The following is a 55,460-nucleotide window of genomic DNA, read 5'->3' as shown; positions in this document are numbered from 1 at the left end:
CAACCGTTGGTCAGCGTCTCGGGCTTCTCGATCTTGGCGCGCAGGTAGCGCGGCTCGGGGTCTTTCTTCGCCGGCTTCAACGCCTTCGCGGCGAAATTCATCGAAAGGATGGCCGGATGCGTCGCTTCCGAAAGGGGGTCATAGCCCGCAATCAGAATGTGGCCGTCCGTGGCGACAAAGCGAACACCCTTGCCCGTCTCGGGATCGGTCACGGGTTCGACATAGACCCCGTTCAGGTAATAGCGCGTCTCGTCGGGCGTGATCGCGTTGGAGACGGCGGCAAGAATGGCGGCGTTGAGGGTGAACACTTTCATTTCGCGGGTTCCTTGGGCTTGATGTGCGTCCAGGCAATGATGGGCTTGCCGAAGCGCGAGAGGCGGCGAATGCCGCTGTCGAACGCCTTCCCGGCGCTGCGCAGCTCTGCGAGGCGCGGCTGCACGCTTTCGTAGGGAAGGCCGATAATGCTGGCGATCTGCTCGCTGCTCAGAGGGCTTGAGGTGGACCGCAGGCAATCGAGCACTTGATCGCGGATCGTGGCAGCTTTCAGCTTCATCGAGCGCGCAGCGTGATAGCTCGTGCTGCCGCCCTGATAGCCGGGGCCGTGATCCTGAAGGTAGGGCATGACGTTGCTCCTGATAGTTTCAGCGGGCGGCACTTGGGCAATGCCGCCCGCCTTCTTTGAGCCGGTCGGGATTTGAACCCGAGGTCGGGGGGTGCAGCCCCGGCCCTACCAAGCGGGCTCTATTCGGCGGCGATTGCAGGCGCGGGGAGCGCGTTCGCGGCAAGCTTCTGAGCGGCTTGAACAATCGGGTTGACGAACTCGACTTCGACGCCAAGCTCTTTCATTTCCTCGGCCAACGAGGCGGCCTTGGCCGCAAGCTGGCTGCGGCGCTCGTCGTGCATGTTGGGAAGCTCCGCGGCCTTGGTGAGCAGCAGATCGAGCGTATCTTCGGGCGTGGTGCAGCCCGTGGCATAGGCGGTTTTGCGGCTTTCCCAGGCGTAACGGTCGTTCACAGTGATGCCCGTGACCGTGGCCGTGATGGCGCCGGGCTCGATGTAGAGCTTCGCTTCGGGGAAGTAATAGCCCTTGTCTTGCAGAATTTCCTTCGCGGCGCAGAGTTGTGCGTTGATGGCCGAAAGGTCCATGGTTCACCTCGGTTGAAAAATCAGTCCGTTGTGGGATGCGAGCAGAGAGGTTGCCCGCGTCCCGCCGTAGCGAGGCGGCATCCGCCAGACGCCGCGGGCTTCATCCGGCCCTTTGTCGCTGATGTGGCAGGATTTCGGGAAATGAGCCGCGAAAGCGTCCCGGCTTGCTGCGCTCGGGAAGCGCAGCCAAAGCGGGGGGAGATCGGGCCGGGTGGCGCTGTTGTCGTGGATCGCATAAGCGGCAGCCATCAGAAGCTCCCATAGGCGATTGTCTCGATGATGCCGAGAAGCCGGGAGAGGCTGCGCTTGGCCTTTTGGCCTGCATCATCGCTCGGGTTCACCGCATCCACGGCATCGCGGATCAGGGTCAAGTCCATGGGATCGAGAAGGGCCTCGACGCGAAGCCCTCCTTTCTCAGCGGATATGGCGATGGATGGCCTGCTCATGCTGCGAGAGCCTTCCACTCTTCGGTGCGAAGCATCTGCGCCACGCGGTTCTCACGGTTGATAAGCGTGGTGAGCGCGTTGGAGTTTGCTTTCGTCTCGGCGTGGGTCTGCCACCACGTCACCGCCTGATAGAGGCCCCAGACGGTCTGATCTTCGCGCGCGAAGCGGTCGAGGATCGCGGTGACAAAGCGTTCGGAGAACGAGGGTTCCTGACCGCGCGCTTTTTGTTTGGCGATGGTCTTTTTCAGCACCTCGGCGGCCTTGTCTTGGCTGAGCCGCGTCGTCGCCCAGAGGCCGAAGGTGTCGGCATCCGCTTCCATCGCGGAGAGCGCGTTGTCGATCTGGCGCTTCATCGCCTCGATGCTGAAATTCTGCGTGTGTTTGCCGTAGACCCCGGCCTTGAAGCTCGGGCGGGTCATGCCGTTCATGCAGATCAGCCGCTCGTAGCTCGTGTTGATGTGCACGGCGAGCGAGCCGTCATGGCTGTTCAGGACCGAGATCTTGAACAGCATCGTGTCGGGCCCCTTGTCGAGGTAGCCGGTGGAGCCGGTGGGCTGGATGAAATCGCCCGTGATAATGTCGGTGCGCATCACCGCGCCGTTCTTGGCGAAGCCCGTGGTCAGAAAGACGCCTTTCTTGCCCGCGAGGTCATAGAGCCCGTGGCGCGTGGGCTTGCGCTCTTCGATGGCGTAGCCCGCGCCCTCGAAGTAATCGAGCACCGGATCGAGCGCTTGATAGTGCTGCACCGGCTTGAACGCGGCGCCGCAAGTCGCGATGACTTCGTTGGTGTCATCGCGGTAAACGCCGCGCACAACGCGCTCGTCAATCTTGTGGCCCGCATGGTCATAGAGCGGAGCCGCGAACACCTTGAAGGCTTTATCAGGGCGAACGAGGTTGTTCACCGCCCGAGGGGCGGCGTTGGTAAGGTCGAGCATGTTGGGGCTCCTTGGCAGAAGTGGATATTTGGTTCGCTTCTCAAACGAACCTGTCAACTGTTCATCTGAACAAAGTTGATGCGGCGCTTGGTCAGGCGCTCGCTGATGCGGCGCTTGTTTTGTCAACGCCTTTGGGAGAGGGGGCCGGGGGAGAGGGCTTGCCCTCGCCCCCGCGGCGACGGTCGAGCTATGCGTAGGCGCGGAGCAGGCTCATTGCCGTTGCACCAAAGCGCGCGGCCAGCTTCGCAAGGGTGAGGAAGATGGTGAACATCAACCCGGAGAGCACGGCAACCAGCGTGCCGCCGAGCGTGCCCTGAAAGATGATGAACGCGAGCGTCGTCATCGCCACATCGGCAAGCCAATGAAAGCGCAGGATCGTCCGCATGCGCACGAGGCGCAGAACAAACGTGATGAAGGTGGCAACGGTGGCGGCGGCCAGCAAAACCGTGGTCATGGTGAAACTCCAAGGCAATAGAGAAAGGCCGGGGGATTGCTCCCCCGACCCGGTATCGGTCAGCGACCACGCATGGAAGCGAGGCGCGCGCGCACGGCATCCGCCGTCTGCTTCTCGCGGCTGTCCGACTTGACGAACGGCTTCCATTTCTCGCCAACGATCGTCTCGTAGGCGGTCGTCGTATTGGCGAACCAGTCCTTGCAGGCGGGCATCTGGACGCGCTCAAGTCGCTCAAGCCGATCCATCGCCTTGTTGAGGTTCGCCAAGCCGATCTCTCCGCCGTCGCACTCAGCCTCCAGCGCGTCAATGTCTTGCCACGCCTTGCCGATCTGGGCGTCCACGTTTTCGATCATCCACTTCGCGTTCTGGCAGAGATTGCCAAGCATCCCGCGGAGCTGAAAGAGCGTGTCGTTATAGTGCACGCCCTCCGCGTCGATGTTGCCGGGCACATAGAAGGCCGCAGCGAGCGAAGCGATGGCCTCCGCAAACGGCACGGCCTCGCCGGCCTTCGCGTTGCTCCAAGCGAGGCCGATCTGTTCGACCAGACCCTCGGCGCGGGCAGCAACCTCACGCTCGGCAGAAGCAACGGCCTCTGCGCGACGGGCCGCAGCCTCACGGTCGTTCATATCGGCGTAGTAGGCTTGCAGGGCGGGCGACATAGCGTTCGACATTCTCAATCTCCTATCAGATCCAAACTTCGCCTCTGTTTCTTTCAGAGAGCGCAAGCGACCTTATTTCTTTGTTTCTTTCTCTCTTCCCCGAGCGAGGCAGAGAGCGGAGCGGGGGCATGGGAACCCCCGCAACGGGCAGTCAGAACGGGATGCAGTCGTCCAGTTGCTCGATCTCGCGCAGCAGGCGCGGCGGCAGCACATCTGCCGGATCGAGCCAATCGTCGTCGTAGTCGATCAGGCTGTCCTCAATCAGGAGCAAGTCATCCTCGGCCGCGATCAGCAGATCCTCACTCGACGGGGCGAGAAGGTCGATCAGGTCGGCAAGATCTTCAACGGTAGCGGTGCAATGGATGGTCACGATGGGGCTCCTACGGTTACACGCACACGGGATTGCTGCGTGCACACCGAAGACCGCGATCGGCCAAAGACCGCGCCGCGCACTGTCCTCGACTCGGCGCGCTGAGGTTGACTCGGCGCGGTCTGCTCCGGGTCAAGGATGGCCGCTTGCGGCCACCGCGGGACGCGGCAAGCCGTGCGACCACCTGTTGCAGGCGCACTATAGCCTGCGACGGGTGGTTGCAGGGCGCAGTCCTTGAGGCGGATGGGCGGTCGAGGTAGCCGAGGGGCCGCAAGCGAAGGCGAGCTTGCGAGCCGTAGCGCAGCGAGAACCGAGGCTGCACAAGCGCAGCAGTCCTGTGTGTGTGTAAGTGGGCTGGCCCGGCCCGCGGAACGCGGGACGGTTAACAGCCAGCCTCCTTTGCCTGACGGAATGGCAATGAGGAAGGCACCTCACAGCCCGCGCCAGCGCTTATTCCCATGGCGCCTTCGCCAGCGTGACCTTGGCGACCGGCACGGCAGGCGCGCGAAGCCAGAGGTCATGCCGCTCCTTGTGGACCTGCTTGCCCTCGCCAGCCTTGGGCCAGATGCACGGCTCGCCCGCGGGCTGCATGCACTTCGGGCAGGGCACATCCAACGGACCTGAGCGATGGTGGCGGTCCACCAAAGCGCTGAAACTGTCCGTGCGAGAGCTGGTTGAGCGCGGCTTGCGCATGTCGGTGATCCTTTCTGTGGAGAACAACACCCAGAGGTGTTGCTGTTTCTCCCCGTTCGCTTCTCGCCTCGATTGTTCAAGGGCACCGGGGCAGGGATGCTCGCCGCATGGCCGAGACAACAGGTCCGGGCTTGCCTGGGCCTGTTGGCTCGGGTCTCCGACCGAGTAGCCCGGTGACTGCGACGAAGGAGCAGGCAGCCCCCCAACTGCGCACCCTGCATTTTCGCAAAGCCCGTTTTGCATTATTGGTGGCTTGACAGCCCCCCCCTCAGAAGCGCCTGAGCTTGGGGGAGGGGGGGGCGGGAGCGGCGCAACAAGCTTGGGACGTTGCGCGTGCCGAAAGGTCGGACACAAGCATCGGACTACACACCGACGCGGCACCATCAGCCCATTCGATGATCGCCCAGCGGTATTGCAATGATCGCTAAACAAGCGAACCGTCCCTCGAAATCACAGCGCGACGGCAACACATGCTCCCAGCAACACAAGACGATCTCCTCGTCCTCAGCGACGGCACGATCCTCGAACGACACCAAACCGAGGCAATCCGCCTCCGCGTCAGCTCCAACCTCTCACTCGAACAGATCGCCAAACGATCCGGCTACGATAGCAAGCAAGGCGTCCACGGCCTCCTCAATAGCCCGAAAGGTCGGGAAGGGATGCGAATTGCCGCTCAGCAATACCTCACGCACGCGGGCGTAGACGCACTGGCAGGGCTCATAACGCTCTCGCAATCCAGCAAGAGCGACAAGGTGAAGTTCGACGCACTCAGCAAGCTCGTGGACATGGCAGGCATCGGCCAGCAGCCCGGAGAGACGCAGCCCAGCAGGCCAGCAGCAGGCCTGAGCATCAGCATCAACCTCGGCAACGGCGAAAGCAGTCCGCCCACGCTGGACATAACGCCCAGCAACGGCTGAGGCGAATTGCTCCGGCAATTCTTTTTCCTGCCGGGCGGCAGCGAAGGGGGGCCGGGGGAAAAACGGAGAGGGGGTAGCGGAGGCAACCCCACCCACGCAGACAAAATGCAGGCGGGAAAACCTGCGGGAAGGATGGGGGCCGATGCGGCGCTTATTGATGCAGAGCACAGCGATGTGGCGGGTTGTGGATCGGTTTCACCGGAAGCGGGTGATGGTGGCGCGGGGCGTTGATAGCGTTCTGCGGGGGCCGGATGGCCGCGTGTTCAAGGCTCAGGAGGTGATGGGGTGATGGTGCCTGTTCCTTTGGCTATTCGGATCAGCCGAGAGCGGCTGCAGGACATGCGGCGGGTGGAGCGGCGAGCGTTCTACCAGTGGCTCGGGGAGGTGTTTCGGAGCCCTCATTGGCTGATCCCGTGCGATCCTGATGCTCCGAGCGATGTAGTGCGGTTCATGCGACCGCGGGAGGATGCGAATGGCTGATGTGACGGTGACGATCCCCGAGAGGGGTGACATTTGGGCGAGGATCACGCCGATCCTCGACGCAATCAAAGCCCGCGAGGATGCGGTCTACGACCAAGAGTATTCCTTTGCGTGTTTCATCGGTGATGCGGAGGTGAAGCCTGTGGAGGCCATCATGCCGCGGGAGAGGATTTCGGAGTTCGTCTCGATCTCGATGGATTGCGAGACGTGGCGCGGGATTATCCGCGAGAAGATGGTGTTCGGCTGCCACTACATCGACATTCTGTCGCGCCCGGCGACGATCATGGGGCTCCCGGTGCACGAGGTCTATCCGACCGACGCGACGAGAAACAAGGTGGTGCTCCATGAGTGACAACGTGGTGCCGATTGTCCCGCCCTACCTCACTTCGCTGCGAGACATGGGGCGGGAGATATTCTTCTGCGAAAACTGCCTCTCTCGGCAATTCAAGCTGGTGCGGATCAGGGGGCGGATCGCCGTCGAATGCTCGAATTGCGAGTGCGCACAGACGAACCTTGAGGTGACAGATCGGAATGCCGATTAAGAACGGCCAGCGTCTTTGCCATTATTGCGGCAAGCCGACCGGGCTTGCTGTGCGGCTGCGGGGCCAATTGAAGGATCTCCCCCAGAAGCTCCGCTTTTCGGTGCCGTGTTGCCCCGAGCACGAGGCTCGAGCGTGGGAAGATCTTGCCCGCGAGGCGAAGAAGCAAGGTGTTGCGGCATGATGAAGGAGGATCGCGTGCATATGTCCGACCCGATGCCTGCGCTGCGCATCGAGGGCTATGTGACGGTGGCGAACCTTGCCCTCTGCGATCTCATTCACCACGCGATGACAGAACACCCCGACGCGACCGGCTACCGCATGACCACTTACCAGAACGCCGACACCCTTGTTTTCACCGTGAGGCCGCTCCCGTGACGCTTTTCAATCCACCCCCAGATCGGGCGCCGCCGCCAGAACCCACGCCCTCTCTCAGCAAACAGACTGAGCGCGGCCAGCGTGCCATTGTCGACCGGATGGCCGAGGAGCGCGCCCGGCTTGAGGCATACAAAGCGCGCATCGAAGCGGAGCGGCTGGCGAAAGAGCGCGCGGGCATCGTGGAGGTGAACGGCGTCGAGCACGATCCGCGTGGGCGCGCTGGCAACACAGACCCGCGCGGGCGGGCAGGGCTGCACCATTACGATGTGATCGACCGCGAGCCGCATGGCGTCCTGTTCACGATGAACACCGGCTTCTTTGACAAGCACGGCTATTGGTGCACCCGCGACAATGATGGGAAGGTCACGGTTCACCGCGGCGCCTCGAAGGGCATCATGCGCCACCTGAGCGATGTGCAGCGCAAGACGCTGGACAAAGCGCGCTTGAACGCCCGGCGTGCAGGCGTAAGGTAGCGCCCCAAAAGGAGCCCCCCATGCTCAAAGCCGCTGCCGTCCTTATCCTCATTGCCGCGCCCGCGCTGGCGCAGCCCTCCAACCCCTTCGATCCATACGTTACCTGCCTGCACCAAGACACGGATGACGATTTCAATGCGTGCTACGATTTTTTCCTGTCCGAGATCCGGCGCACCGGGCTTTGGTGCCGTAATGTCACAGACAAGGAACTTGCCCTTTCCGCTGCGATAAATGCCGATGGCGCCGACCCGAATCAGATGACGCTTTATCCCGGCGCGGATTTCGCAATGCTGCATTCCGGCCCAACTCCGGCGATAGATTGCCACTACCCGATCCAGCTTGATAACTGATCCGTCGAAGCGAAGGGTCTCCGAAACCGGAGACCTGAATGAGCTATACCTTCAACTACACCCCTGATGGGGACACGATCATCGACTTCATGCGCTCCCCGGCCTTTGTGCGGGGGCTGCAAGGGCCAATTGGCTCGGGCAAGTCTGCCGCCTGTGTGGCCGAGTGCCTGCGCCTGATCCTTGACGAGCATCGCTGCTTCGATCCCAAGACCGTGCGAGAAACCTCGTTTGGCGTCTTTGAGGGCGAGCGCACCGGCAAGCGCAAGTTTCGCGGCGGCGTGATCCGCAACACCACGCCGCAGCTTGAAACTACGACCATGAAAACATGGCTCGAATGGCTCCCCGAGGAAGTGTTCGGCAAGGTGCGTTGGCGCGCGCCCTACCGGCAGGACATTTTCATTCCGATGCCAGACGGCGGCGATGTGGAGGGCGAGGTGTGGTTTCTCGCGCTCGACCGCGAAGAGGACGTTCGCAAGCTGCTCTCGTTCGAGTTCACATGGTTGTGGCTCAACGAGGCGCGCGAGCTGGCCCGCGCGATTGTCACCGCAGCGATCTCCCGCGTTCGGCGCTACCCGCGCCTGATCGACGGCGGCGCCAAGCGCTCTTGCATCATCATGGACACCAACGCCCCCGATGAAGAGCATTGGTGGGCGATCATGTCGGGCCAGGTGGAGCCGCCCGACTGGATGAGCGAGGACGACCGGCTCACCATGATCAAGCCCGACAACTGGCAGTTCTTCCAGCAGCCGCCCGCCGTGCTCGACGTGCTCAACGCCGATGGCACGCTCAAGGGATACGAGTTGAACCCGAACCGGGAAAACGGGCGCTTCACCGACAAGGACTATTACATGAGCCTGATCCACGGGCAGAGCCGCGAGTGGATCGTGAACATGCTGCAAAACCGCATTGGCCGGATCTTCGGCGGCCGCGCGGTCTACTCGGGCTTCAATGAAAACCTGCACATCGCCAAGGAAGCCTTCGGGCCCGAGCCGGGCGAGGCCATTCACATTGGGCTCGACTTCGGCCTTACGCCTGCAGCCGCTTTCGGGCAGGACGTGCGCGGGCAGGTGCGCATCTTTGATGAACTGGTGACGCGCGACATGCACGCCAAGCAGTTTGCCAAGATGCTCAAGGAGCACATCGCCCAGCATTACGAGGGCTTCAAGATCGTGATGACCGGCGACCCCGCGGGCGATAACCGCTCTGGCACGGACGGGCAGACCACTTTCCAGATCTTCGCCGGCGAGGGGCTGGACGTGCAGCCGTGCTATACGAACGAACCCGAGATCCGGCAGGGCGCGGTGCAAACCCAGATGAACATGCTTGTCGAGGGCAAGCCCGCCTATCTTCTCAGCCCTGCTTGCACCTATCTCGTGAACGCGAAGAAGGGCGGCTATTGCTTCCTCAAGGACCGCGAAGAGGTGGACAAGAAGTCGATCTATTCGCACGTTTCCGACGCCGAGCAATACCTGTTCCTGCGCATGGGCTATGGCAAGAAGATGGTGCGCCGCCCCGGATCGAGCGGCGCTGCCTCGAAGCAGGCCAATGTGCGCCAAGGCATTCTCAACCGCCAGACAAGCGTAAAGCAGCGCCGCCAAGCCTCCATCCTGTCGCGCGGGCTCCGGGGTTGACGGATGGCGCGCAGAAGCGAACGGTCCCGAAAAATCGGAGCCGTCAATGTGTGAACTTGCAACCGCCACAAGCCTTCTCTCTGCCGTCGCTGGCGTTGGCGGCGTTGTGAGCGCTGCGACTGCGCAGAACGATGCCAAGAGGCAGCGAAAGGCGGCGAAAACAGCCGCGGATGAAGAGCGCGCGCGCGCGGACACTCAGCTTCGCAATGATCGCCGGGACGCCGCCGCGACCGCCTCGCGCAGTCTCACGGCTCCCGCCGCCATTGGCAACGGAATGTTCTCCGCGCGATCGTTCTTCCAGTGAGGAATTGATGGAAGTCAAGACAATCAAGAAGCGCCTCGACAAGGCGCGCGCGGATCGGCAGCGGCTCGAGCCTATGTTCGATGACGCCATGCGCCTGACCATGCCGGGGCGCGTGCGCTTCACGCAAACGCCCGTCGAGGATGGCTCGGACGTGATGGACGAAACCGGCGCCAACGCCGTTTCCGAGTTTGTGAGCCGGATTTCCGCTGGCGTGACGCCGCCATTCCAGCCGTTCCTTCGCCTGCAGGCTTCCAGCCTTGTGAGCAAGGCCGACCGAAAGGCGATCAACGCCGACCTTGACGAGATTACCGAATATGCCTTCGAGCAAATCTGGCAATCGAATTTCTCGCAAGAGCTGAACGAGGCGCATTTCGACATGGCGGTTTCGACGGGCACCCTGCTTGTCGAGGAAGGCGACGATGGCACGGTTCTGAAACACCGCGCCATTCCGATGCCCGAAATGTTCTTCGAGCGCGGGGGCGATGGCACGCTGCGCGGGAAGTTTCATCGCGGCGAAATCGAAGCCTCGGAGATCGAGAGCGCCTATCCTGGCGCCAAGATCGACCCCGCCCTTGCCCGCAAGCTCAAAAAAGATGGGGACCGCCCCCTCAACGTCATTTCCTACCTGCGCACTGAGCCGGGCCGCACTCCGGTAAGCCACCATGTCGTGATGATCGAAGAGCACAACGCGATCATTCAGGAGCGCTCTTTCAGCGGGAAAGGCGCCGATCCATTCATTGCCTATCGTTGGGGCACGAACGCGGGCTCGGCTTGGGGCCGGGGGCCTTTGATGAACTCGCTGGCCGCTGTGCGCACCACGAACCTGATGGTCGAGCTGGTCCTTGAAAACGCGGCCATGTCGATTGTCGGCCTCTATCAGACCGATAACGATGCGACGATCAACGCCGATACGGTGAACCTTCTGCCGGGCACGATCCTGCCCAAGGAGATTGGTACCAAGGGCCTTGAGGCGATCAACATGGCCTCGGGCAACTTCAACATGCGCGACGTGGTGCTCAACGATCAGCGCACCAACATCAAGCGCGCGCTGTTCAACGACATGCTGTCGGACCCGAACAAGACCCCGGCGACCGCCTACGAGGTGAGCGAGCGCATGGCCGATCTGGCGTATCGCTCGGCTGCAGGCTTCTCGCGGATCTTCTATGAAATGGTGTGCCCCTACTTCTGGCGCGTGCTGCATATCCTTGAAAAGCGCGGCGACATTGAGCTTCCGACGCAGAACCGGCGCGCTATCCGCTTCAACGCGATTTCCCCGCTGGCGCAGGCGCAATTCGGGCGCGACCTGCAAGCGCTCTTGCAGCAACACCAGATGAACATGGCGCTGTTCGGCCAGCAGGGCGCGACGGCTGCGCTCGATATTGAGCGCGTCTTGCCGTGGATGCAGGAGCGCTCCGGCCTGCCCGAGGGACTGTTCAAAAAGCCCGCCGATGTGGTTGCCGCAGTCCAGCAGGCCGCGCAACTGATGGCGAACGCCGCCGCGATACAACAACAGGGAGGTTCCCAACAATGAGCCCCGGCGCACAGCGCATCTTGAACGATCTCCGCGAGCAACAGGGCCTTGCCGGGCCCGATGGCTTGATCCGCGGCGAAGAAGCCGAGGAACGCATCAACATCGCCTTTCGTGGCGCCTTTGCAGGCCCGAACGGCAAGCTCGCGCTCGATTACTTGCGCTCGATCACCCTGAACACAGTCCTGCCCGCGACTGCAACCGACGCCGAGCTTCGGATGCAGGAGGGGATGCGCCGGTTATTCGGCATCATCAACACGCGCGCCAATTCTACCCCCAAGGAGAGCTAAGACATGCCCAAGTTCCTTTTCCCGATGCTGCTGGCCGAGGCCATTTTGCGCGCGCCCGATGATGGCGCGGGCTCGTTCTTCGCGCCCGATGATGGCGGCGCGGGGGATGCTGGCGCCGGGAATGACAGCGAGGCCGGTGGCGACACTGGCGCCGGTGGCGCCGATGGCGATGGCGGCGAAGGCCGCGCCCCCGAGCGCCCCGAATGGCTGCTCGACAAATACGCGACCCCCGAGGATCAGGCGAAAGCCTATCGTGACCTCTATGGGCGCTTCTCGAAAAAGACCGACGATCTGCGCAAAGAGGTGCTGGACGAGGCGGTTGCGAATTACGGCAAGACCATCGGCGTGCCGGATGATGCCGGTGGCTACGAATACCCCGAGGGGTTTGTCGCACCGGCTGAAAACATCGACACCGCCCTGCGGTCGTGGGCCAAGCAAAACAACGTCTCCCCCGACGCCTTCAAATCGCTCGTGCAGGACGTGCACGGGCTGACCCTCACCAACCTCGAAGCCGAACGCGGCAAGCTTGGCGAGCACGCGAACGACCGGATTTCGGAGGTGAGCCGGTGGGTGAAGGCCAACGTCGACAAGAGCCATTTCGGGGCTGTGGCAAAGGTGATGACCTCGGCTGAGGGCGTCGAAATGATCGAAGCGATGATGAAGCTCACCGGCGAAAAGGGCTTTGTCCCGAAAGATGGCGGCGCGAACGCCGCCGCTGGCCTTACCCGTTCGGAGATCCGCGCGCTGCAGGCCGATCCCCGCTTCGGAACGGATGAAGCCTACACGGCCATGGTTCGCGCCAAATGGACCGCCTTCTCGAAGCTTCCGGCTGATCGCCAGAAATGAGGGTTGCCCCCTCGACAGCTTATGACGCGCGCGAGTTGGCAACCTTCCTGCGCGCGTCCGACCGCGCCGAGTTGGCGGAAAACGCCCGCCGCCTCGGCACGGTCAAATTCCCCTGCGACCTTGTGCAAGAGAGCTTCCGAAAATCCCTGTCATGGACGCTGTGGCGCGGGGATGATGTGGTTGGCATGGGCGGTGCGAGCGAAAGCCCGAAGCCGGGCATCGGGATTATCTGGTTTCTCGGGACGGACCTCGCAGACACGCATTGGCGCGATATGACGCGGGCCTGCCGCGCCGTGATGCGCATGGAGCACGAGCGCTTTCCGATCCTGATGAATGTCGCCCCACCGGGCAGCGATGCGCGCCTGCGCTGGCTCTCGCATTTAGGGTTTGACATAGGAAAAACAGAAGCGAATGGTCCGCTCAATGGCTATGTGGCCTTTTGGTCACGGCGCTGTTGCACGGCCCCCACAGGCGACTAGCGGCTCCATAGAGGAACACCCGCACCAGACGGTCAGCCCCAGGGAACACCCGGTTTTCCTGATGCTCAAACCCAAGGTGCTCTCATGGCCCCCACCATCGACGTGGCGTTCGTTGAGGAATACAACTCCGACGTTCACCTGAAATTCCAACAGCTCGGCTCGCGCCTGATGAACATGACCCGCAAGGGCACCGTTCAAGCGAAGTCGGTTTACTGGCAAATCTTCGGCTCGCTGGTCGCGCAGCAAAAAACCCGCAACCAACCGCACAACTTCCAAGACCCCGAACATACCCGCGTGAAAGCGGATATGAACGACTGGTATGTGCCGACGCTGGTTGATGACCTCGATCTGCTCAAGCTGAACATTGACGAGAAAAACACCCACGTTTCGGCCCATGTCGCCGCGCTTGGCCGCAAGACTGATCAGGTGCTTCTCGACGTGATGTATTCCGGGGCGAATGCCGAAATTCACGGCGATGCCGGTTCAGCCTTCGGCTATGACGCCGCGATGGGCGTCGTGACCGCGTTCAACGTGAACGAGGTTCCCGATGACGGCAACCGCTTCTGCGCGCTGCACCCCTACCAATGGGCGCAGTTCCTCAAGGTGCCCGAGTTCGCCAACGCTGATTATGTCGGCCAAGATGCGCTGCCGTTCAAAGGGGGCATGAGCGCGAAGCTCTGGATGGGCACTCTCTGGATGCCGCTGCCGAACGCCTTCCTTGGCGATGGCGTGACCGTTTGCGCCGATGGCACCACGCCCGCGGCCAACGTCGCCCGCGGCATCGCGTGGCACCGCTCGGTTGTCGGCCACGGCGTCAACAAGGAAATTTCGACCGATTGGGATTGGGAAAACACCTATTCCGCGTGGTCGTGCGTGTCCTCCATGTCGCTCGGCGCCGCGGTGCTCGAAGATGTGGCTGTGATGCAGGTGCAATCTCTGTCGCCCAAGCCGGGCCAGTAATCTTTGCTTGGGCGCGGTGGCAGACGCGCCCGGCTCTCCCGCCGTGGTCTGGTCTGTTCCGCGGCCACAAACGAAGGGGGCGGGGAAACTCGCCCCCTTCATTCTTGTCTGGAGCCTGTTCCACATGCCGGTCCTTGCCGTTTCCAACTCGGATATTAAGATCGCCAACGCGGCGCTGGCCGCCCTCGGCGTTCCTGAAATCTCCACCCTTCTCGAGAACTCCATTGCGGCGCGCACGATCAACGCGCTCTACGCCGACACGCTCGAAGCGGCAATCGCGGCTTATCCGTGGCGCTTCGCCCGTGACCGCGTGAAATGCGCCCGGCTCGATCAGCCGCCGCCGCCGCCGTGGCTTGGCCTCTATCAGCTTCCGGCGCAGGCGGTGCAGCTTATCTCCGTCTATGAGGGTGACAGCCTCACCACCTTCGACGTGTTTGGGCGCAAGATCGCGGTCAACGTGGCGGAAAGCTCGAAAAGCGAGATCTGGGCCGAGGTCAGCGTTACGCCTTCGCCCGATCAATGGGCGCCCCACTTCCGGGCCGCGTTCATCCTTGCGCTTGCCGCGCAGATTGCGATGCCCATCACGCAAGACGAAAACCTCTCGGGCGCCATCGCCCAAAGGGCCGAAACCGCAATGTTGCGCGCGCGCAGCCGGGATGCGCAGGGCCGCACGCCTTCGCGGCTTGATACTGGCGCCTTCATTCGGGCGCGGAGAGGGGGTCGGAAATGAAGCTTCATTATCCCGTCTATGACTTCCGCAAAGGCCGCCTTGGGCCGGGCATGAACGCCCGCCAGGACACAAAGGCTTATAGTTCGTCCGTGGCGGAGGCCCAGAACATGATGGTTCTTGCCGATGGCCGGCTGATGCGCCGTTGGGGCACCTTCGCGCGGGCGGCGTTGGCCGAAGGCACGCGGATCGAGGAATGGGTCTTTGCCGATGGCGATGAAACCTCGTTCCTGCTCTGCTTCTCGCCCGGCGTGCTCAAAATCCTCGACGGCACGCTGATTGAGCGCGCGAGCTTCACCGATCAGCCATGGACCGCTGAAACCACGAAATACCTGCAATTCAGCGCGAACCGGGATACCGGGGTGATCACCGATGCGACCTTCCGAACGAAATTCTTGAAGCTCGACACGGAAACGGGCGCCTTCACCCTCACCGACTTCGCGTTCGATCAGGCGACGAATGAGACGGCGGTTTATGCGCCGTTCTTTGCCTTCGCCGACGAGGACATGCAGATCTACGCCACGATCTTCACCTCGGCTGGCTATTCGAGCGGCTATGCCAATCACGTCGCCACAGCGCTCGGCATCCCCGCCACGCTGTTCGATCTCGCGGCGGGGACAGGCATCCTCTCGACTGATGACAAGTTTTTCAAGCCCGGCCATGTCGGCTCAGTGCTGAAAATCCGCGACGGGCAAGCCAAGATCCTCTCGGTCGAAAGCCCGAAAACGGCCACCATTCAGGTGCTCGCGGACATTGGGTTCCAGCTCGACACGAACCCGTTCTATTTCACGAAAAATTCGAGCATCGTTGAGGTGTTCGCCCCGAAGCACAACTTGCGGGTTGGAGATTACGTTTTCTTCGCCGGGGTCGATCAGGATGACGGGACTTATCGCGTTCTGTCGTGCGCGCCGCGATCCTCTTACGGCGGGGAGGACGTGCCCGCCCCCTATAGCGGCGCCGCCTGCTACACCGTGAAGCGCATTCTGGACGATAGCAGTTTCCAAATTGATGTGAGTGTCGCCTACAGGACGGCCAGCGCCTTTGATGCGGAGGCGAAGATCTTCACCACTGGCCCGCTCACGAAATGGAATATGACGGCGATTGCGCCAAATTTCGACGCATCATCCGAAACCAAGGCCGCGGGCGGCACTTCCGTTGTCATGTTCGTGTTTCAGGGCATGCGCGGCGTGAGCGAGCCCGCGTTTTCGGACGTGCGCGGCTGGCCGCAGGCCGGTTGCTTCCACGAAAGCCGCCTGTGGCTCGGTGGCACAGCTTCGCTCCCTGATGCCGTCTGGGGCTCGCGCGCATTCAAGTTCAGCGACTTCGACACCGCAGACGGCGAGGCGGCTGATGCCGTTGCGCTCTATGGCATCGGCCAGCAATCGCGGGTGCGCCATATCGTTTCCGGCTTCGATCTCGCTATCCTTACCGATCGGGATGAAATCTACCTGCCCGGCTCGGTTGACAGCCCGATCACGCAAAGCACGGCGCGCGCCGTGGTGCCCACATCGTTCGGCTCTTCCTACACCAAGCCGCAGCGCTTTGATGGCTCGATCATCTACAGCGACATTTATGGGCGGAACCTGCGTGACTTCTCGGCCAAGGACCGGACCACTGAATATACCGCTCCCCCGATTTCGATTGCTGTGCCCGATTGGGTGCGCCAGCCCTTCGAGAGCGCGGTATTCAAGGGCAGCGCGAACGAGGTGACGCCCTACGCGATCTTTTGCAACAGCGATGGCACCGCCCTTGTGATGCACTCTGCGCGCGAGGATGATGCCATGGGCTTCATGCTCTGGTCCCTCAAGAACGGCAGCTTCAAATCCTTCGCCGGTCTTGGCGGGCGCCTGTTTGCCGTGGCGGAACGCAAGGGCGCCACCTTCCTGCTCGAATTTGCGACTGACTTTGCGACGACCCAAGACTTCGCGGAGACGCTGAGCGGCGCGGCCTCGACCGATTGGGCCTCGGAGATCTTTGCTGGCGAAACGCTCTCGATCCACTCGGGCGGGCGCGTGTTCTCCGATGTTGAGCTTGACACCGCGGGGGCGTTCTCCACGCAAGAAGCGCTCGATGCCGTGACCATCGGGGATGCTGCCCCGTGGTCTATGGATTTTCACCCGCCAGTCTTGATGACCGGCATGGGGCCGAAGATGGGCAAGATCGTTCGCCTCGTCTCTGCCGAGGTTTATTGGAGCGAAACGGCGACCGGCAAGATTGCCGGGCGGCCCATCCTGAGCCCGCTCGACAACCCCATCTTTGAAGCGCCCACTCCGGTCGATGAATGGCGCCAATACTTCATCGGGGAGTGGGGCCGCGCGCCTGCGCTGCATCTTGAGGGGGCCGAACATGGAACCGTTGGGGTGCGTTCCGTTGTGATGAATGGCTATCTGAGGTGATTTGGCATGTGTGATGTGGACACGGCAACTGGCGCGTTTGATCAGTTCATGGGCGGCATTGCCGGTTCGATGAACGCGCGCGCCAGCACGACACTCGAAACGGGGATGCTTGATGCAATGCGCACGCTCACGGCGGCGCAGGCAAGCGACACGGCCTCGGGCCTCTATGACAATTACCGAAAAGGCATGCAGGCCAATATCGCCGCAATGGCGGTGTCCGGCTTCTCGTCGGGGTCTTTTGGCAGCATCACCCAGGGCAACCGCAAGGCGCTGCAAAAAAACCTCGAGCGCGTGGACAACGACGCCAGCCTGCAAGAGCTTTCGCTGGACCTGCAAAAGAGCAAAGCGCAGATCGAGGGCAAGTTTAAGGCTCAAGCGGCCCTGTATGGCGGGATCATCGACGCGACCTATACGCTTCGGCGCGGCGAGGAAGAGTTCCAGAAATACAAGACCGACGAGACCCCCACTCGCGCCAAAGCCTTCAAGAAAAGCCTCGGCGTCTCAATGTTCATGGAGTGATCAATGCCGGTCCTTGTCCAGAAAGAGCGCGTCAATCGTTCCTTCAATTTCCAGCCCGTGACAGGCGGCTACGATAACCCGATGGCGGATCTGCCCGGTCGCGCGGCTCAGAACGCAGCGGAGCGCGCGGCCAACTTTGCGCAGGGCATGGGGGCGGCGGCGCAGGACAAGGGCCGCGCGCTCGCCAAGGCCGCCGTATTCTCGACGGGCCCGAACGGGCTCCCGCGGCTTCCGCCGAATGCCGCCGCTGAAATGGGCTCGATTGCGCAGCGCAGCTACAACGCCGGGATCGAGGATGAAATGATCCACCGCATGAGCGTTGTGATCGGGGCCCAGATTGATGATGCCCATGCCGCCAACCTCTACGATGCTGAGGCTTTTGCGGTTGATGCCCGCCAGCGGATCGAGACGCTTTCCGGCGATGTGCCGCCCGGCTTCGAGGGCGCATTTCAATCTATCTGGACCGGGGCAATGGCGAATGCTGGAGCCTCCATCGGCATGCGCGTTGCGCAACAGAACATCGAGACTTCGCGCAGCGCGCAACCCGCCATGAACCTCGATGCGATCGCCAATATCGGGGACATGGTGCGCGGCGGCGCAGCGCTTCCCGCGATCAATGCGGCGATGGCAGCGCGCGTCGATGCCATTTGGCAGATCCCCGAGCACGTTATGACGCAGGGGCAGAAGCAAAAGATGGTGGACGATGTGTATTTGGAGACGGGCTATGTGCGCCTTCTCTCCGAAGCGCATATCGAAGATGGCACAGCGACCTCTTCTGAGATCTCCGACCTGCGGCGCCGCCTCGAAGCGGGCAACGATCCGCAGGTGAACAAATTCTTCATCCGCCCTGACACCGGCCAGTTCGATGCCGATATGGCGCGCACGGCGGCGGGCAGGCTCGGCGCGTTCATGGAGGACGCCAACCGGCGCGAGGCTGCGGCGGCAAAAGCGATTGAAATGGCTGGAGACCTCGACCTTCTGAACTCTGGCGGTGCCCCCGATGCGGACAAATACCGTGATTTGGCGGATCAACAAATGGGGCAATATTTGCCGGGGCCGAACGGAACGACCGGGCTGCGCGGCCCGAACGGCATGGCTCGCCCGATGGCGCCCGAGGATTGGGAGAGCATGGACCCCTCGACCCGTGCCGTCGCCATTCAGGCCGTGAAGGATAACGGCGTGCCGAATGCCTCGCTCGTGTCGTTCTTCCGTCAGCTTGACCGTGGCCGCACGGACGGCGACACCCCGCCGCTCGACAAGCTGCACCAAGGCTTTTTGATCTGGCGCGATCTGCGCGAGCAACCCAACCGCAACGGTGAAACCGTCAACATGACGGACTTTGTTCCGAAGGGGGTGCAGGAGCTTTATACCCTCGTTGACGCCCTGCACAGCGGAGGTGATCCGGGGCAGGATGGCATCGAGGACGCCCTTCTGCGCGTCAAGTCGATGGGCGAGGAAACCTGGGATGACCGGGAACTCTCCCGCACGATGAACAGGTATCGCTCAACCGGCTTCCTGTGGGGGAGCGTGGGCAACCATCAGGTCACGGAGGATAATGCCCGCGCCACCATGCGCTCGGAACTCTTCGCGCGTCTCTATGATGACGAGGGCATTGAAGCGACCAATGCCGAAAAGGAGCAGGCCGCCTCGATCTACGAAACCATGCTCCGGCAGGACATGGACCCCGACGACGCATTCGAGGCCGTCAAGCAGTCGATGACTGCGCGGTATCAGGAGAGCGATTACATGGGCGGGATGCGCTCGGCATATGCGCCCGAGAAGTATTTCCCGCGCCCGAACGCCAATTCCTTTGGCGACCTGATGAAGCGCGCCGGATCGTGGGCGGCGGCGAAAGGCGCTGGCGCCGTTGAGGCAATTGCGGAGCTTCCCAATGCCATCATCCCCAACTCTGTTTTCCGTTACCAAGCGGAATTTGGCTCGGCTGCGCTCGACGCCTCGCCGCTCGATCTGGCGGTGAACGATGAACTCTGGAAGCAGCTCGACAGCGGGAAAATCCCCGCATCCGTCTCGGGCCTTTACCTCCACATCAACGAGCAAACCGCCCGCGCAAATGGCGTGGATCAGCCGAAACAGGCCGATTGGTATTACTCCCTGAACCCCGGCAACACGCAGCGCACCATCCTCAAGCCGAACCGGGACTATGTGCTCAAGTTTTACCGTTGGGCCGCTGGCAAGCCCGTCTACAAGGCGATGATCCGCGACCGGAACGGCAACATGCTTGAGTTGCCCGGCGAGATCAACCCGGGCCCCCGCTACGAAGAGCTTACCCGGTTCGCCAATCAGGCCAGCAACTATCAAAACCTGCGCCTGAAACGCGGTGCGAATGCGGCAATCCAAGCGTTCCGCCAAGGCAACAATGCGCAAGCCGCACAGATCTATCAAAACGTGTTCGGGAACCCGTAATGACCAAGGAAGTTTCGGGCCTGATGGCCTATATCTATCAGCATGAAGCGGCAGGGAATTATAACCGCTGGCAGGATGGCGCACGCATTCGCGGCAGCAAGCCCCTCACGGAAATGACGGTTGGCGAAGTGCTGGCGGTGCAGCGCGAGAACCTGCTTCTGCCCAAAGGGCAGCAGTTCACCGCCGCTGGCGCCCCGCAGATCATCTATTCGACGCTCATGGATGAAGTGCGCAAGGGCACCGTGAAGGAAACCGATCTCTTCAATCCTGAGACGCAAGACCGGCTCACGGTTTCACGCATGAAGGCGCGCGGCCTTGATCGCTATATGGCGGGCCAGATCGGGATGGCGGAATTTGGCACCAATCTTGCGATGGAATGGGCCGCGCTGCCGGTGCTGAAAGACACCTACCGGGGCAATGTCTTTGTGCCCATGGGCTCGGGCTATTATGGCGGCGTGTCAACCAACAAGGCGCAGACTTCCGCAAGCGCAAGCCAGTTCTCGCAAGTGCTGCAAAACCCCGCGCAGATGCCCACGGGCGTCAGCGCGCCGCGCATGGGCACGTCGAATTATTCTCCGACGACGATGATGGACCCGAACGGGACGCTGATCGTTCCGAACCAGCAGGCGCGTTACAATGCGCAAACGCAGCCCGTCTATAACGGCCCCGCCCCGGCGCTGCCGTTCCAGCCGTCGAACCTGAGCCTGAATGGCTCGCCCAACCCTGCCGCCCCCGGATCGGCTGGCGCGGCAGGGACGGCAATCCCGCCGATCCCGAACCCGTTTCGCCAAACGGATTACATCACTCGCACCGGGGCTGGCGGCGGGCCGACCCTCGGCGTTGGCTTTGTCGGCCAGATGATCGACGCGGCAACGGACAGTTACATCGTGCGCGGAGCGGTGCGTTCGCTTGAGACGCGGGGCCGCGCCTACGATATGAACTTCGACCCCATCGACCAAGCGCGGAAGGACGGGCTGCTCGCCTATGCCGATCACCTCTATGACGCGCGCGATGCCGAGGACTATGCGGGCCTCGTGGCGCAGATCGGCCGAGAGGAAAAGCGCCGGCGCCGGGCTGATGTTTATGATGGTTGGGTTGCCCCCCTTATCGGTGGCCTGATCAACCCTGACAGCATCGTGTCGATGGTTGTGCCCGCAGGCGTGGTCGCGCGGGCCGGGACGGGGCTTCGCGCCGCGGCAACCAGTGGCGCGCGTGGCTTTGCCCGTGGTGCGATCTATGCTGGCGCATCCGAGGCCGCGTTGGAGGCGGGGCGCTCGAGCCTCGATCCCCTCTCGACGCCCGGCGAAAGTGTGACCCGCGTTGCATTCGCAAGCGCTCTTGGCGGGATGATCGCTGGCGTTGGCTCGACGCTTGCGCGGCCCGCGGCCATGCGGCGCGCGCTCGATGCCGCTGGCGAGGATCTGGCGCGCTCCCGTGGTGTCGGGACCGGGACGCAGAGCTTCACCCTCGGCGGCGAGGGCAAAAACTCGGGCCGATCCTTCAACGTGGAGGCTGGCGCGCGGGATGCCGACGCCGCTCCGCTGCGCGGGATGCCGGGGCCCATTGCGAAGGATGCAGCGGGCCGCGGCGTCCACTTCTCCGAGGGCAAGGTGACGATTGACCCGATCCGTCTCGTTGAACGCTTGAAGGCGGGCGAGGATATTCCCGCTGGCGTGAAAACGCCGCAAGAGCTGTTCGAGTATGAGGCCGGTTGGGCGCAAGGCATTCTCAAGCGCGTGAAACGGTTTCTGCGCGAAGAGGATGGCTCGCTTGGCGACGGCGATCTTGACCGACCGTTCATCAATATCGAGGACAACGAGGTTGTTGTGAACGCGCGCCGCATTCAGCGGGCAATCTGGGAAGATGGAACAATCGTTCTCGGGGATGGTGGATCCAGCGGCAAAATTCAACCAATCGAAGTTCCGGCGAGCATTTTCAACGGCGACAAGAGCGCAATTGTGGACATGATCGAGGCCGCGCACGAAATGCGCATGAAGGCGCGCGATCAGGCCGAATTTACCCAAATGCTCGCAACGCTGTTCTATCACGACTACCCGGAAATCGGGAAGGTGCTGCAAGAAGCCGCCCAAGGTGGCGGCGGGCCGACGCCCAAAATCGACGCGCCCGCCCCCAAAACGCCAAAGGTTGAAGCCGAGGCTCAGGTCGAAGTCTCCCCCGAAGATTTGATCAACGCGGAAAACGATGCCGCCGCCCATCTTGAGGCGTGGCGGCAAGAGAACAATCGCATCCTGCAAAGGGGCAAGATGGAAATGCTCGGGCGGCTGGCTGACAGTCCGTTCAAGCGCGTGCACCGCAACGCCCTTCACGGCGGCCTGATCGACCTTGTGGATCAACTTGTCGGGGATGGTGCGTTCCTCACCAGCGCCATGAAAGAGGGCGTTACCCTCGGCCCCTCGGTGACGATGCGCACGAAAACGTGGCTGGGCGTGGTGCGGCGCCTGTCCGACCAAGAGAACGAGCTGTTCAACAAAATGCTCGGGCATGCCCCGGCAGATGTGGCAGACGTGCAGCTTGGCAAGCTGCGCAAGATCTCGAAGGACGGCAAGACCCGCATGACGATTTCGGAGTTCCGCGACCGGACGACGAAAGCGCTGATCACCGGAGAAAAAGCCGGTATCAACGAGATCGACCAAATGGCCGAGCATGTGCGCGCCGCCTATGCGGAATATGCCGAACTGCTTGACGAATACGGCTTGATCCATGGCGAGCGCACGATGCAGCGCGAAATCGACGCGATCAACGAGCGGCTGGCCGAGGTGACGAACCCCGATCGCGCCGAGGCGATGCAGGAGCGGCTTGACTTCCTCACGGACGCGCTCAAGACCGCGCGCGAGGCGCCGCGAGACGACTATTTCACGCGGGTTTTCAACAAGAATGCCGTGCTCGACAACCGGGACGCCTTCAAGGAACAGGTGGTCAAACCCTGGCTTCGCCAGCAGCCGTTTGCCGATGTGTGGCATCCGAGCAAGAAAGAGCTTCAAGAGGAAATCGACGCCCTGCGCGCGAGCGTGGGCGGCAGCGTCGCGCCCGGAAGCGCTGTAGAGGCTCGGATCAAAAAGCTTGAGCATCATAAGGAGAATGCAAAAGCGTGGCCCGAGTGGCGCCGCACGGAACTGAGCAGCGAGGAAGCCGACATTGACGCGCGGGCAGATGCGCTGATTGCGGAGATCATTGGCGAGGCCGATCACTCCGACCTCGGCACGCTGCGCGCGGCGCACCGGCCTGTGTTCGGGCGGCATCGGCAGTTCAACATTCCGAACGCCATGCTTCTCAAGGACGGCTCGAAAGGCAACGGCATCGCGGACTTCATCGAAACCGACTACCTGCTTCTGCACCGCATCTATGCAGACCGCATGGCCCCGGCAATCGAAATGTCCCGCACCTTCGCCCGCCCGGCTGATGGCGTGGATTGGGAGCGTGGGTTTGCCCAAGCGCTCAACCGCGCCAAGGAACGCGAGGCGGATGCGTGGCTGCGCGCGCTGCCCGAGGACACGAAGGCGCGGATCGAGCAAGCCCGAGAGGTCGAGCGCGCGCGCCGGGCAAAAGAGATCGACGGCGCCCCGGAGCGCCTTGAAGAAATTCAAGAGCAGATGAAGGGAGTGAACGCTGAGTTTGCCCGCTCCAAGGAGGCATGGGAACTCGCCAAAATGGGCGATGCGCATGCGATGGCGTGGCTCGAAAAGAAGATCGAGCGCGCCAAAGCAGAGACTCAGAAGCCGGGCCGCAATGCCTATGGCAAGAAGATGGCCGCCTCGGCGCAGGAAGTCTATCGCCGGGTTCGCGTCGAAAAAGACGGGCACATTTGGGCGCAAGAGAAATACCGCAAGGCCGAAATGGCAATCCGCCACCTCCGCGCCGATTACGATGACACCTTGCGGATGGTGAACCTGTCCGAGACGGCGCGTCTCGATGAAATCAAGAGCGCAGGAGACGAGGTGGACGCCATCGACCTCCTTGAACACGGCGATATTCAGGGGCCGAAATTTTCCGACCATTGGGCGCCGATGGAACGCGATGTGCTCCACCTGCTCGACCGGGCGACGAACCGGGTGATCAAAGACCCCTCGCGTTGGGATAACCGCGCCGCCACGGGGCTGCGCAATTGGGCATCGCTGAGCTTCATGGGCATGTCTGGCCTCTCGGCCATTCAGGACTTGGGCACGATCATTGCCGCCCATGGCATGACCGAAACCTTCCGCGCGGCCTTCGGCTTCCTTGACGAGGCGGCCACGATTGCCGGGCGCGCTGGCGTTGAAGAAATGCGCCTCGCTGGCGCGATCATGGACACGGTGGAAGGGCTCTCGCTTGCGCGCATGGCCGAGACGGGCATGGACGCAACGACCGGGACCGCGCTCGAGCGCTGGCTTCGCAATATGTCGAACCGCTACTTCCTCCTGAATGGGCTCGCACCGCTCACCGCGCGCATGAAGGAATTGGATGCTGCGATCCGCGTGCATGACATGGTTGCCCGGATCGACCGGGTTTATCTGGGCGTCCAGAGAGAGGGCGATCTTGCCGAGCTTGCCCGGTGGGGCATCAGCCGCGAGGACGCGCAGCGCATGGGCGCCGAGCCGATCTTCGATGAAAACGGCTATTGGCAGGCAAACACTCAGGCATGGGGCAGCGAGGACTTGGTGCGCAAGTTCCGCGCCGCGATTGCGCAGGGCAATGAAAACACTGTTCTCATGGCGACGGCGGCTGACAAGCCCATCGTTTCGGACGGCACGATCTACCTGCGTCGCGGCGGCGCCGTTGATAAATATGCGCGCCGCGCCGGGCTTGAACAGGTCGGGGATTACTGGAAGATCCAGAGCGGCTTGATGACGCTTCCGTTCCAGTTCTGGAATTACGCTTGGGCGGCCTCCAACAAGATCCTGCTCGCCAATCTGGATGAACCCTCGTCGCGGAAGCTGGCCGGGCTCGCGGCGGCTGTGGGCATTGGCTATATGGTGCAGCAGCTCCGCACGCCTGCTGATAGCTGGAACCAAATGAGCATCGAGGATCGGGTGGCTCGCGCGGTGGATCAATCCGGCATCATGGGCGCCCTGAGCAATATCGGGAACCTCGCCCAAGGTTCGATCATCGCCGCGACTGGCAAGAACCCCCTGCCGTTTGCGCCGACACGCGGGCCGGGCAACCCTAGCGGGCTCGATGTTGCCTTCTCGGCGGCGGGCGCAGGTGCGGGCGCAATGCGCAACCTGATAGGCGGCGCCTTCGACGCAGACCTCGGGCAGTTCAGTTGGGGCGTCCCGTTCCGCAATTACCTCTTCACCAAGCACCTGACGGATGCGGCAATCGACGCCCTTGAGCGGCGCAAAATGGGGGTGGACGGGTAAGGGGCGGAAGCGCATCCCGTGAGAAATGGCCTGCCAGCCTTTCTACATCTTGGGGTTTGCATGTCCGTTCTCACCAACACGATCTCTCCGCGTCAAGAGACCTATACCGTTGGGGCGACCGCCTCGACCGGGCCGTTTAGCATCCCGTTTCCGTTTCTCGACCGCGACGAGGTGCAGGTCTTTGTCAACGGGAATGAGGTGGCTGATTTCGTTGCCGTTCAGGCATCGAAATACAGCACCGAGGGCAACTATGTGACCCTCAGCGCGCCCGTTTCCAATTCCACCGTCACGGTCTGGTCGAACATCGGCTCGAACCGGGCGATTGGTGAAAACATCGTCGCCTCCGAATTGTCGGTCGAAATCGACCGGATCTTTGCCAAGCTTCAAGAGCAAGATCAGCGCGCCATCGAACGCGGCATCGAACCGCTGACCGAGGGGGCCATCGTTGTTCTTGGCGACGGCAAGACCGTTGCGACCGGCCCGAGCGTTGATGAAATCAAAAACGCGCAATCCTATTCCGTCTTGGCTGCGAATAGCGCTGCCGGGGCGGCTTCCGATCTTGCCGGGGCCACCAGAAAGGCCGCCGACGCCGCCGCGAGTGCGACAATCGCCTCCAATTCGGCCAGCACGGCGACGAACAAGGCAAGCTCCGCCAATATCAGCGCGCAAGCCGCCGCGTCCAGCGCGACCGCTGCCGCCCAAAGCGAGGCTGCTGCGGCGGATCACGCTGCGGCGGCAGCCCAAAGCCAAGCGGTTGCCGAGCAAGCCGTTCAGGCGATTTCCGATGTTGCTACCTCTGCGGCGGCGGCTGAGACGAATGCGCGCGATGCGGCCAACAGCGCCACGGCGGCGGGGGATAGTGCGGCTTCTGCCGCCGCTTCCGCCTCGACTGCCGACACCAAGGCCAGCCAGGCATCGGCCAGCGCGACGGCTGCCGTGACTTCGGCCACTAAGGCGGCAAGCTCCGAAACCTCCGCGGCCACCTCTGCGGCCACCGCTTCCGATAAGGCGGCAACGGCAACGGCGGGCGCGAACACCGCCACCGCCAAGGCGACGGAAGCCGCCGGGAGCGCGACGGAAGCCTATAACAGCTCGTCATCTAGCCGGTTCTATCGTGATCAGGCGCAAACCTATTCGACTGCGGCGGGCACATCTGCGACCGCCGCGGCAGCCTCGGCCACCGTTGCCCAAGAAGCTGCGGACGGGATCGCGGGTGATACGGCTATCGTTCGGACCACTGGCGACCAAAGCCTAAGCGGGTTCAAGAAGTTCACAGGCGCCACCATAGGCCGACCGAGTGATCACTATGTTTCCTCAATCAACACCTTCTACGCTATTGGCTCCACTTTGGGCCAACTCAGCACCGAGGGGGGTAACGCCGTTAACCTCACGTCCAACGGTTATCGCACAAACGCCGGTCTGTGGTCCTCGTTTGGTGTGGGCGGTTACTATGGTGCTGCCCAGATCGCTTTGCAGCCGAACGGGACGATCTCGTTCAGGGCAGAAACGCGCAAGGAAAGTGGGACGAATTATCTTGTCGAAGAGCAAGCGCTCCTTTCGCAAGGCGGGATGTTTCTCAAGACGCAAGGCTATGCGAACGGCACATTCTCCTCGCGGACCGAGGCGGCCGCCGCAAAGATCTCTTCGGTTATCAAGCGCATCGCCTATTACCATGAAAATGGCCTGATCCTCGAGTTCGTGCGGGCGCCCGCCTCCTATACCCGGACCGCGGCGCTCACCACGGCAGATGGTCAAAAATGGGTGCCTGCGGGCAATGGCAGCTTCTACCATTGGGGCGCCGTTGCTGATGGCGTCACGGATGACAGAACTGCCGTGGCCGGGGCGATTTCGTCGGGCTATCCCATCGTGAACCGCAGATTTGACGAGTTCGCTGTGAGTGCGAGCGCATGGGCGACCACGAACAATATCTTCATTCGTGGTGGTGTCCTTGTTCCCATTTCCGAATTGCAGCATGGGCTCGTGTTCGATTATTCGGCTCATTCCGGGGCGCCCTACAAGGTTGATATTGACGACTTCCAGTTCAAGCCGCGGGCGACCAATCTCTACAACTTGCTTATGATCCGGTGGTCTGTCGCCACCTGCCAGAACTACCGTGGCACCCCTGCCGTCTGGCTCGGAGACGGCGTGGTTTTTGGTGATGCTCAGTCCGAATATCAATTCGCCAAGGCGATTTCTTTTGTGAATGTGAACAACCCCGTGATCGGCAAAATCACGATCTGCGGCGGGCAAAACGCCACCATCGCTGCTGGGACCGTTGGGCGCCAATGGCGGGTTGGCTCGTCCGGTATCAGCATCGAGACTGCGGACTATGGCGGCGGAACGGTGCCATCCGTGGTTGGCTACAAGATCACCGACACCGTGATCCGAAATGTCGAAACCGGCATTCTGGGCAACAGCAATATGGAGGGTCTGCACCTCAAGGGGAACACCATCGTCAACGTCAACCGGGGCGTCTATTGCGACTGGAACAACATTCAACCGACCAACCCCGGCCTATTCATTGTCGCAAACCACATCAACGCGCTGCTCGACTGCATCTATGCCGAGGGGGTGTATGAGTTCTACATCAAATTCAATGAGCTTTACCGCTTCGAGAATGTGGACACTCAGAATAGCTGGACGCCCTACCGGCTTGTGACATGCGACCGTGGGAGCATCATCGGGAACCAGATCAACGGCAACGGCTTGCGTGATGGCGGCACCGCTATCAACGAACGTCTCTCGGGCTACCTGAGCGGATGCAAGCGATCGCTTATCGCAGACAACCGCGCCTACAAAGTGGACAAGAGGATCGTCGTGGACACTCCTCCGACCGTCGCCGGTCAGGAGCTTCGCTTCCGTGACAACGTGGCCGAAGGTCTCCTCGGGACCAGTCTCACCGATCAAACGGATACCGTAAGCGCTGCTGGCTGCCTCTATGCTTGGAGCTATGCATGATGCACACGCGCTTTCTGCGGCTGCTGGACAGCCGAGTTGTGGACACGATCACGGACTACCGCGCCACAGCAGTTGCCCTCGTGAGCGGCTGGGGCGCCCGCGTGTTCGATGCCGGCATGATCATCCAGTGGTCCACGGCGGTTATCGCCGTGGCGACGGCGATCACATGGGTCTTGCGCGCCTATCGGGAATGGATCGGCGCGCGGCTCGACACAAAGAAGCTCAATGGCGAGGATGAAGATGACGAAGCTCGCTAAGACGGCGGCGGTCGGCGCGGTCGGGATTTCGGTCCCGGCCCTCGTGCTGGCGATCGGCATTCCTTTTGCCGAGAAATGGGAGGGCAAGGTCAACACCGCCCATTGGGATCGCTATGCGGAGATCTGGGATATTTGCTACGGCAACACCCGGGTCGACGGGCGGCCCGTCCAGAAGGGCGACACGGCCACCGATGCCGAATGCCGCGAACTCCTGATTACGGAGTGGACGAAAGCCTATGTCGAGATGGTCACGACCTATCCTCTGCTCGCCACGGCACCGCCCGGCGTGCAGGCGATGGCAACCGATTTAGATTACAACGCGGGGCTCGGGAACATCAAAGCAGCTCCGGGCACGAACCGCGCTCTTGCAACCGGCAACTGGCGGGCCTTCTGCGAGATCCTGCCTCAGTGGCGGAAATCGAACGGCCAATTCGTGCCGGGCCTTCTGAACCGGCGCAATGACGCGGTGCCGAAGTGCCTCGCCAGTGTGGTGGAAGAATAGGATGGCGCGTTGGCTGGTTGGCGCGGGCCTTGTCGTCTGCATCGCCGCGCTCGGATGGGGCGGTTGGTCCGCGTGGCGCGCTGAGAAGCTGCGGGCGGAGTGTGCCGTGTCTGTCGCGGAGGCTGCGAAGCAGGAAGCATCTTCCCTCGCGGCGGCACTTGCCCAGCGGGACACCGCCGAGGCCGCCAGAGACGCCGCCCAAAAGGCGCTGGAAGCAATGGCGCTCGATCTTGAACAGGCTCGTGCCACGCGCACCAAGGCCGAGAAGGAGCTATTCGATGCGTTCGACCGTGACGCCGATCTTGCTGGCCCTGGCATTCCTGAGCGGGTGCGGGCAGAAATCCGAGCCCATTGGGCCGGCCAGTGAACCCACGGCGCCGCGTGTTTCGGTGCCCGCGGCGGCCCGAGTTGCATGTGCACGCCCTGCGGACCTGCTGGGTGATGCTGGCACGCAAGGGGACGACGCCGAGGCGATCACCCGGTTGGGGGATGCGCTGATCGAGTGCGATCGGCGGCGCGCGCTCGGGGTAAAGGCCTCTGATCACTAGTATTCGTCGTGGTCAACCCAAAGCAGAATCGGAGTTCTAACTGCCTGCTGCGCCGCAGCACGCAAAACGCCGACATTGAGCGGTTGCAAATCACACATGAGAGGAGGAAAGTCAGAGGACACGCAGCTCGAACTGCGCTCAAGTTGTTGAGGATCGTATGGGACAGAGCATTGCAGTATTGGTTGGAAACACAAGGTATGATGAACTGCCAACTCTTGCATGTTGCGCCAAAGACGTGGACGCAATGCATAGTTTACTGTCTGGGACCCAAAAATTCAGCCAGATCATAGATTTCGTGGATCAGCCACTATCCTCGGTTAAAGATAAATTGCGTGAGCTTGCCGACTTGGAAGGCGGATTTGATGAGGTTTTTCTGTATTTTTCAGGACACGGACTGTCAAATTCAGATGACTTTCATATGTGTTTTTCAGGCTTCAAGGAGACGTCTCCAAACTCGACTGGACTATCACGCTCTGAGGCGTTTGAGTTGCTCCGGCTGTTCGGCGCCGAATTATCTGTAGTCGTTATTGATGCCTGCGAAGCCGGTCGTAATTTGATCAAGGGTGACGTATCTCCGTTGAATCGGGAGTTGAAGTCTGGATTTACTAAATTTGTTCAGGTTTCGTCCTGCATGGAAAGTCAATGCTCTTTGGCAGGGAAAGATATAAGTCTCTTCACAGATGAATTTATTAAAGCTTGTCTTCTAAATGATTGTGGCGTTGTTTATTATTCCGATGTGGAGAATGCGTTGCGCGACGCCTTTCTGGGAAACCCTGAGCAAACACCTTATTTCATTAGACAGGGCACATCTCAGGAGAAATTTTGCGTTGATGCTAGCCGACTTTCTGAATTTCGAAAGGCATATCTACCGCCGCCTGATGCCTTTGAAAAAAACGAAGTTGCGACTTCGCCCATCTCAGCTATTGCTTTAGCAAAGGCAGAAATCGAGAGAATTGAGGCAAAAGTGCCTTCCAAGGAAGCCGCACAGGAATTTATTGATGGGGTTTTCAATGCGACCTTGCGAAATACTGGTTTTGATTTGGAAATCTCAGATTTTTTTGAAATCCGCACCGTCAAATATGACGACTTCGATCACGTGCAGAACAAGCGAACAGTCATAAGCCTGTTAGATCGTCGGGGCGGTTCGGACTCATTTGTTGAAAGTGATGTGCAGAGAATTAAGCGGCGTCAGCCGTTTGGAGGGCTGGGTCTCGGCGTATTTTCTGACCTTGGCGCACCTGACGAATACGATAAAACTTATGAAATATTCAATCACTGCGGATTGGAGTCTGTTCATGTTGGTATTTACTTTGAGCCTAAGTTTATGGCGCTGAATCGGATATTTTCGGAGATTGTATTTTTGCCGCGCCTGACTGAGTGTTTTATACTAACTTGCAACTCGAAAGAGCGGCGCTCTGGCTGGGGATCTTTCAACGAATTTGAAGGCACTAAAAAATGGAGGTGGTCGCACCATGATTGGTCTGATGATCCCGCAGATGTCGCCAGGGAGTATGTATCTGACCCTTATGATTTCGTAGAGGAATATGTCCTTTCGTTCAGTGAGCAACGTAGTTGACAATCACCAATTCCCAGAATTTGAAATCTGACCCGCGATGTGGTGGAGTGCGTTATTTAATGCAGCGGACGACAATGGAACTTTGCCGCAACGAATGTCGCCTCTCCGCCCAGCCGCACCATGACTAAGCCTCCGATCCAGATCGTTTAAATTACGATCTGGATTTTGTCCTGTGCCCGCGTGATCGCGGTGTAGAGCCAGCGCTTCGCGTCTTCTCCGAACACCCGGCTCTCATCGTAGGCGATGACGTGGCCCCACTGGCTGCCCTGTGATTTGTGGCAGGTCAGGGCATAGCCATAGTCGAACTGCTGGCTGTTGCGCTTATCGCGCCATGTCAGGTTCTCAAGTCCGCCGAAGAAGAACTCGCGGCGCACCTGAACGATCACGGTCTTGTCGAAATCCTCGCTTGCCACCTTCATCCGCAGCATGTCCGATTGCGAGCGGCGTTTCAGGTTTTCCTCCACGCGGAACAGGCCGCCGTTGAAGATGCCATGCTCGCGGTCATTCTTGAGGCAAACCAGCCGGTCGCCGGGCTCGGGCATGGGCCCCTCGCGACCGATGATCCGCCGCATGCGCGTGTTGAAGGCTTGGCGGGTGCGGTTCATGCCGACGATCACCTGATCCGCCTGCATGACCTCTTCATCGCTGAGCGTGCCGCGGGCGATGACCCGGCAATCGCCATAGTCGCCACGCGGAATGCTCTGGCCGTTCCGCGCCATCGTTGCGAGCCGGATGATCGGGCTTCCCTCCGCCTGCCGGTGGATCTCGGTCAGCATCACATCGGGCTCGGCCCCGGTGAAATAGCCCTCCCCGTTGACCGGGGGGAGCTGCGCCGGGTCGCCCAGGGCGAGGATGGGCTTTTTGAACGAGAGCATGTCTTTGGCGAGATCTTCATCCACCATCGAGCATTCGTCCGTAACGACCAGATCGGCGCAGGAGAAGGCGCCTTCGCGGTTGATCGAGAAGGCAATGGTGCCATCGCCGTTGTCGATCACCGTATATATAGAAGAGTGGATCGTCGCAGCGTCCACGCAGCCGTTGCGGCGCATCATAAGAGCGGCCTTGCCGGTGAAGGCGCAGAAAGCAACTTGCCACCCCTCGGTGAGGCGCCGGGCGATTGTCGTTTTCCCGGTGCCTGCGTATCCAAAGAGCCGGAAGATCGGCTTGCTGAGGGGCTTGCGCGCCTTGCGCTCGGCCGCGCACTGTTCGAGCCAGCGCGACACCTGATCATAGGCCTGAGCCTGCTGGACGCCGAAGTTGAAGGTCTGTTCGTTCATCGGTCTACCCCCGAACGACGCGTCGCACGAAATCCGCTCCGAAGCCGACGCAAAGAATGATGGCGATGGCGGGCGAGGCCATTGTTGCCGCCCCCAGGATGAAGCCGAGGCCGAAGGCGACGTAGCCCTCTCGAAGCCTCTCAATCTGCTCTTTGATCTTCTGCGACATTGCGCACCTTTCTGGCAGGAAAAGGGATGACGTTCTCCGACGAGGCTCGAGCCTCTTCGAGCTTCATGGCGGCGCGCTGCCGATCACGGCGGCACGTCCCCGCTGCAGCGCAAAGCCGCGGCGTATCGCAAGGGCAGGCCATCGTCAGAACGGAATATCGTCGTCGTAATAGCCGCCTTGGCCGCCAGTGTTCGCGCTGCCGCCGCTGTAGGCGTTTTGCTGGCCGCTGCTGCGCCCCCAGCCGTCATCGCGTTGCTGGCCGCGGCCGCCATTGTAGCCGCCGCCCTGTCCGTCGCCTTCTTTCTTGGAAAGCTTGAGGCTCATGTAACGGCGGCCATCTTTCTCGCCGGTCCACGCCGCGAGCCGGTGCCCCTCGGGCAGATCGACCGGGCCAGAGAAGTCGGGCGCGCGGTCATTGTCTTTGCGGTCGTTGCGGAACAGAACACCGATCCGCTGATAGACGACAAGCTCGGGCCCGCCATCGCGCTTGATCGGCTCATGCACGACCACAAGGCGCTTGTCCGCTCCGTAGACGTTCAGCTTCCCTTGGGCGGAAAGCAATTGGTTATCGTGCGGCGTGAAAACCACGCCGCTGTTGGTATTGTCGCGCTCGGTCATTGTGGGTTCCTCTTACCAGCCGGAGGGGGTGGTGGTTTTGCGCTGTTGCTGCTGAGGCTGCTTGGGGTCTTGCCCGCCCGTCACGCTGTCCTGCGACTGGCTTTGCTGCCCTTCGGGCGGCGGGGCATCGTTCGCCGCAGCCGAGTTGTGCGGCTGCGAGGTGTATTTGTCATCGAAGAGGCCGAGGAAAATGTCCGCGCAGGCGCCAAGCCAACTCGCGCCCTTGGTGTAGGCGTCCGTCAAGCTCTTCTTCGCGGCGTCCTCGTCGTGCATCCAATCGCCCTTCTTGGTGAGGTAGAGCATGGGAGTGCCGCCGAAGGCGTCGAACTTGCCGATCTCGCCTTTCTCGTTGCGGAACCAGAAGGTGATGCAAACCTCGTGGTATTCCTCGCGGATGATCTCGTAGCGCACCGTCTTGGTGATGATGGCCTGCGCGCCATTCTCGCCGGGCGGGCCATATTCCTCGTGGCGCTCGACGGCCACCTGATGCGGGCGCCCGAGGCGGATGCGGTCAAACTTGACCTCGAAGCCCCAACGGTCCCCGATGGGGCCGAACTGCTCCGTCACCTTGAGGATGATGTAGGTCGGGTTCGGACTGTCACCGCGATAGCTCTTGCCGGTGATCGGCTTAGTGAACTTGCGGTCAACCGGCGCGAGGCGCTGCCAGATCCCGACATTGGGGTTCTTTTGGGCGTTCATGCCTTCTTCTCCTGCTGCGCCTGCCACGATTGGCGGCTGGCGAGAAAGCGGTGCGACACCTCGGCAACATAGGCGTCACGGTTCAGGTCGCGGCAGATCATTCGCGCATGATCCGCCGCGGCCTGTGGTGAAGTGAAAAAGCGGAGACGAGGCTTGCTGCCATCCGGCTCCGCCGTCACAACCAGAGTGGTTGCAAGGGTCACGCCGCGTCCTCCTTGACGGTAATGCGGATCGCGCCGCGCTTGTCGCGCTTGAGCGTGATCACGTCGCTGTAAAGCTCGTTCTCGTCGGGCTTCATCAGCTCTTTCAGATCGGTCTTGATCTGCTCATGCCGGTTCGCGGCCTTCTTGGTTTCGATGAACTCGCCAACCATGCCCTGCGCAAAGTTGTCGTTGGCGATGCAGCGCCGCTTGAAGCCGTTGATCGGCACGCTGTCCTTGATCGCCGTGGGCACGGTGGGCTTGCGCGTGTCATCGAAGAACGCGGGCGCGGGCGGGCTCTTGTCGGTGATGTGCGCCCAGAAGCGTTTGGCCTGGGCGATGTAGTGATCCGCCCAATCCTGCGAGAAGCCGACCCAGATCCGCTCGGGTTCGCTCGTGCCAACAACGACCGAGAACAGAAGCTTGTCGACGCCCCAGCAAAGCATGTGGTGCTGCAACTGCGGCATGTAGTAGTCGGAGGCTTCCTCGGCTGAGCCCCAACGCCCGGTCATCTTGACCTCGATGGGAAGAACGGTGCCGGTGCTGATGTGGCGCAGAAGCGCGTCGGGGTGCGAGCCGAAGGGCACGCCGTCGACCTCAAGCTCGGCGTAGTGTTGAAGCTCGCCCTTATCCGGGTGGGTGTAGCTCTTCGACCATTCGAACTCGGCTTGGCCGCGTTCCTCGTTGAGCCGGCGCAAGGTCCAGTCGAGGTGAAAATCCTCGGTGAGGCGCCCGATCTGAACGGCGAAGCTGTCGCTCAGGTCCGGGCGGGCTTGCAGGCCCATCTTCTCACGATAGAGCCGGTCGAAGCTGCCTTCGAGAATATCGCGGGCGTCCGAAGAACCGATGTAGGTGCTGCGGTCCATCAGATTTCCTCCTTGGAGATTTCCACGGTTTCCAGCTTGATTTCGCTCATGCGCGGGAAGCCGTTTTGAACGATCGCGGTGGCGATGCCTGCGCAGATGCGGCCAATCTCTTCCGGGGAAAACCCGACCGAATGCAGCATGATCGTTGCAGCGCCCGCCGCATAAAGCGGAACATCGACGGGCGAGGTGTGATTGGCCTTGCAAGTGTCGAAGATGGCTTCGATCAGCTTGCTGTAGCGGGGATCGTTGAGGGAGAAAGCGAAGGCGCCGTTCATTGTGGTTGGTTCCTCTGGATATAGCCGCGCAGGTTTTGCAGGGCCGTGCCGCGCCATCCGAGGCGTTCGGAAAGCGCACTTTCAATGTCGCTCCATGCCGGGAAGAATTTGCTCGTGCGCTCGATGCTGATAAGCACCGAGGCGCAAGCCTCTTCCGGGTAGGAGGAAAGCCGATCCGCATAAGCGCGGAAAAGCTCGTCGCGGTCGGCCTCGCTCATTTTCTCGTGCTTGGTCGAGAGCCAGAGGCGCTTGAGGGCGCCGAGGATCGGGCGAGGGTCGCGGCGTGGGACTTTCAGCGTCGCAGCGGCTTCAAGGATCGCTGCGCGCGGGGTGTCATTGGGCAGATACCAAATCTCGCCATTCATGGAGCCGAGGAAGTTGGTTTCCGTCCTGCGCTCGAAATCCTTCATTTCTCCGAAGGACATGGAGCGCGCGATCCGTGGTTTCAGGATCAGGCGCAAGGCATCGCAGATTTGCTTATCCTGTTGCGCCGGTGAGAGCGCGGGTTGCGCCGACATTGGCAAAATCCTCCAGCGTCACAGGTTCGACTTTCGCACACCAGCGGTTGCCCTTGGTCTTGAGCTTCCGCCAGCCGTGCACCACGATCTCGAAGCCGCTTTGAAGGGCGGTTTCGGCGCGAGGCTCTGCGAGGATCTTGGTTCGGCGGGCGGCGGTTCCGCTGCCCGAGGTCGTTTGAACAAGCAGGGGAGTGACGCCCGGCTTGATCGCCAGAAGGTCGGCAAAGCCGAAAAGGTCTTGGCGAATGCGAATGTGGGGGTTCCACTTCTCCACGATGGCGACTTCCCAGCCGTCCTCTTTCAGGAGCTTGATGCTGCGCTGCGTGGGGGTCATAGCCCGCTCCGTTCATCGGCTATGAACTGGCCGAGCAGGCGTTTGAGCCGGACGATTTCGGCTCTGGCTTTGGAGAGGGCATCGTTCACCCTCTGGTTGTCGTTTTCGAGGTTCAGCTTGTCTCGCTGCGAGGTCGTAAGCTGGCGTTGCAGCTCTTCGATCTTAGCGAATGTCGGCTTGTAGTCGGTAGGCAGAGTTACAGGGGAGCGTGGCGGTTTCTGTGCGTTTTTGATCGCAAAACCCTGGAACTGCTGTGCGGTGCTGGCAGGCATTTCTGTCCTCTGCTCGGTTTACAGTTGGACGGCAAGTCATTGAAAGTGACATGCCTTTTCGAGCAATGCGCTACAAAAAAATCCTTTGCAATCAATAAATAAGCACGGTCTCCAAAACCGAGGGTCGCGGGTTCGAGTCCCCCTGCCCCTGCCAGCCGTCCTCCATCATCACTGTGCGTTCGGGGCCATTCATGCAATGGTCTTGAAATCCCGTTCGCTTGCGCGTATCTCGGCGCGGTCGCAAGGAAGGAAGCAACATGGCGAACCCGATCCAGTTCATGCAGCAGGTCCGCTCGGAAGTGGGCAAGATTACCTGGCCCAACCGCCGTGAGGTGCTCCTGACCACGGTGATGGTCTTTGTGATGGCGGCTCTCACCGCCGTGTTTTTCTCGCTTGTCGACTGGGCGATCCGCTCGGGGGTGGGCGCAATTCTCGGCTAAGATGCGGCTGGGGCCTTGAAAAGCGGCGGTCAGCCCGCTAAAGGGGCACCAGACTTCGGGACCGGCGTGCATCGATTCGCAGGATGCGCGCCGTGTTGTTTTCCGAGAATGCGGCAAAACCGTTAAAAACACGGTCGCGCCGCGGCAATGGCAGATGTTCGGCGCGGGGCGCCGGGGGGAAGAGGCAGGCTGGGCATGGCGAAGCGTTGGTATTCGGTTTCCGTTCTCTCGAACTTCGAGAAGAAGGTCGCCGAACAGATCCGTCAGGCCGTGACCGAAAAAGGCCTCGAGGATGAGATCGAAGAGGTTCTCGTGCCCACCGAAGAGGTGATCGAGATCCGCCGCGGCAAGAAGGTGACGTCCGAGCGCCGGTTCATGCCGGGCTATGTGCTCGTGCGGATGGAGATGAGCGATCGCGGCTATCACGCGATCACCTCGATCAACCGCGTCACCGGCTTTCTGGGCCCGCAAGGCCGCCCGACGCCGATGCGCGATGCCGAGGTCAACCAGATCCTCAACCGTGAGGGTCCGTCTGGCGAGGTTGCCGCACCGCGCAACCTGATCCGCTTTGACGTGGGCGAGAATGTCTCGGTCACCGATGGCCCGTTCGAGGGCTTCTCGGGCATGGTCGAGGAAGTGGACGATGTCGCGGGCCGCCTGAAGGTCACGGTGTCGATCTTTGGCCGGCCGACGCCGGTCGAGCTGGAATTCACGCAGGTGTCGAAAACCGCCTGACGTGTGTCTGTGGGAGGGGGGAGCAGCGCTCCGCGCCGAACCACTAAACTTCGCCCCATGGTGGGGCGGCAGTGAAAAGGAGAGGGCCACATGGCCAAGAAAGTCATCGGGCAGCTCAAGCTGCAAGTGAAGGCGGGGCAAGCCAACCCCTCCCCGCCGATCGGTCCGGCGCTGGGTCAGCGCGGGATCAACATCATGGAATTCTGCAAGGCGTTCAACGCGCGCACGCAAGAAATGGAACAGGGGTCCCCCGTTCCCTGCGTGATCACGTATTACGCCGACAAGAGCTTCACCTTTGAAACGAAGACCGCTCCGGCCTCGTTCATGCTGAAGAAAGCCGCCGGCCTGAAGCCCGTGGGCAAGCGCAACCGTCCGAAAGGCTCGGCCAAGCCGGGCCGGGAAGTCGCTGGCACCGTGACCGCCGCGCAAGTGCGCGCGATCGCCGAAGCGAAGATGAAAGATCTCAACGCCAACGACATCGAAGGCGCGATGAACATCATCCTCGGCTCGGCGAAGTCGGTCGGTATCGAGGTGAAAGGGTAAGTCATGGCGAAGATCGGTAAACGTTCGGTCGCCGCGCGCGCCGCTTTCGAAGGCAAGGCCAACCTCTCGGTGGAAGAGGCTGTCAAGCTGATCAAATCCGCTGCCTCGGCGAAATTCGACGAGACGGTGGAAATCGCGATGAACCTGGGTGTTGACCCGCGTCACGCGGACCAGATGGTCCGTGGCGTGGTGCGCCTGCCCAACGGCACCGGCAAGACCGTGCGCGTTGCGGTGTTTGCCCGTGGTGCGAAGGCCGATGAGGCCAAAGCCGCCGGGGCCGATATCGTCGGCGCCGAGGACCTGATGGAAACCATTCAGTCGGGCAAGATCGAATTCGATCGCTGCATCGCGACGCCGGACATGATGCCGCTCGTCGGCCGTCTGGGCAAAATCCTCGGCCCGCGCAACCTGATGCCGAACCCGAAAGTCGGCACCGTGACGATGGACGTGAAAGCGGCTGTCGAAGCGGCGAAGGGCGGCGAAGTGCAGTTCAAGGTCGAAAAAGCGGGCGTCATTCACGGCGGTATCGGCAAGGTTTCCTTTGCCGAGGACAAGCTGGCCGAGAACGTGCGCGCTTTCGTGGAAGCCGTGACCCGTGCGAAACCCGCCGGGGCCAAGGGCACCTATGTGAAGAAAGTGTCGCTCTCCTCGACGATGGGCCCGGGCGTTTCGCTCGACCTCGCGACGACCGCCGCGCAATAAGAATTTGCCGGGAAACCGGCGAATGGCGGGGCGGTCAAACGCCCCGTCCTGTCCGAGACGGAGGGTGCCGGGTTCCGGCTTAATGTCCTTCCCGAGATGGGGAACGAGAATTACCGAGGCACTGCCTCGGGCGATCTCGGGAACCGATCGGACCCGACCTGCGGGCACCCGCCCGTGGGAAACGAGAGCCGGGGGGAAACCCCCAACCTTGGAGTGTAACCGTGGATAGAGCCCAAAAAGAGAAAGTGGTCGAGGAACTCGGCCAGATCTTCGAAAGCTCTGGCGTCGTGGTGGTTGCCCACTACGAAGGCATGACGGTTGCTCAGATGCAGGACCTGCGCGCGAAAATGCGTGAAGTTGGTGGGTCCGTCCGCGTTGCCAAGAACACGCTCACCAAGATCGCCCTGGAAGGCAAGCCTTGCGCCAGCATGGCCACTCTTCTGTCGGGTATGACCGTTCTCGCCTATTCCGAAGACCCGGTCGCTGCGGCCAAGGTCGCGGACGCCTATGCCAAGACGAACGACAAGTTCGCTATTCTTGGCGGGTCGATGGGCGGGGAGGCTCTGGATCCGGCCGGTGTCAAAGCCGTCGCTTCCATGCCGTCGCGTGAAGAGCTCATCGCTCAGATCGTGTCGTGCATTGGCGCGCCCGCTTCGAACATCGCCGGCGCCATTGGTGCGCCTGCTTCCAACATCGCGAGCATCCTCAAGACCCTTGAGGAGCGGGAAGCCGCCTGAAGCAATCGATTGCCTTCGTCGGGAAGCCCCGACGTCGGATCAACCCTATATCAGAATGGAACGGAAAAATGGCCGATCTGAAAGCCCTCGCCGAGCAAATCGTCAACCTGACGCTGCTTGAAGCCCAAGAACTGAAAACCATCCTCAAAGACGAATACGGCATCGAGCCGGCCGCCGGTGGCGCCGTCATGATGGCTGCTGCGCCGGGCGCCGCTGCCGAAGCCGTTGAGGAAAAAACCGAATTCGACGTCGTCCTGACCGACGCCGGCGCGAACAAGATCAACGTGATCAAAGAAGTCCGCGCGATCACCGGTCTGGGCCTCAAAGAAGCCAAAGACCTCGTCGAAGCCGGTGGCAAAGTGAAAGAAGCTGCGGCCAAAGCCGAAGCCGAAGAAATCAAGAAAAAGCTCGAAGCGGCTGGCGCCAAGGTCGAGCTCAAGTAATCGGGCAGGGTGCGTCAGCATCCGATCTGATCTTCAGGCTGGGTTCGGGGCTTTCCCGAGCCCAGCCGCACCTGTCTCGGTAAGGGCTTTACAGATAAGCCCTTTCCAAGGCAGGGTCGGTTCGGGAGCTCTCCGGTGGGACGGAGGGCAGGTATGGAACCTGACTCCCTATTCGCCTGCAACGTGTATCGGGCCCCGACGATACGCGCTTGCTACAGACGAAAGGTCACGACGAGCATGGCTCAAGCTTACGTTGGTCAAAAACGCATCCGGCGCTATTACGGCAAAATTCGCGAAGTGCTGGAGATGCCGAACCTCATCGAGGTGCAGAAGGCCTCCTACGACCTGTTCCTGCGCTCGGGCGATGCCGAAAAGCCCTTGGATGGCGAAGGCATTCAAGGGGTGTTCCAATCGGTTTTCCCGATCAAGGATTTCAACGACAACGCGATCCTCGAATTCGTGAAATACGAACTCGAGAAGCCGAAGTTCGACCTCGACGAATGCATGAGCCGCGACCTGACCTATTCGGCGCCGCTCAAGGTGACGCTGCGCCTGATCGTGTTCGATGTGGACGAGACCACCGGGGCGCGGTCGGTCAAGGACATCAAGGAACAAGATGTCTACATGGGCGACATGCCGCTGATGACGCCGAACGGCACGTTCATCGTCAACGGCACCGAGCGGGTCATCGTTTCCCAGATGCACCGCAGCCCGGGCGTGTTCTTCGACCATGACCGGGGCAAGACCCATTCCTCGGGCAAGCTCCTGTTCGCCTGCCGGATCATTCCCTATCGCGGCTCCTGGCTCGACTTTGAATTCGACGCCAAGGATCTCGTGTTCGCGCGCATCGACCGCCGCCGCAAACTGCCGGTGACGACGCTGCTTTACGCGCTCGGCCTCGATCAGGAAGGCATCATGGATGCCTATTACAACACCGTGTCCTTCCGCGCGGAGGGCAAACGCGGCTGGATCACCAAGTTCTTCCCCGAGCGTGTGCGCGGCACCCGCCCGGTCTATGACCTGATTGATGCGGGCTCGGGCGAGGTGATCCTGAAGGCGGGCGAAAAGGCCACGCCGCGGATGGTGAAAAAGTGGATCGACGAGGCGGCGGTGACGGAAGTCCTCGTGCCCTTCGATCACATTCTCGGCCGCTACTGCGCCAAGGATATCATCAACGAATCCACCGGTTACATCTACATCGAGGCGGGCGACGAGCTCACCGCGGAATATGACCGCGATGGCCAGCTTGTCGGCGGCTCGATCAAGACGCTGCTCGACAACGGCGTGACCGAGATCCCGGTGCTCGACATCGACAACATCAACGTTGGCCCCTACATCCGCAACACGATGGCGGCCGACAAGAACATGAACCGCGATCAGGCGCTGATGGACATCTATCGCGTCATGCGTCCGGGCGAGCCGCCGACCGTCGAAGCGGCCTCGACCATGTTCGACACGCTGTTCTTCGACAGCGAGCGCTATGATCTCTCGGCTGTCGGCCGGGTGAAGATGAACATGCGCCTTGACCTCGATGCGCCGGACACCCAGCGCACGCTGCGCCGCGCGGACATCATCGCCTGCATCAAGGGGCTGGTGGAGCTGCGCGACGGCAAGGGCGAGATCGACGACATCGACCACCTCGGCAACCGCCGGGTGCGCTCGGTCGGCGAGCTGATGGAGAACCAGTATCGCGTTGGCCTTCTGCGCATGGAACGCGCGATCAAGGAACGCATGTCCTCGGTCGAGATCGACACGGTGATGCCGCAAGATCTGATCAACGCCAAACCGGCGGCGGCGGCGGTGCGCGAATTCTTCGGCTCCTCGCAGCTCTCGCAGTTCATGGACCAAACCAACCCGCTCTCGGAAGTGACGCACAAGCGCCGTCTTTCGGCGCTCGGGCCGGGCGGTCTGACGCGCGAACGCGCGGGCTTCGAGGTGCGCGACGTGCACCCGACCCACTATGGCCGGATGTGCCCGATTGAAACGCCCGAAGGTCAGAACATCGGTCTGATCAACTCGCTCGCCACGTTCGCGCGGGTGAACAAATATGGCTTCATCGAAACCCCCTACCGCCGGGTGATCGAGGGGCAGGTGACCGATGAGGTCATCTATATGTCCGCGACCGAAGAGATGCGCCACACCATCGCGCAGGCGAACGCGACGCTCGACGAGAACGGCAAGTTCGTCAATGATCTCGTCTCGACCCGTCAGGCGGGCGAATTCATGCTCAACCCGGTCGAGGCCGTGGACCTGATCGACGTGTCGCCGAAACAGCTCGTTTCGGTTGCCGCGGCGCTCATCCCCTTCCTCGAAAACGACGACGCCAACCGCGCGCTGATGGGCTCGAACATGCAGCGCCAGGCCGTGCCGCTTCTGCGCAACGAGGCGCCCTTCGTCGGCACCGGCATGGAAGCCACGGTGGCGCGCGACTCTGGCGCCGCGATCATGGCGCGCCGCGGCGGGATCGTGGATCAGGTCGATGCGCAGCGGATCGTTATCCGCGCGAATGAAGACCTCGGCATGGGCGATGCGGGCGTGGACATCTACCGTCTGCGCAAGTTCAAGCGCTCGAACCAGTCCTCGACGATCAACCAGCGTCCGATCGTCAAGGTGGGGGACATCGTTGCCAAGGGGCAGGTGGTTGCCGACGGTCCCTCGACCGATCAGGGCGAACTGGCGCTTGGCCGCAACGTGGTCGTCGCCTTCATGCCCTGGAACGGCTACAACTACGAAGACTCGATCCTGATCTCGGAGCGCATCCACCAAGATGACGTGTTCACCTCGATCCATATCGAGGAATACGAAGTGGCGGCGCGCGACACCAAGCTCGGGCCGGAAGAGATCACCCGCGACATCCCGAACGTCGGCGAGGAAGCCCTGCGCAACCTCGACGAGGCGGGCATCGTCTATATCGGCGCCGAAGTGGGGCCGGGCGACATTCTCGTGGGCAAGATCACGCCGAAGGGCGAAAGCCCGATGACGCCGGAAGAAAAACTTCTGCGCGCCATCTTCGGTGAAAAGGCGTCTGACGTGCGCGACACCTCGCTGCGCCTGCCGCCGGGGGCCTATGGCACGATCGTCGAAGTGCGCGTCTTCAACCGCCACGGCGTTGATAAAGACGAGCGCGCGCTGCAGATCGAGCGTGAAGAGGTCGAACGGCTCGCGCGTGACCGCGATGACGAGATGGCGATCCTTGAGCGCAACATCTACGCGCGCCTGAAAACGCTGATCCTCGGCAAGGTCGCGGTGAAGGGGCCGAAAGGCATCAAGCCCGGCGCCGAGATCACCGAAGAGCTGCTTGGCACGCTGAGCCGTGGCCAATGGTGGCAGCTCGCCCTTGAAAACGAAGGCGATGCGAAGGAAGTGGAAGCGCTGAACGACCAGTTCGACGCGCAAAAACGCGCCCTTGAGCATCGCTTCGAGGACAAGGTCGAGAAGGTCCGCCAGGGCGACGATCTGCCTCCGGGCGTGATGAAGATGGTCAAGGTCTTCGTGGCCGTGAAGCGCAAGCTGCAAGCGGGCGACAAGATGGCCGGTCGTCACGGCAACAAGGGCGTTGTCTCGAAGGTCGTGCCGAAGGAAGACATGCCCTTCCTTGCCGATGGCACCCCGGTTGACCTCGTGCTGAACCCGCTCGGCGTGCCGTCGCGGATGAACGTCGGGCAGATCCTCGAAACCCACATGGGCTGGGCGTCGCGCGGTCTGGGCATCCAGATCGACGAGGCGATCAAGGAGTACAAGCGCTCCGGCGATCTGACCCCGGTGCGCGACGCGATGCGCCACGGCTATGGCGACGAGACCTATGAGGACGTCTTTGCCGAGATGGAGGAAGAGCGCTTCGTCGAATGTGCCGAACAGGTGCGCGGCGGTGTGCCGATTGCCACCCCGGTCTTTGACGGGGCCAAGGAAGCCGACATCAACAACGCGCTGCTCCGCGCGGGCTTCGACCAGTCTGGCCAGTCGGAAGTGTTCGACGGTCGCACCGGCGAGAAATTTGCCCGTCGCGTCACCGTTGGCGTGAAATACTTCCTCAAGCTGCACCACCTTGTCGACGACAAGATGCACGCCCGCTCGACCGGCCCGTACTCGCTCGTCACGCAGCAGCCGCTGGGTGGTAAGGCGCAGTTCGGTGGTCAGCGTCTGGGGGAGATGGAGGTCTGGGCACTCGAAGCCTACGGCGCCGCCTACACCCTGCAAGAGATGCTGACGGTGAAATCGGACGACGTGGCCGGGCGGACGAAAGTCTACGAGAGCATCGTCAAGGGCGAGGACAACTTCGAAGCCGGCGTGCCGGAATCGTTCAACGTTCTCGTCAAGGAAGTGCGCGGCCTCGGCCTCAACATGGAACTCCTGGATTCGGAGGAAGAGGAGTGAGGGCGCAAGCCCTCCTCCCCCCCTCTGATCTCATTCAAGGAAAGAACTGATGAACCAGGAACTGACCCAAAACCCGTTCAACCCGCTTGCCGCGCCGAAGGCCTTTGACGAGATCAAGATCTCGCTGGCCTCGCCGGAGCGGATTCTGAGCTGGTCCTACGGCGAAATCAAAAAGCCCGAGACCATCAACTACCGCACCTTCAAACCGGAGCGGGACGGCCTCTTCTGCGCGCGTATCTTTGGCCCGATCAAGGATTACGAGTGCCTGTGCGGCAAATACAAGCGGATGAAATATCGCGGCGTTGTCTGCGAGAAATGCGGCGTCGAAGTGACGCTGCAAAAGGTCCGCCGCGAGCGCATGGGCCATATCGAGCTGGCCTCGCCTGTTGCCCATATCTGGTTTTTGAAATCGCTGCCGAGCCGCATCGGCCTCATGCTCGACATGACGCTGCGCGATCTTGAGCGCATCCTCTATTTCGAAAACTATGTCGTCATCGAACCGGGCCTGACCGAGCTTTCCTACGGCCAGCTGCTCACCGAGGACGAATATCTCGACGCGCAAGACCAATACGGCGCCGACGCTTTCACCGCCAATATCGGCGCGGAAGCGATCCGCGAAATGCTTGCCGCGATCGACCTTGAGGCGACCGCCGAGCAACTGCGCGAAGAGCTGAAAGAAGCCACGGGCGAGCTGAAACCGAAGAAGATCATCAAACGGCTGAAAATCGTCGAGAGCTTCATCGAGTCGAAAAACCGCCCGGAATGGATGATCCTGACGGTGCTGCCGGTGATTCCGCCGGAGTTGCGCCCGCTGGTGCCGCTTGATGGGGGCCGGTTCGCGACGTCGGACCTCAACGACCTCTACCGCCGCGTGATCAACCGCAACAACCGTCTGAAACGGCTGATCGAACTGCGTGCGCCCGATATCATCGTGCGCAACGAAAAGCGGATGCTGCAAGAAGCGGTCGATGCGCTCTTTGACAACGGCCGTCGTGGCCGTGTCATCACCGGCACCAACAAACGCCCGCTGAAATCGCTTTCCGACATGCTCAAGGGCAAGCAGGGCCGGTTCCGTCAGAACCTGCTCGGCAAGCGCGTCGACTTCTCGGGCCGTTCGGTGATTGTGACGGGGCCGGAACTCAAGCTGCATCAATGCGGCCTGCCCAAGAAGATGGCACTCGAACTCTTCAAGCCCTTCATCTACTCGCGCCTTGAGGCCAAGGGCCTCAGCTCGACGGTGAAACAGGCGAAGAAACTGGTGGAAAAGGAACGTCCCGAGGTTTGGGACATTCTTGACGAGGTGATCCGCGAACACCCGGTGCTGCTCAACCGCGCGCCGACGCTGCACCGCCTCGGCATCCAGGCGTTTGAGCCGCAACTGATCGAGGGCAAGGCGATCCAGCTTCACCCGCTTGTCTGCTCGGCCTTCAACGCCGACTTCGACGGTGACCAGATGGCCGTGCACGTGCCGCTCTCGCTGGAAGCCCAGCTTGAAGCGCGCGTGCTGATGATGTCGACCAACAACGTGCTCTCGCCCGCGAACGGCTCGCCGATCATCGTGCCGTCGCAAGATATGGTGCTCGGGCTCTATTACACGACGATGGAGCGCAAGGGCATGCCGGGCGAAGGCATGGTGTTCTCTTCGGTGGAAGAAGTCGAACACGCGCTGAACTCCGGCGCGGTGCATCTGCATGCCAAGGTCAAGGCCCGCATCAAGCAGATCGACGAAGAGGGCAACGAGGTCTGGAAACGGTATGACACCACGCCCGGCCGGATTCGGCTTGGCAACCTGCTGCCGCTCAATGCGAAAGCGCCGTTTGATCTCGTCAACCGCCCGCTGCGGAAGAAAGACGTGCAAAACGTCATCGACACCGTCTACCGCTACTGCGGCCAGAAAGAGTCGGTGATCTTCTGTGACCAGATCATGGGGCTCGGCTTCCGCGAGGCGTTCAAGGCCGGTATCTCGTTCGGCAAGGACGACATGCTGATCCCGGAACGCAAATGGGAAATCGTTGATGGCGTGCGCGAGCAGGTCAAGGAATTCGAACAGCAATACATGGACGGTCTGATCACCCAAGGTGAGAAGTACAACAAGGTCGTCGATGCCTGGTCGAAATGCTCGGATGCCGTTGCCGCCGAGATGATGAAGGAAATTTCTGCCGTGCGCGTCGATGATGCGGGCATGGAGAAAGAGCCGAACTCGGTCTACATGATGTCCCACTCCGGGGCGCGGGGGTCGCCGGCGCAGATGAAGCAGCTCGGCGGGATGCGCGGCCTGATGGCCAAGCCCTCGGGCGAGATCATCGAAACGCCGATCATCTCGAACTTTAAAGAAGGCCTGACCGTGCTCGAGTACTTCAACTCGACCCACGGTGCCCGCAAGGGTCTGGCCGATACCGCGCTGAAAACCGCGAACTCGGGCTATCTGACCCGCCGTCTCGTCGACGTGGCGCAGGACTGCATCGTGCGCTCGCACGATTGCGGCACCGAACGCGCGATCACCGCTTCGGCGGCGGTCAACGACGGCGAGGTGGTGTCGCCGCTCTCCGAGCGTGTGCTGGGCCGCGTGGCCGCCGATGACGTCTTCGTGCCGGGCACCGATGAGGTGCTGGTGCGCAAGAACGAGCTGATCGACGAGCGCAAGGCCGACCTGATCGAGCAAAATGCGATCCAGTCGATCCGCATCCGCTCGGCGCTGACCTGCGAGGCCGAAGAGGGCGTTTGCGCGCTCTGCTACGGTCGTGACCTCGCGCGCGGCACGCTGGTGAACCAGGGCGAAGCGGTGGGCATCATCGCCGCGCAGTCGATTGGGGAACCGGGCACGCAGCTGACGATGCGGACCTTCCACATCGGCGGCATCGCGCAGGGCGGCCAGCAATCCTTCCTCGAAGCGTCGAGCGAAGGCACGATCGAGTTCCGCAACGCCAACATTCTGGTGAACGATGCGGGCGAGCAGATCGTGATGGGCCGCAACATGCAGATCGCGATCATGTCCGAGCAGGGCGAGGAACGGGCGAGCCACAAGCTCTCCTACGGCTCCAAGCTCTTCGTGAAGGACGGGGCCCCGGTCAAGCGCGGCGACAAGCTGTTCGAATGGGACCCCTACACCCTGCCGATCATCGCCGAAAAGGCCGGTGTCGCGAAGTTCGTCGACCTGATCTCGGGCATCTCGGTGCGCGAAGAAACCGACGATGCCACCGGCATGACGCAGAAGATCGTGACCGACTGGCGCTCGGCGCCGAAGGGCAACGACCTCAAGCCGGAAATCATCGTCGTCAACGCCGATGGTGAGCCGGTGCGCAACGAGGCCGGCAACCCTGTCACCTACCCGATGTCCGTCGATGCGATTCTCTCGATCGAAGACGGCCAGGAGGTGAAGGCCGGTGACGTGGTGGCGCGGATCCCGCGCGAAGGCGCGAAGACCAAGGACATCACCGGCGGTCTGCCGCGTGTGGCCGAACTCTTCGAGGCCCGGCGTCCGAAGGATCACGCGATCATCGCCGAGATCGATGGCTATGTGCGCTTTGGCAAGGACTACAAGAACAAGCGCCGCATCACCATCGAGCCCTCGCAAGAGGGTCACGAGCCGGTTGAATACATGGTGCCGAAAGGCAAGCACATCCCGGTGCAGGAAGGCGACTTCGTGCAGAAGGGGGATTACATCATGGACGGCAACCCGGCGCCGCATGACATTCTGCGCATCATGGGGATCGAGGCTCTGGCCGATTACCTGATCGACGAGGTGCAGGACGTTTACCGGCTGCAGGGCGTGAAGATCAACGACAAGCACATCGAGGTGATCGTGCGGCAGATGCTGCAAAAGATCGAGATCCTCGATTCGGGCGACACCACGCTTCTCAAGGGCGAGAACATCGACAAGTCGGAGTTCGACGAAGAGAATGCCAAGGTCGAAGCCCGTGGCGGACGTCCGGCGACGGGCGAGCCGGTGCTTCTGGGCATCACCAAAGCCTCGTTGCAGACGCGCTCGTTCATCTCTGCGGCCTCGTTCCAGGAGACGACGCGCGTGCTCACCGAGGCCTCGGTGCAGGGCAAGCGCGACAAGCTTGTCGGGCTGAAGGAGAACGTGATCGTCGGCCGTCTGATCCCGGCGGGCACGGGTGGTGCCACCACCCGCGTGCGCAAGATTGCCGCCGAACGCGACCACAGCGTGATCGAGGCGCGCCGCGCCGAGGCCGCAGAGGCCGCCGCGCTCGCCGCGCCGATCGACACCTCCTACGAGGACGCCGATTTCGGCCCGGTGGAAACGCCCGAAAGCCGCGATTGATCCTCTGACGATCTGAAAAACGCCCCCGCGCAAGCTGCTTGCGCGGGGGTTTTTCTTTGCCGGCCCTGTTTCGCCGCACGTGGCGCGGCGACCCGGGCGGGGGGCTTTGCCCCCCGCACCCCCCCGCGTTGGCGCAGGTTTTGGGGGCGAGGGCAGGCGCGCCGACGCAGGACAAGGGCGGCCCGCCTGCGGCGTTTTGTTTACAAGCCCGGGGGCGGGCTGTATCAGGTGCGAGCCCATCCGGCAAAGAGGCCTCACATGACCGACATCTCCATCGTCATCCCCGCCCGCAATGAGGCGGAGAATATCGCGACGCTTCTTGACGGGATCGAGGCGGCGCTCGCCGGGCGCGATTTCGAGGTGATCGTGGTCGATGATGCCTCCGACGACGGGATGGCCGATCTTCTCAAGGCGCGCATGGCCCGCGCGCCGCGGCTGCGCGTGTTGCGCAATGACCGCGCGGGCGGGCAATCGGCGGCGGTGCATTCGGGCGTGCGCGCCGCCACGGGCACGATCTGTGCCACGCTTGATGGCGACGGGCAGAACCCGCCCGAGGAACTGCCCAAACTGATCGCGCCCCTCTTGGCGCCCGGCGCCGATAAAATCGGCCTTGTCGCAGGCCAGCGCGTCGACCGGCAAGACACCTGGTCGAAAAAGCTCGCCTCGCGCTTTGCCAATGGGCTGCGCGCTCTGGTGCTGAAGGACGGCACCCGCGACACCGGCTGTGGGCTCAAGGCCTTCCGTCGCGCGGCCTTCATGGATCTGCCCTATTTCGACCATATGCACCGCTACCTGCCCGCGCTGTTTGCGCGCGACGGCTGGGGGGTGGCGCATGTCGACGTTTCGCACCGGGCGCGGGGCGGCGGCCGGTCGCATTATTCCAACCTGCAACGCGGCCTTGTGGGGGCGGTTGATCTGCTGGGCGTGGCCTGGCTCATTCGTCGCCGCAAGAAATCCCGCCCGAACGAGGTGACGCGATGACCGAATGGCTGGAACGGCTCCTGCATGTCGAAAGCTCGATCGAGCTTTGGTGGGTGATCTTTGGCTTTGCGGCGCAGGCGATGTTCACCGCGCGGTTTCTTGTGCAGTGGATCGCCTCGGAGCGGGCGCGCGATTCGGTGATGCCTGTCGCGTTTTGGTATTTCTCGCTTGCGGGCGGGGTGATGCTGCTCGCCTATGCGCTCTACCGCGCAGACCCGGTGTTCATCTTGGGGCAAGCGCTCGGCGTGGTGATCTATTCGCGCAACCTGTGGCTGATCCGGGACAAACGTCGCCGTGACATCTGAGGGCGCAAAATCGGAGCGCCGCGGCGGCTGGCTCTTGCCCGCGGCGCTTGTGGTGAGTGCCGTGGTCGCGCTGCGGCTCGGCGCACTGGCCTTCGACCGCACCGATCTGTTTGTCGATGAGGCGCAATACTGGCTCTGGGGCCAGCGGCTCGATTTTGGCTATTACTCGAAGCCGCCGCTGATCGGCTGGCTCCTGCGCGCGGTGACCGATCTGGCCGGATCAAGCGATCCGTTCTGGGTGCGGATGCCCGGCGCCGTTCTGCACGGGCTGACCGCGCTGATCCTTGGCGCGCTCGGGGCCCGCATCGGCGGCGCGCGGGCCGGGCTCGCGGCGGCGGTGCTCTACATCACGCTGCCGTTCGTGGCGCTCGGGTCCTGGCTGATCTCGACCGATACGGTGATGGCGCCGTTCTTTGCGCTCGCGCTCTTGTTCTTCTGGCGCGCGGGAGAGAGCCGCGCCCCCCGCGAGGGCGCAATGGCGGGGCTCGCGATCGGGCTCGCCTTCATGGCGAAATATGCGGCGCTCTATTTTTGGGGCGGGGCCGCGCTCGCCATGCTTCTCGTGCCGGCGCGGCGGATTGGCTGGCGGGCGCTTGGCGCCATGCTCGGGGCCTTTGCGCTCGTCATCGCGCCGAATGTGGTCTGGAACCTCACCCACAAGCTTACCACGCTTGAGCATACGCTCGACAATGTGGGCTGGGTGCGCGCGGGGGCCGGGGCGAATATCGCCTCGATGGCAGAGTTTTTCGGCGCGCAATTCGCGGTCTTCGGCCCCGTCACTTTCGCCGTGCTGCTTTGGGGCTTCACCCGGCTCGGCGATCCGGTCAAGCGCGCGCTTGCGGCGCTCTCGATCCTGCCGCTTGTGGCGGTGACGGCGCAGGCCTTCCTTGGCAAGGCGCAGGCAAACTGGGCGGTGGCCGCCTATTTTGCGGGAACGGTGCTGGTGGCGCTGCTGCTGTCGCGCCGCGCGCTGCTTGGGGCGCTGGCGCTCAACCTGCTGGCCTGCCTCGCCGTGCCGGTGCTGAGTGTCTTCGCGCCCGGGCTGGGGCCGGACGACAAGCCCTGGATGAAGCGCTATCTCGGCCGGGCCGAACTCAGCACCCGCATTCTCGATCTTGCGCGCGCCGAGGGGCTGCCGGTTTACGCGCAGGACCGCGATATTCTGGCCGATCTCTTCTACACCGGGCGGGACCAGGTCGGCCCGGGCGGGGTGACGGTCTATGCGCCGCCCCCCGGCGCGCGCGCGCATAATTACTATGAGCAAAACTTCGCCCTGCCGCGCGATTACCGCGGCAAGGTTCTGGCCGTGCTGCCCGCGCCCCTCACCTGCGGCGCCGGTGATCTGCCGCCCGCGGCGAACCTGAACGGCGCCGGCACCTGGGCGGGCAAGGGCATCACCCCCTATGTCGTCGATGCGGAGTGTCTTCATGCGGCCCCTTGATCATCTGCGCGCCGCCTATTGGCTCACTTTCGGCTGGCTTGCCGCAGCGATCCTGTTTCGCCATTTTTCGGGCACCGACCCGGCGGTGACGGGGCTGTTCTATCGCCCCGGCGCGGGCTTCCCGATCGCGCGGATCGAGGTGCTCAGTGTGCTGCGCGAAGCGCTGTGGAACGCAGCGCTGGGGGTGTTTGTGCTTTCTGCCGTTGCCCTCGTCTGGACCTGGCGGGGGCGCGTGCTGGCCGGGCTTGGCGCAGACCGCTGGGGGATCATTTTCTGGCTGTTCCTCCTCGGCCCCGGCGTGATCGTGAACCTTTGGCTGAAAAACGTCTCCGGGCGTGCCCGCCCCGATCAGACCGAGCTGTTTGGCGGCGCGGCGCAGTTTTCGCTGCCCGGCGTTTTCACCGATCAATGCGCGCAGAATTGCTCTTTTGTCTCGGGCGAGGTCGCGGCGACGACGGCGATGGCGGTTGCGCTCTTTCTCTTCAGCGCGCCGTGGCGGGGCCGGTGGGCCCTTGCGCGCCGCGCCCTGCGCGGGCTTGCGCTGGCGCTGACGGCCTTGGTGATCGTCCAGCGCGTGGGGGCGGGGCGGCACTTTGCCTCTGACGCGGTCTTTGCCGTCTTGATCACCCTGACCCTCGCTTGGGCGCTGGAGATCTGGCGGCAGGTCTTTGCGCGGCGCGACTGACGCCCGGGCTCGGGGCCGGCGGGGTTTTGCCCCCAAACTCCGGCTTTCCGCGCGCCAGAGGCGGTTGCAGTTGACTCTTGGCTGCGCCCCACCTATAGCGCGCCCATCCAGCGCTCCCTTTCGACTCCTGTTCGAGAGGCGGCTTGGGGCCCCATAGCCTCGATCCTCTGGATGACGGCCGTTCGACCTTCCTCGGAAGGGCGGACGGATTTGGTGTTTCGTGATGGGCACGAAACGCCGTCGAGAAGCGGCGCACCCCGTGTGGGTGCGAGTATTGACAAGCAGAACGGGGAACCGAATGCCGACGATCCAGCAGCTGATCCGCAAACCGCGGCAGCCCAAGGTGCAGCGCAGCAAATCGCAGCACCTCCAGGAATGCCCGCAAAAGCGGGGCGTGTGCACGCGCGTGTACACCACCACTCCGAAGAAACCGAACTCCGCTATGCGTAAGGTGGCCAAGGTCCGCCTGACGAATGGCTTCGAGGTCATCTCCTACATCCCGGGCGAAAAGCACAACCTGCAAGAGCACTCCGTTGTGCTCATCCGCGGCGGCCGGGTGAAAGACCTTCCGGGTGTCCGTTACCACATCCTGCGCGGTGTGCTCGACACCCAAGGCGTCAAAGACCGTCGTCAACGCCGTTCGAAATACGGCGCGAAGCGTCCGAAGTAAGGAGATCCTCAGATGTCTCGTCGTCACGCCGCTGAGAAGCGCGAAGTGCTGCCCGACGCCAAATATGGCGACCGGGTGCTGACCAAATTCATGAACAACCTGATGATCGACGGCAAAAAATCGGTTGCCGAACGCATCGTCTACAACGCGCTCGAGCGGATCGAAGCCCGCGCCAAGCGTGCGCCCGTGGAAGTGTTCCACGAAGCGCTCGACAACGTGAAGCCCGCCGTCGAAGTGCGCTCGCGTCGCGTTGGCGGTGCCACCTATCAGGTGCCGGTCGAAGTGCGTCCGACCCGCCGTGAGGCGCTGGCGATCCGCTGGCTCATCACTGCCGCGAAAAACCGCAACGAGAACACCATGGAAGAGCGCCTCGCCGGCGAGCTGCTCGACGCCATGAACTCGCGCGGCTCCGCGGTGAAAAAGCGCGAAGACACCCACAAGATGGCCGACGCGAACAAAGCGTTCAGCCATTACCGTTGGTAAGGGATCGAACACATGGCACGCGAATATCCGCTCCAGCGCTACCGCAACTTCGGCATCATGGCGCACATCGATGCCGGCAAGACCACCACGACCGAACGGATTCTCTACTACACCGGCAAGTCGCACAAAATCGGCGAGGTGCATGACGGCGCCGCGACGATGGACTGGATGGAGCAGGAGCAGGAGCGGGGGATCACCATCACCTCGGCTGCGACCACCACCTTCTGGCAGCGTCAGGAAGACCCGACCAAGGAAGGCACTTCGGACACGAAGTTCCGCTTCAACATCATCGACACCCCCGGCCACGTTGACTTCACGATCGAAGTCGAACGCTCGCTCGCGGTGCTCGACGGTGCGGTTTGCCTTCTCGACGCCAACGCTGGCGTGGAGCCGCAAACCGAGACGGTGTGGCGTCAGGCCGACCGTTACAAGGTTCCGCGGATCGTCTTTGTCAACAAGATGGACAAGATCGGCGCCGACTACTTCAAGTGCGTCGAGATGATCAAGGACCGCACCGGCGGCACCCCCTGCCCGGTGGCGCTCCCGATCGGGGCCGAAGACCAGCTCGAAGGCATCATCGACCTGATCAAGATGGAAGAATGGGTCTGGAAGGGCGAAGACCTCGGCGCGAGCTGGGTCCGTCAACCGGTCCGTGACGACCTGAAGGATCTCGCCGACACCTGGCGTGCCAACATGATCGAACTCGCCGTCGAAATGGACGACGACGCGATGGAAGCCTATCTCGAAGGCAACGAACCCGACGAAGACACGCTGCGCAAGCTGATCCGCAAGGGCACGCTGGCGATGGCCTTCTTCCCGGTGCTCGCCGGCTCGGCGTTCAAGAACAAGGGCGTGCAGCCCCTCCTGAACGCGGTGATCGACTTCCTGCCGGGCCCGCTCGACGTGCCGGCCTATGTCGGCTTCGCCCCGGGCGACGAGACGGAAACCCGCAACATCGAGCGTCATGCCTCGGACGAAGAGCCCTTCTCGGGCCTCGCGTTCAAGATCATGAACGACCCCTTCGTGGGTTCGCTGACCTTCACGCGCGTCTATTCGGGCGTCGTGAAAAAAGGCGACCAGATGCTCAACGCGACCAAAGGCAAGCGCGAACGCGTTGGCCGGATGATGATGATGCACTCGATCAACCGCGAGGAGATCGAAGAGGCGTTTGCCGGCGACATCATCGCGCTCGCGGGTCTGAAGGAAACCACCACGGGCGACACGCTTTGCGATCCGTCCAAACCTGTGGTTCTCGAAACCATGACCTTCCCGGAACCGGTGATCGAGATCGCCGTGGAACCGAAGTCGAAAGCTGACCAGGAGAAGATGGGCCTTGCCCTCGCGCGCCTGGCTGCCGAAGACCCGTCGTTCCGCGTCGAGACCAACTTCGAATCGGGCCAGACGATCATGAAGGGGATGGGCGAACTTCACCTCGACATTCTCGTTGACCGGATGAAGCGCGAGTTCAAGGTCGAGGCCAACATCGGTGCGCCGCAGGTGGCCTACCGCGAAACCATCTCGCGCTCTGCCGAGATCGACTACACGCACAAGAAACAAACCGGTGGGACCGGCCAGTTCGCGCGCGTGAAACTCGTGATCGACCCGACCGAGCCGGGCGAAGGCTATTCGTTCGAAAGCAAGATCGTGGGCGGTGCGGTGCCGAAGGAATACATCCCCGGTGTCGAAAAAGGCATCAAGTCGGTGATGGATTCCGGTCCGCTCGCGGGCTTCCCGGTGATCGACTTCAAGGTGGCGCTGATCGACGGTGCCTTCCACGACGTCGACTCCTCGGTGCTGGCCTTCGAAATCGCCACCCGTGCCGCGATGCGCGAAGGTCTGAAAAAGGCCGGCGCGAAGCTGCTCGAGCCGATCATGAAAGTCGAAGTGGTGACCCCGGAAGAATACACCGGCGGCATCATCGGCGATCTCACCTCGCGTCGGGGCATGGTGCAGGGGCAAGACTCCCGCGGCAACGCCAACGTGATCAACGCGATGGTGCCGCTGGCGAACATGTTCGGCTACATCAACACGCTGCGTTCGATGTCTTCGGGCCGCGCCGTCTTCTCGATGATCTTCGATCATTATGACGCCGTGCCGCAGAACATCTCGGACGAAATCCAGAAGAAATACGCCTGATGCGACGGGGCCCGGTCTTCCGGGCCCCTCACGCGCAGGATCAACGACCAGGAGGCCATCATGGCAAAGGCAAAGTTTGAACGGAACAAACCGCACGTCAACATCGGCACGATCGGCCACGTTGACCACG

At 62.1% G+C, this 55,460-nt stretch carries 57 protein-coding genes (1 of these 57 running past the window's edge); 37 read left to right on the top strand and 20 right to left on the bottom strand.

The annotated features are described in order from the left end of the window. The 10 genes from ACFSM0_RS16535 to ACFSM0_RS17745 all read right to left on the bottom strand — a co-directional run. Nucleotides 1-314, bottom strand: partial view of a hypothetical protein gene (locus ACFSM0_RS16535; protein ID WP_377393037.1) — the start only. Its footprint begins 373 nt before the window's first position; the window shows 314 of its 687 coding nt (coding positions 1-314); it begins with the start codon at nucleotides 312-314; its stop codon lies beyond the left edge, outside the window. Continuing rightward, complete coding sequence (locus ACFSM0_RS16530) at nucleotides 311-622, bottom strand: hypothetical protein (RefSeq protein ID WP_377393034.1); 312 nt, start codon at nucleotides 620-622, stop codon at nucleotides 311-313. Before ACFSM0_RS16530 ends, ACFSM0_RS16535 begins: the two co-directional genes overlap by 4 nt. Nucleotides 623-741: 119 nt before the next feature. Next, nucleotides 742-1,146 (bottom strand): hypothetical protein, encoded by a 405-nt coding sequence (locus ACFSM0_RS16525; RefSeq protein ID WP_377393031.1) that lies wholly within the window; start codon nucleotides 1,144-1,146, stop codon nucleotides 742-744. Between the two features lie 3 nt (nucleotides 1,147-1,149). Beyond that, a complete protein-coding gene (locus ACFSM0_RS16520) occupies nucleotides 1,150-1,395 on the bottom strand; it encodes a hypothetical protein (protein ID WP_377393028.1) in 246 nt (81 codons plus the stop codon). Continuing rightward, on the bottom strand, nucleotides 1,395-1,523 hold the full coding sequence (locus ACFSM0_RS16515; RefSeq protein WP_377393025.1) for a hypothetical protein: 129 nt from the start codon (nucleotides 1,521-1,523) through the stop codon (nucleotides 1,395-1,397). The genes ACFSM0_RS16520 and ACFSM0_RS16515 overlap by 1 nt, the downstream gene beginning before the upstream one ends. A 65-nt stretch (nucleotides 1,524-1,588) precedes the next feature. Then, a complete protein-coding gene (locus tag ACFSM0_RS16510; protein WP_377393022.1) occupies nucleotides 1,589-2,527 on the bottom strand; it encodes a DUF932 domain-containing protein in 939 nt (312 codons plus the stop codon). 187 nt (nucleotides 2,528-2,714) lie between these two features. Continuing rightward, nucleotides 2,715-2,981: a hypothetical protein gene (locus ACFSM0_RS16505; protein ID WP_377393019.1), complete on the bottom strand. Its 267-nt coding sequence runs from the start codon at nucleotides 2,979-2,981 to the stop codon at nucleotides 2,715-2,717. A 59-nt stretch (nucleotides 2,982-3,040) separates the two neighbouring features. Further along, on the bottom strand, nucleotides 3,041-3,652 hold the full coding sequence (locus ACFSM0_RS16500) for a hypothetical protein (protein ID WP_377393016.1): 612 nt from the start codon (nucleotides 3,650-3,652) through the stop codon (nucleotides 3,041-3,043). A 139-nt stretch (nucleotides 3,653-3,791) separates the two neighbouring features. Continuing rightward, nucleotides 3,792-4,010, bottom strand: a complete 219-nt coding sequence (locus ACFSM0_RS16495; RefSeq protein ID WP_377393013.1) for a hypothetical protein — start codon at nucleotides 4,008-4,010, stop codon at nucleotides 3,792-3,794. Between the two features lie 450 nt (nucleotides 4,011-4,460). Next, nucleotides 4,461-4,703, bottom strand: a complete 243-nt coding sequence (locus ACFSM0_RS17745; RefSeq protein ID WP_465270050.1) for a zinc finger domain-containing protein — start codon at nucleotides 4,701-4,703, stop codon at nucleotides 4,461-4,463. Between the two features lie 470 nt (nucleotides 4,704-5,173). Here ACFSM0_RS17745 and ACFSM0_RS16490 point away from each other — a divergent pair, with 470 nt between their 5' ends. The 22 genes from ACFSM0_RS16490 (at nucleotide 5,174) to ACFSM0_RS16385 (ending at nucleotide 31,142) form a co-directional block, all read left to right on the top strand. Further along, on the top strand, nucleotides 5,174-5,620 hold the full coding sequence (locus ACFSM0_RS16490) for a hypothetical protein (protein WP_377393010.1): 447 nt from the start codon (nucleotides 5,174-5,176) through the stop codon (nucleotides 5,618-5,620). A 142-nt stretch (nucleotides 5,621-5,762) separates the two neighbouring features. After that, a complete protein-coding gene (locus ACFSM0_RS16485) occupies nucleotides 5,763-5,909 on the top strand; it encodes a hypothetical protein (protein ID WP_377393007.1) in 147 nt (48 codons plus the stop codon). 183 nt (nucleotides 5,910-6,092) lie between these two features. After that, nucleotides 6,093-6,452 carry a hypothetical protein gene (locus ACFSM0_RS16480; protein ID WP_377393004.1) on the top strand — a complete coding sequence of 120 codons (360 nt, stop codon included), beginning with the start codon at nucleotides 6,093-6,095 and terminating at the stop codon, nucleotides 6,450-6,452. A 367-nt stretch (nucleotides 6,453-6,819) separates the two neighbouring features. Next, nucleotides 6,820-7,017, top strand: a complete 198-nt coding sequence (locus tag ACFSM0_RS16475) for a hypothetical protein (protein WP_377393001.1) — start codon at nucleotides 6,820-6,822, stop codon at nucleotides 7,015-7,017. Beyond that, complete coding sequence (locus ACFSM0_RS16470) at nucleotides 7,014-7,490, top strand: hypothetical protein (RefSeq protein ID WP_377392998.1); 477 nt, start codon at nucleotides 7,014-7,016, stop codon at nucleotides 7,488-7,490. Before ACFSM0_RS16475 ends, ACFSM0_RS16470 begins: the two co-directional genes overlap by 4 nt. A gap of 20 nt (nucleotides 7,491-7,510) precedes the next feature. Next, the gene (locus ACFSM0_RS16465) at nucleotides 7,511-7,840 is read left to right on the top strand and encodes a hypothetical protein (protein ID WP_377392995.1); all 330 of its coding nucleotides are present in this window, start codon (nucleotides 7,511-7,513) and stop codon (nucleotides 7,838-7,840) included. 38 nt (nucleotides 7,841-7,878) lie between these two features. Next, entirely contained in the window at nucleotides 7,879-9,471 is a 1,593-nt protein-coding gene (locus tag ACFSM0_RS16460; RefSeq protein ID WP_377392992.1) for a hypothetical protein, read from the top strand. Nucleotides 9,472-9,641: 170 nt separating this feature from the next. Beyond that, nucleotides 9,642-11,306 (top strand): portal protein, encoded by a 1,665-nt coding sequence (locus tag ACFSM0_RS16455; protein ID WP_377392989.1) that lies wholly within the window; start codon nucleotides 9,642-9,644, stop codon nucleotides 11,304-11,306. Beyond that, a complete protein-coding gene (locus ACFSM0_RS16450; RefSeq protein WP_377392986.1) occupies nucleotides 11,303-11,593 on the top strand; it encodes a hypothetical protein in 291 nt (96 codons plus the stop codon). The genes ACFSM0_RS16455 and ACFSM0_RS16450 overlap by 4 nt, the downstream gene beginning before the upstream one ends. 3 nt (nucleotides 11,594-11,596) lie before the next feature. Beyond that, nucleotides 11,597-12,439, top strand: a complete 843-nt coding sequence (locus ACFSM0_RS16445; RefSeq protein ID WP_377392983.1) for a capsid assembly protein — start codon at nucleotides 11,597-11,599, stop codon at nucleotides 12,437-12,439. Continuing rightward, nucleotides 12,436-12,918 carry a hypothetical protein gene (locus tag ACFSM0_RS16440; protein ID WP_377392980.1) on the top strand — a complete coding sequence of 161 codons (483 nt, stop codon included), beginning with the start codon at nucleotides 12,436-12,438 and terminating at the stop codon, nucleotides 12,916-12,918. Before ACFSM0_RS16445 ends, ACFSM0_RS16440 begins: the two co-directional genes overlap by 4 nt. Nucleotides 12,919-13,002: 84 nt before the next feature. After that, entirely contained in the window at nucleotides 13,003-13,878 is an 876-nt protein-coding gene (locus tag ACFSM0_RS16435; RefSeq protein ID WP_377392977.1) for a phage capsid protein, read from the top strand. Nucleotides 13,879-13,894: 16 nt separating this feature from the next. Continuing rightward, on the top strand, nucleotides 13,895-14,608 hold the full coding sequence (locus ACFSM0_RS16430; protein WP_377392974.1) for a phage connector family protein: 714 nt from the start codon (nucleotides 13,895-13,897) through the stop codon (nucleotides 14,606-14,608). Continuing rightward, the gene (locus ACFSM0_RS16425) at nucleotides 14,605-17,001 is read left to right on the top strand and encodes a phage tail protein (protein ID WP_377392971.1); all 2,397 of its coding nucleotides are present in this window, start codon (nucleotides 14,605-14,607) and stop codon (nucleotides 16,999-17,001) included. Before ACFSM0_RS16430 ends, ACFSM0_RS16425 begins: the two co-directional genes overlap by 4 nt. Before the next feature lie 48 nt (nucleotides 17,002-17,049). Next, the gene (locus ACFSM0_RS16420) at nucleotides 17,050-17,520 is read left to right on the top strand and encodes a hypothetical protein (RefSeq protein WP_377392968.1); all 471 of its coding nucleotides are present in this window, start codon (nucleotides 17,050-17,052) and stop codon (nucleotides 17,518-17,520) included. Between the two features lie 3 nt (nucleotides 17,521-17,523). Beyond that, nucleotides 17,524-19,944, top strand: a complete 2,421-nt coding sequence (locus ACFSM0_RS16415) for a hypothetical protein (RefSeq protein ID WP_377392965.1) — start codon at nucleotides 17,524-17,526, stop codon at nucleotides 19,942-19,944. Then, nucleotides 19,944-25,301, top strand: coding sequence for a hypothetical protein (locus tag ACFSM0_RS16410; protein ID WP_377392962.1), 5,358 nt, complete (start codon nucleotides 19,944-19,946; stop codon nucleotides 25,299-25,301). The genes ACFSM0_RS16415 and ACFSM0_RS16410 overlap by 1 nt, the downstream gene beginning before the upstream one ends. A gap of 60 nt (nucleotides 25,302-25,361) precedes the next feature. After that, nucleotides 25,362-28,259, top strand: a complete 2,898-nt coding sequence (locus tag ACFSM0_RS16405; protein ID WP_377392959.1) for a hypothetical protein — start codon at nucleotides 25,362-25,364, stop codon at nucleotides 28,257-28,259. Continuing rightward, a complete protein-coding gene (locus ACFSM0_RS16400; RefSeq protein WP_377392956.1) occupies nucleotides 28,256-28,516 on the top strand; it encodes a hypothetical protein in 261 nt (86 codons plus the stop codon). Before ACFSM0_RS16405 ends, ACFSM0_RS16400 begins: the two co-directional genes overlap by 4 nt. Further along, a complete protein-coding gene (locus ACFSM0_RS16395; protein WP_377392953.1) occupies nucleotides 28,500-29,018 on the top strand; it encodes a lysozyme in 519 nt (172 codons plus the stop codon). The genes ACFSM0_RS16400 and ACFSM0_RS16395 overlap by 17 nt, the downstream gene beginning before the upstream one ends. Before the next feature lies 1 nt (nucleotide 29,019). Further along, nucleotides 29,020-29,385 carry a hypothetical protein gene (locus tag ACFSM0_RS16390; RefSeq protein ID WP_377392950.1) on the top strand — a complete coding sequence of 122 codons (366 nt, stop codon included), beginning with the start codon at nucleotides 29,020-29,022 and terminating at the stop codon, nucleotides 29,383-29,385. Between the two features lie 338 nt (nucleotides 29,386-29,723). Continuing rightward, a complete protein-coding gene (locus ACFSM0_RS16385) occupies nucleotides 29,724-31,142 on the top strand; it encodes a caspase family protein (RefSeq protein ID WP_377392947.1) in 1,419 nt (472 codons plus the stop codon). A gap of 146 nt (nucleotides 31,143-31,288) precedes the next feature. Here the strand turns inward: ACFSM0_RS16385 and ACFSM0_RS16380 are convergent, their stop codons facing one another. The 10 genes from ACFSM0_RS16380 to ACFSM0_RS16335 all read right to left on the bottom strand — a co-directional run bounded on the left by ACFSM0_RS16380 (nucleotide 31,289) and on the right by ACFSM0_RS16335 (nucleotide 36,370). Continuing rightward, nucleotides 31,289-32,419: an ATP-dependent DNA helicase gene (locus ACFSM0_RS16380; protein WP_377392944.1), complete on the bottom strand. Its 1,131-nt coding sequence runs from the start codon at nucleotides 32,417-32,419 to the stop codon at nucleotides 31,289-31,291. Between the two features lie 4 nt (nucleotides 32,420-32,423). Next, complete coding sequence (locus ACFSM0_RS16375) at nucleotides 32,424-32,588, bottom strand: hypothetical protein (RefSeq protein ID WP_377392941.1); 165 nt, start codon at nucleotides 32,586-32,588, stop codon at nucleotides 32,424-32,426. Between the two features lie 144 nt (nucleotides 32,589-32,732). Further along, entirely contained in the window at nucleotides 32,733-33,206 is a 474-nt protein-coding gene (locus ACFSM0_RS16370; protein WP_377392938.1) for a hypothetical protein, read from the bottom strand. Nucleotides 33,207-33,218: 12 nt separating this feature from the next. Further along, nucleotides 33,219-33,905, bottom strand: coding sequence for a hypothetical protein (locus tag ACFSM0_RS16365; protein WP_377392935.1), 687 nt, complete (start codon nucleotides 33,903-33,905; stop codon nucleotides 33,219-33,221). Further along, nucleotides 33,902-34,108 (bottom strand): hypothetical protein, encoded by a 207-nt coding sequence (locus tag ACFSM0_RS16360; RefSeq protein ID WP_377392932.1) that lies wholly within the window; start codon nucleotides 34,106-34,108, stop codon nucleotides 33,902-33,904. Before ACFSM0_RS16360 ends, ACFSM0_RS16365 begins: the two co-directional genes overlap by 4 nt. Continuing rightward, a complete protein-coding gene (locus ACFSM0_RS16355) occupies nucleotides 34,105-34,971 on the bottom strand; it encodes a hypothetical protein (RefSeq protein ID WP_377392929.1) in 867 nt (288 codons plus the stop codon). Before ACFSM0_RS16355 ends, ACFSM0_RS16360 begins: the two co-directional genes overlap by 4 nt. Beyond that, complete coding sequence (locus tag ACFSM0_RS16350) at nucleotides 34,971-35,246, bottom strand: hypothetical protein (protein ID WP_377392926.1); 276 nt, start codon at nucleotides 35,244-35,246, stop codon at nucleotides 34,971-34,973. Before ACFSM0_RS16350 ends, ACFSM0_RS16355 begins: the two co-directional genes overlap by 1 nt. After that, nucleotides 35,243-35,671, bottom strand: a complete 429-nt coding sequence (locus ACFSM0_RS16345; protein ID WP_377392923.1) for a hypothetical protein — start codon at nucleotides 35,669-35,671, stop codon at nucleotides 35,243-35,245. Before ACFSM0_RS16345 ends, ACFSM0_RS16350 begins: the two co-directional genes overlap by 4 nt. 52 nt (nucleotides 35,672-35,723) lie before the next feature. Continuing rightward, nucleotides 35,724-36,098, bottom strand: a complete 375-nt coding sequence (locus tag ACFSM0_RS16340) for a hypothetical protein (RefSeq protein ID WP_377392920.1) — start codon at nucleotides 36,096-36,098, stop codon at nucleotides 35,724-35,726. After that, nucleotides 36,095-36,370: a hypothetical protein gene (locus ACFSM0_RS16335; RefSeq protein ID WP_377392917.1), complete on the bottom strand. Its 276-nt coding sequence runs from the start codon at nucleotides 36,368-36,370 to the stop codon at nucleotides 36,095-36,097. The genes ACFSM0_RS16340 and ACFSM0_RS16335 overlap by 4 nt, the downstream gene beginning before the upstream one ends. A 257-nt stretch (nucleotides 36,371-36,627) precedes the next feature. Between ACFSM0_RS16335 and secE the strand changes: the two genes are divergently transcribed. The 15 genes from secE (at nucleotide 36,628) to fusA (ending at nucleotide 55,330) form a co-directional block, all read left to right on the top strand. Continuing rightward, nucleotides 36,628-36,810 (top strand): preprotein translocase subunit SecE, encoded by a 183-nt coding sequence (secE, locus tag ACFSM0_RS16330; RefSeq protein WP_097068664.1) that lies wholly within the window; start codon nucleotides 36,628-36,630, stop codon nucleotides 36,808-36,810. 195 nt (nucleotides 36,811-37,005) lie between these two features. After that, nucleotides 37,006-37,545 (top strand): transcription termination/antitermination protein NusG, encoded by a 540-nt coding sequence (nusG, locus tag ACFSM0_RS16325; RefSeq protein ID WP_097068663.1) that lies wholly within the window; start codon nucleotides 37,006-37,008, stop codon nucleotides 37,543-37,545. A 90-nt stretch (nucleotides 37,546-37,635) separates the two neighbouring features. After that, nucleotides 37,636-38,088 (top strand): 50S ribosomal protein L11, encoded by a 453-nt coding sequence (rplK, locus tag ACFSM0_RS16320; RefSeq protein ID WP_377392912.1) that lies wholly within the window; start codon nucleotides 37,636-37,638, stop codon nucleotides 38,086-38,088. A 3-nt stretch (nucleotides 38,089-38,091) separates the two neighbouring features. Then, on the top strand, nucleotides 38,092-38,790 hold the full coding sequence (rplA, locus tag ACFSM0_RS16315) for a 50S ribosomal protein L1 (RefSeq protein WP_377392909.1): 699 nt from the start codon (nucleotides 38,092-38,094) through the stop codon (nucleotides 38,788-38,790). A gap of 221 nt (nucleotides 38,791-39,011) precedes the next feature. Continuing rightward, on the top strand, nucleotides 39,012-39,527 hold the full coding sequence (rplJ, locus tag ACFSM0_RS16310; RefSeq protein WP_377392906.1) for a 50S ribosomal protein L10: 516 nt from the start codon (nucleotides 39,012-39,014) through the stop codon (nucleotides 39,525-39,527). Nucleotides 39,528-39,595: 68 nt separating this feature from the next. Continuing rightward, entirely contained in the window at nucleotides 39,596-39,970 is a 375-nt protein-coding gene (gene rplL, locus ACFSM0_RS16305) for a 50S ribosomal protein L7/L12 (protein WP_377392903.1), read from the top strand. Between the two features lie 237 nt (nucleotides 39,971-40,207). After that, complete coding sequence (gene rpoB / locus ACFSM0_RS16300) at nucleotides 40,208-44,344, top strand: DNA-directed RNA polymerase subunit beta (RefSeq protein WP_377392900.1); 4,137 nt, start codon at nucleotides 40,208-40,210, stop codon at nucleotides 44,342-44,344. Between the two features lie 49 nt (nucleotides 44,345-44,393). Continuing rightward, a complete protein-coding gene (gene rpoC / locus ACFSM0_RS16295) occupies nucleotides 44,394-48,629 on the top strand; it encodes a DNA-directed RNA polymerase subunit beta' (RefSeq protein ID WP_377392897.1) in 4,236 nt (1,411 codons plus the stop codon). A gap of 258 nt (nucleotides 48,630-48,887) precedes the next feature. Beyond that, nucleotides 48,888-49,610: a glycosyltransferase family 2 protein gene (locus ACFSM0_RS16290; protein ID WP_377392894.1), complete on the top strand. Its 723-nt coding sequence runs from the start codon at nucleotides 48,888-48,890 to the stop codon at nucleotides 49,608-49,610. Then, nucleotides 49,607-49,915, top strand: coding sequence for a lipid-A-disaccharide synthase N-terminal domain-containing protein (locus ACFSM0_RS16285; protein WP_377392891.1), 309 nt, complete (start codon nucleotides 49,607-49,609; stop codon nucleotides 49,913-49,915). The genes ACFSM0_RS16290 and ACFSM0_RS16285 overlap by 4 nt, the downstream gene beginning before the upstream one ends. Then, nucleotides 49,905-51,356, top strand: coding sequence for an ArnT family glycosyltransferase (locus ACFSM0_RS16280; protein ID WP_377392888.1), 1,452 nt, complete (start codon nucleotides 49,905-49,907; stop codon nucleotides 51,354-51,356). The genes ACFSM0_RS16285 and ACFSM0_RS16280 overlap by 11 nt, the downstream gene beginning before the upstream one ends. Then, entirely contained in the window at nucleotides 51,343-52,041 is a 699-nt protein-coding gene (locus ACFSM0_RS16275; RefSeq protein WP_377392885.1) for a phosphatase PAP2 family protein, read from the top strand. The genes ACFSM0_RS16280 and ACFSM0_RS16275 overlap by 14 nt, the downstream gene beginning before the upstream one ends. Before the next feature lie 298 nt (nucleotides 52,042-52,339). Further along, nucleotides 52,340-52,711 (top strand): 30S ribosomal protein S12, encoded by a 372-nt coding sequence (gene rpsL, locus ACFSM0_RS16270; RefSeq protein WP_097068649.1) that lies wholly within the window; start codon nucleotides 52,340-52,342, stop codon nucleotides 52,709-52,711. 12 nt (nucleotides 52,712-52,723) lie between these two features. After that, nucleotides 52,724-53,194, top strand: a complete 471-nt coding sequence (gene rpsG, locus ACFSM0_RS16265; protein ID WP_377392881.1) for a 30S ribosomal protein S7 — start codon at nucleotides 52,724-52,726, stop codon at nucleotides 53,192-53,194. Nucleotides 53,195-53,206: 12 nt separating this feature from the next. Then, the gene (gene fusA / locus ACFSM0_RS16260) at nucleotides 53,207-55,330 is read left to right on the top strand and encodes an elongation factor G (protein ID WP_377392877.1); all 2,124 of its coding nucleotides are present in this window, start codon (nucleotides 53,207-53,209) and stop codon (nucleotides 55,328-55,330) included. Nucleotides 55,331-55,460 lie beyond the last annotated feature (130 nt).

Source organism: Rhodobacter lacus, assembly GCF_042683065.1.
GTDB classification, from domain to species: domain Bacteria; phylum Pseudomonadota; class Alphaproteobacteria; order Rhodobacterales; family Rhodobacteraceae; genus Rhodobacter; species Rhodobacter lacus.
Note: the sequence above shows the minus strand (reverse complement) of the source record. Positions and strands in the feature narration are given on the sequence as shown.

Excerpts from the sequence above, each read along its gene's own strand:
- ACFSM0_RS16335 (WP_377392917.1), bottom strand. The coding sequence starts at position 36,370 with ATGCCTGCCAGCACCGCACAGCAGTTCCAGGGTTTTGCGATCAAAAAC.
- rpoB (WP_377392900.1), top strand. The coding sequence starts at position 40,208 with ATGGCTCAAGCTTACGTTGGTCAAAAACGCATCCGGCGCTATTACGGC.
- ACFSM0_RS16275 (WP_377392885.1), top strand. The coding sequence starts at position 51,343 with ATGCGGCCCCTTGATCATCTGCGCGCCGCCTATTGGCTCACTTTCGGC.
- rplA (WP_377392909.1), top strand. The coding sequence starts at position 38,092 with ATGGCGAAGATCGGTAAACGTTCGGTCGCCGCGCGCGCCGCTTTCGAA.
- ACFSM0_RS16500 (WP_377393016.1), bottom strand. The coding sequence starts at position 3,652 with ATGTCGAACGCTATGTCGCCCGCCCTGCAAGCCTACTACGCCGATATG.
- ACFSM0_RS16410 (WP_377392962.1), top strand. The coding sequence starts at position 19,944 with ATGACCAAGGAAGTTTCGGGCCTGATGGCCTATATCTATCAGCATGAA.
- ACFSM0_RS16345 (WP_377392923.1), bottom strand. The coding sequence starts at position 35,671 with ATGTCCTTCGGAGAAATGAAGGATTTCGAGCGCAGGACGGAAACCAAC.
- ACFSM0_RS16475 (WP_377393001.1), top strand. The coding sequence starts at position 6,820 with ATGATGAAGGAGGATCGCGTGCATATGTCCGACCCGATGCCTGCGCTG.
- ACFSM0_RS16340 (WP_377392920.1), bottom strand. The coding sequence starts at position 36,098 with ATGACCCCCACGCAGCGCAGCATCAAGCTCCTGAAAGAGGACGGCTGG.
- rplL (WP_377392903.1), top strand. The coding sequence starts at position 39,596 with ATGGCCGATCTGAAAGCCCTCGCCGAGCAAATCGTCAACCTGACGCTG.
- ACFSM0_RS16285 (WP_377392891.1), top strand. The coding sequence starts at position 49,607 with ATGACCGAATGGCTGGAACGGCTCCTGCATGTCGAAAGCTCGATCGAG.
- ACFSM0_RS16385 (WP_377392947.1), top strand. The coding sequence starts at position 29,724 with ATGGGACAGAGCATTGCAGTATTGGTTGGAAACACAAGGTATGATGAA.
- ACFSM0_RS16520 (WP_377393028.1), bottom strand. The coding sequence starts at position 1,395 with ATGGCTGCCGCTTATGCGATCCACGACAACAGCGCCACCCGGCCCGAT.
- ACFSM0_RS16445 (WP_377392983.1), top strand. The coding sequence starts at position 11,597 with ATGCCCAAGTTCCTTTTCCCGATGCTGCTGGCCGAGGCCATTTTGCGC.
- ACFSM0_RS16425 (WP_377392971.1), top strand. The coding sequence starts at position 14,605 with ATGAAGCTTCATTATCCCGTCTATGACTTCCGCAAAGGCCGCCTTGGG.
- ACFSM0_RS16525 (WP_377393031.1), bottom strand. The coding sequence starts at position 1,146 with ATGGACCTTTCGGCCATCAACGCACAACTCTGCGCCGCGAAGGAAATT.
- ACFSM0_RS16450 (WP_377392986.1), top strand. The coding sequence starts at position 11,303 with ATGAGCCCCGGCGCACAGCGCATCTTGAACGATCTCCGCGAGCAACAG.
- ACFSM0_RS16440 (WP_377392980.1), top strand. The coding sequence starts at position 12,436 with ATGAGGGTTGCCCCCTCGACAGCTTATGACGCGCGCGAGTTGGCAACC.
- ACFSM0_RS16365 (WP_377392935.1), bottom strand. The coding sequence starts at position 33,905 with ATGAACGCCCAAAAGAACCCCAATGTCGGGATCTGGCAGCGCCTCGCG.
- ACFSM0_RS16405 (WP_377392959.1), top strand. The coding sequence starts at position 25,362 with ATGTCCGTTCTCACCAACACGATCTCTCCGCGTCAAGAGACCTATACC.
- ACFSM0_RS17745 (WP_465270050.1), bottom strand. The coding sequence starts at position 4,703 with ATGCGCAAGCCGCGCTCAACCAGCTCTCGCACGGACAGTTTCAGCGCT.
- ACFSM0_RS16350 (WP_377392926.1), bottom strand. The coding sequence starts at position 35,246 with ATGAACGGCGCCTTCGCTTTCTCCCTCAACGATCCCCGCTACAGCAAG.
- rpsG (WP_377392881.1), top strand. The coding sequence starts at position 52,724 with ATGTCTCGTCGTCACGCCGCTGAGAAGCGCGAAGTGCTGCCCGACGCC.
- ACFSM0_RS16395 (WP_377392953.1), top strand. The coding sequence starts at position 28,500 with ATGACGAAGCTCGCTAAGACGGCGGCGGTCGGCGCGGTCGGGATTTCG.
- ACFSM0_RS16460 (WP_377392992.1), top strand. The coding sequence starts at position 7,879 with ATGAGCTATACCTTCAACTACACCCCTGATGGGGACACGATCATCGAC.
- rplK (WP_377392912.1), top strand. The coding sequence starts at position 37,636 with ATGGCCAAGAAAGTCATCGGGCAGCTCAAGCTGCAAGTGAAGGCGGGG.
- ACFSM0_RS16510 (WP_377393022.1), bottom strand. The coding sequence starts at position 2,527 with ATGCTCGACCTTACCAACGCCGCCCCTCGGGCGGTGAACAACCTCGTT.
- ACFSM0_RS16465 (WP_377392995.1), top strand. The coding sequence starts at position 7,511 with ATGCTCAAAGCCGCTGCCGTCCTTATCCTCATTGCCGCGCCCGCGCTG.
- ACFSM0_RS16400 (WP_377392956.1), top strand. The coding sequence starts at position 28,256 with ATGATGCACACGCGCTTTCTGCGGCTGCTGGACAGCCGAGTTGTGGAC.
- fusA (WP_377392877.1), top strand. The coding sequence starts at position 53,207 with ATGGCACGCGAATATCCGCTCCAGCGCTACCGCAACTTCGGCATCATG.
- nusG (WP_097068663.1), top strand. The coding sequence starts at position 37,006 with ATGGCGAAGCGTTGGTATTCGGTTTCCGTTCTCTCGAACTTCGAGAAG.
- rpsL (WP_097068649.1), top strand. The coding sequence starts at position 52,340 with ATGCCGACGATCCAGCAGCTGATCCGCAAACCGCGGCAGCCCAAGGTG.
- ACFSM0_RS16420 (WP_377392968.1), top strand. The coding sequence starts at position 17,050 with ATGGGCGGCATTGCCGGTTCGATGAACGCGCGCGCCAGCACGACACTC.
- ACFSM0_RS16415 (WP_377392965.1), top strand. The coding sequence starts at position 17,524 with ATGCCGGTCCTTGTCCAGAAAGAGCGCGTCAATCGTTCCTTCAATTTC.
- ACFSM0_RS16370 (WP_377392938.1), bottom strand. The coding sequence starts at position 33,206 with ATGACCGAGCGCGACAATACCAACAGCGGCGTGGTTTTCACGCCGCAC.
- ACFSM0_RS16390 (WP_377392950.1), top strand. The coding sequence starts at position 29,020 with ATGGCGCGTTGGCTGGTTGGCGCGGGCCTTGTCGTCTGCATCGCCGCG.
- ACFSM0_RS16485 (WP_377393007.1), top strand. The coding sequence starts at position 5,763 with ATGCGGCGCTTATTGATGCAGAGCACAGCGATGTGGCGGGTTGTGGAT.
- ACFSM0_RS16375 (WP_377392941.1), bottom strand. The coding sequence starts at position 32,588 with ATGTCGCAGAAGATCAAAGAGCAGATTGAGAGGCTTCGAGAGGGCTAC.
- ACFSM0_RS16530 (WP_377393034.1), bottom strand. The coding sequence starts at position 622 with ATGCCCTACCTTCAGGATCACGGCCCCGGCTATCAGGGCGGCAGCACG.
- ACFSM0_RS16480 (WP_377393004.1), top strand. The coding sequence starts at position 6,093 with ATGGCTGATGTGACGGTGACGATCCCCGAGAGGGGTGACATTTGGGCG.
- ACFSM0_RS16515 (WP_377393025.1), bottom strand. The coding sequence starts at position 1,523 with ATGGACTTGACCCTGATCCGCGATGCCGTGGATGCGGTGAACCCGAGC.
- ACFSM0_RS16355 (WP_377392929.1), bottom strand. The coding sequence starts at position 34,971 with ATGGACCGCAGCACCTACATCGGTTCTTCGGACGCCCGCGATATTCTC.
- secE (WP_097068664.1), top strand. The coding sequence starts at position 36,628 with ATGGCGAACCCGATCCAGTTCATGCAGCAGGTCCGCTCGGAAGTGGGC.
- ACFSM0_RS16290 (WP_377392894.1), top strand. The coding sequence starts at position 48,888 with ATGACCGACATCTCCATCGTCATCCCCGCCCGCAATGAGGCGGAGAAT.
- ACFSM0_RS16490 (WP_377393010.1), top strand. The coding sequence starts at position 5,174 with ATGCTCCCAGCAACACAAGACGATCTCCTCGTCCTCAGCGACGGCACG.
- ACFSM0_RS16505 (WP_377393019.1), bottom strand. The coding sequence starts at position 2,981 with ATGACCACGGTTTTGCTGGCCGCCGCCACCGTTGCCACCTTCATCACG.
- ACFSM0_RS16455 (WP_377392989.1), top strand. The coding sequence starts at position 9,642 with ATGAAGAGCGCGCGCGCGCGGACACTCAGCTTCGCAATGATCGCCGGG.
- ACFSM0_RS16380 (WP_377392944.1), bottom strand. The coding sequence starts at position 32,419 with ATGAACGAACAGACCTTCAACTTCGGCGTCCAGCAGGCTCAGGCCTAT.
- ACFSM0_RS16435 (WP_377392977.1), top strand. The coding sequence starts at position 13,003 with ATGGCCCCCACCATCGACGTGGCGTTCGTTGAGGAATACAACTCCGAC.
- rpoC (WP_377392897.1), top strand. The coding sequence starts at position 44,394 with ATGAACCAGGAACTGACCCAAAACCCGTTCAACCCGCTTGCCGCGCCG.